This window comes from Curtobacterium sp. AC268 (genome assembly GCF_979258745.1).
In genome coordinates, this window is the sequence record NZ_OZ409878.1 from 1885360 (window position 1) to 1941995 (window position 56636).

At 71.6% G+C, this 56636-nt stretch carries 53 protein-coding genes and 1 riboswitch (1 of these 54 running past the window's edge); of the genes, 21 read left to right on the forward strand and 32 right to left on the reverse strand.

The window, feature by feature from the left end:
* Both ACZZ9K_RS08870 and ACZZ9K_RS08875 read right to left on the reverse strand, forming a co-directional pair.
* Window positions 1-522, reverse strand: partial view of an aldose 1-epimerase family protein gene (locus ACZZ9K_RS08870; RefSeq protein ID WP_463443862.1) — the 5' portion only. The gene continues 411 nt to the left of window position 1, outside the view; 522 of the gene's 933 nt are visible here — the first part of the coding sequence; its start codon is at window positions 520-522; the stop codon falls past the left edge of the window.
* Window positions 519-1373 (reverse strand): DeoR/GlpR family DNA-binding transcription regulator, encoded by an 855-nt coding sequence (locus ACZZ9K_RS08875; protein WP_463443863.1) that lies wholly within the window; start codon window positions 1371-1373, stop codon window positions 519-521. The genes ACZZ9K_RS08870 and ACZZ9K_RS08875 overlap by 4 nt, the downstream gene beginning before the upstream one ends.
* Before the next feature lie 64 nt (window positions 1374-1437).
* Between ACZZ9K_RS08875 and galT the strand changes: the two genes are divergently transcribed.
* Both galT and galK read left to right on the forward strand, forming a co-directional pair.
* A complete protein-coding gene (galT, locus tag ACZZ9K_RS08880; protein ID WP_138801985.1) occupies window positions 1438-2535 on the forward strand; it encodes a galactose-1-phosphate uridylyltransferase in 1098 nt (365 codons plus the stop codon).
* Window positions 2532-3671 (forward strand): galactokinase, encoded by a 1140-nt coding sequence (gene galK, locus ACZZ9K_RS08885; RefSeq protein WP_463443864.1) that lies wholly within the window; start codon window positions 2532-2534, stop codon window positions 3669-3671. The genes galT and galK overlap by 4 nt, the downstream gene beginning before the upstream one ends.
* Window positions 3672-3794: 123 nt before the next feature.
* On the opposite strand, the gene ACZZ9K_RS08890 is transcribed toward galK, so the two are convergent.
* The 3 genes from ACZZ9K_RS08890 to glyA form a co-directional block, all read right to left on the reverse strand.
* On the reverse strand, window positions 3795-4244 hold the full coding sequence (locus tag ACZZ9K_RS08890) for a hypothetical protein (protein ID WP_463443865.1): 450 nt from the start codon (window positions 4242-4244) through the stop codon (window positions 3795-3797).
* 118 nt (window positions 4245-4362) lie between these two features.
* Complete coding sequence (locus ACZZ9K_RS08895; protein WP_111091219.1) at window positions 4363-5298, reverse strand: tetrahydrofolate dehydrogenase/cyclohydrolase catalytic domain-containing protein; 936 nt, start codon at window positions 5296-5298, stop codon at window positions 4363-4365.
* Complete coding sequence (glyA, locus tag ACZZ9K_RS08900) at window positions 5295-6572, reverse strand: serine hydroxymethyltransferase (RefSeq protein ID WP_301582165.1); 1278 nt, start codon at window positions 6570-6572, stop codon at window positions 5295-5297. The genes ACZZ9K_RS08895 and glyA overlap by 4 nt, the downstream gene beginning before the upstream one ends.
* Before the next feature lie 96 nt (window positions 6573-6668).
* Window positions 6669-6753, reverse strand: a riboswitch (ZMP/ZTP riboswitch).
* Window positions 6754-6791: 38 nt separating this feature from the next.
* On the opposite strand from glyA, the gene clpS reads away from it, so the two are divergent.
* Both clpS and ACZZ9K_RS08910 read left to right on the forward strand, forming a co-directional pair.
* Window positions 6792-7097, forward strand: coding sequence for an ATP-dependent Clp protease adapter ClpS (gene clpS / locus ACZZ9K_RS08905; RefSeq protein ID WP_071245350.1), 306 nt, complete (start codon window positions 6792-6794; stop codon window positions 7095-7097).
* A complete protein-coding gene (locus ACZZ9K_RS08910) occupies window positions 7094-7567 on the forward strand; it encodes a DUF2017 family protein (RefSeq protein WP_027466644.1) in 474 nt (157 codons plus the stop codon). Before clpS ends, ACZZ9K_RS08910 begins: the two co-directional genes overlap by 4 nt.
* A gap of 43 nt (window positions 7568-7610) precedes the next feature.
* Here ACZZ9K_RS08910 and ACZZ9K_RS08915 read toward each other — a convergent pair whose 3' ends face one another.
* Entirely contained in the window at window positions 7611-8483 is an 873-nt protein-coding gene (locus tag ACZZ9K_RS08915; protein WP_463443866.1) for an NAD(P)H-binding protein, read from the reverse strand.
* Window positions 8484-8557: 74 nt separating this feature from the next.
* Between ACZZ9K_RS08915 and ACZZ9K_RS08920 the strand changes: the two genes are divergently transcribed.
* The 6 genes from ACZZ9K_RS08920 to nagA all read left to right on the forward strand — a co-directional run bounded on the left by ACZZ9K_RS08920 (window position 8558) and on the right by nagA (window position 13490).
* Window positions 8558-9013, forward strand: coding sequence for a MarR family winged helix-turn-helix transcriptional regulator (locus tag ACZZ9K_RS08920; RefSeq protein WP_111032312.1), 456 nt, complete (start codon window positions 8558-8560; stop codon window positions 9011-9013).
* 56 nt (window positions 9014-9069) lie between these two features.
* Complete coding sequence (locus tag ACZZ9K_RS08925) at window positions 9070-9504, forward strand: MarR family winged helix-turn-helix transcriptional regulator (protein ID WP_071404703.1); 435 nt, start codon at window positions 9070-9072, stop codon at window positions 9502-9504.
* Between the two features lie 115 nt (window positions 9505-9619).
* Complete coding sequence (locus ACZZ9K_RS08930) at window positions 9620-10969, forward strand: MFS transporter (RefSeq protein ID WP_463443867.1); 1350 nt, start codon at window positions 9620-9622, stop codon at window positions 10967-10969.
* Between the two features lie 81 nt (window positions 10970-11050).
* Window positions 11051-11911 (forward strand): formyltetrahydrofolate deformylase, encoded by an 861-nt coding sequence (gene purU, locus ACZZ9K_RS08935; RefSeq protein ID WP_110861849.1) that lies wholly within the window; start codon window positions 11051-11053, stop codon window positions 11909-11911.
* Window positions 11912-11919: 8 nt separating this feature from the next.
* A complete protein-coding gene (locus ACZZ9K_RS08940) occupies window positions 11920-12327 on the forward strand; it encodes a YrdB family protein (protein ID WP_051596981.1) in 408 nt (135 codons plus the stop codon).
* Window positions 12324-13490 carry an N-acetylglucosamine-6-phosphate deacetylase gene (gene nagA, locus ACZZ9K_RS08945; protein WP_463443868.1) on the forward strand — a complete coding sequence of 389 codons (1167 nt, stop codon included), beginning with the start codon at window positions 12324-12326 and terminating at the stop codon, window positions 13488-13490. Before ACZZ9K_RS08940 ends, nagA begins: the two co-directional genes overlap by 4 nt.
* 16 nt (window positions 13491-13506) lie before the next feature.
* On the opposite strand, the gene ACZZ9K_RS08950 is transcribed toward nagA, so the two are convergent.
* The 3 genes from ACZZ9K_RS08950 to ACZZ9K_RS08960 all read right to left on the reverse strand — a co-directional run bounded on the left by ACZZ9K_RS08950 (window position 13507) and on the right by ACZZ9K_RS08960 (window position 17465).
* The gene (locus ACZZ9K_RS08950) at window positions 13507-15954 is read right to left on the reverse strand and encodes a GH92 family glycosyl hydrolase (RefSeq protein ID WP_463443869.1); all 2448 of its coding nucleotides are present in this window, start codon (window positions 15952-15954) and stop codon (window positions 13507-13509) included.
* Window positions 15955-16069: 115 nt separating this feature from the next.
* Window positions 16070-16534, reverse strand: coding sequence for a hypothetical protein (locus ACZZ9K_RS08955; RefSeq protein WP_463443870.1), 465 nt, complete (start codon window positions 16532-16534; stop codon window positions 16070-16072).
* A gap of 40 nt (window positions 16535-16574) precedes the next feature.
* Window positions 16575-17465 (reverse strand): SDR family NAD(P)-dependent oxidoreductase, encoded by an 891-nt coding sequence (locus ACZZ9K_RS08960; RefSeq protein WP_463443871.1) that lies wholly within the window; start codon window positions 17463-17465, stop codon window positions 16575-16577.
* A gap of 77 nt (window positions 17466-17542) precedes the next feature.
* Between ACZZ9K_RS08960 and ACZZ9K_RS08965 the strand changes: the two genes are divergently transcribed.
* On the forward strand, window positions 17543-18115 hold the full coding sequence (locus ACZZ9K_RS08965; RefSeq protein ID WP_463443872.1) for a TetR/AcrR family transcriptional regulator: 573 nt from the start codon (window positions 17543-17545) through the stop codon (window positions 18113-18115).
* A 44-nt stretch (window positions 18116-18159) separates the two neighbouring features.
* Window positions 18160-19335 (forward strand): MalY/PatB family protein, encoded by a 1176-nt coding sequence (locus ACZZ9K_RS08970; RefSeq protein ID WP_138801994.1) that lies wholly within the window; start codon window positions 18160-18162, stop codon window positions 19333-19335.
* 149 nt (window positions 19336-19484) lie between these two features.
* Here ACZZ9K_RS08970 and nagB read toward each other — a convergent pair whose 3' ends face one another.
* A complete protein-coding gene (nagB, locus tag ACZZ9K_RS08975) occupies window positions 19485-20270 on the reverse strand; it encodes a glucosamine-6-phosphate deaminase (protein WP_463443873.1) in 786 nt (261 codons plus the stop codon).
* Window positions 20271-20330: 60 nt separating this feature from the next.
* Between nagB and ACZZ9K_RS08980 the strand changes: the two genes are divergently transcribed.
* Window positions 20331-20810, forward strand: coding sequence for an NUDIX hydrolase (locus ACZZ9K_RS08980; protein WP_027466654.1), 480 nt, complete (start codon window positions 20331-20333; stop codon window positions 20808-20810).
* A gap of 133 nt (window positions 20811-20943) precedes the next feature.
* Here the strand turns inward: ACZZ9K_RS08980 and ACZZ9K_RS08985 are convergent, their stop codons facing one another.
* From ACZZ9K_RS08985 to ACZZ9K_RS09000, 4 genes are read right to left on the reverse strand one after another with little or no spacing between them, the layout of a single operon-like run.
* On the reverse strand, window positions 20944-22014 hold the full coding sequence (locus ACZZ9K_RS08985; RefSeq protein ID WP_138801995.1) for an ABC transporter ATP-binding protein: 1071 nt from the start codon (window positions 22012-22014) through the stop codon (window positions 20944-20946).
* Window positions 22011-22925 (reverse strand): ABC transporter permease, encoded by a 915-nt coding sequence (locus ACZZ9K_RS08990; protein WP_463443874.1) that lies wholly within the window; start codon window positions 22923-22925, stop codon window positions 22011-22013. The genes ACZZ9K_RS08985 and ACZZ9K_RS08990 overlap by 4 nt, the downstream gene beginning before the upstream one ends.
* Window positions 22922-23875, reverse strand: a complete 954-nt coding sequence (locus ACZZ9K_RS08995; RefSeq protein WP_027466657.1) for an ABC transporter permease — start codon at window positions 23873-23875, stop codon at window positions 22922-22924. Before ACZZ9K_RS08995 ends, ACZZ9K_RS08990 begins: the two co-directional genes overlap by 4 nt.
* A gap of 5 nt (window positions 23876-23880) precedes the next feature.
* A complete protein-coding gene (locus ACZZ9K_RS09000) occupies window positions 23881-25026 on the reverse strand; it encodes an ABC transporter substrate-binding protein (protein ID WP_463443875.1) in 1146 nt (381 codons plus the stop codon).
* A gap of 184 nt (window positions 25027-25210) precedes the next feature.
* On the opposite strand from ACZZ9K_RS09000, the gene ACZZ9K_RS09005 reads away from it, so the two are divergent.
* A complete protein-coding gene (locus ACZZ9K_RS09005; protein ID WP_463443876.1) occupies window positions 25211-25648 on the forward strand; it encodes a YdeI/OmpD-associated family protein in 438 nt (145 codons plus the stop codon).
* A gap of 152 nt (window positions 25649-25800) precedes the next feature.
* Here the strand turns inward: ACZZ9K_RS09005 and ACZZ9K_RS09010 are convergent, their stop codons facing one another.
* From ACZZ9K_RS09010 to ACZZ9K_RS09045, 8 genes are all read right to left on the reverse strand, one after another.
* Entirely contained in the window at window positions 25801-26511 is a 711-nt protein-coding gene (locus ACZZ9K_RS09010; protein ID WP_463443877.1) for an ADP-dependent NAD(P)H-hydrate dehydratase, read from the reverse strand.
* 141 nt (window positions 26512-26652) lie between these two features.
* A complete protein-coding gene (locus ACZZ9K_RS09015; RefSeq protein ID WP_463443878.1) occupies window positions 26653-27393 on the reverse strand; it encodes a histidine phosphatase family protein in 741 nt (246 codons plus the stop codon).
* A 73-nt stretch (window positions 27394-27466) separates the two neighbouring features.
* On the reverse strand, window positions 27467-28426 hold the full coding sequence (locus ACZZ9K_RS09020) for a hypothetical protein (protein WP_463443879.1): 960 nt from the start codon (window positions 28424-28426) through the stop codon (window positions 27467-27469).
* Window positions 28427-28765: 339 nt separating this feature from the next.
* Window positions 28766-31780, reverse strand: a complete 3015-nt coding sequence (locus tag ACZZ9K_RS09025) for an alpha-mannosidase (RefSeq protein ID WP_463443880.1) — start codon at window positions 31778-31780, stop codon at window positions 28766-28768.
* Window positions 31781-31885: 105 nt separating this feature from the next.
* A complete protein-coding gene (locus tag ACZZ9K_RS09030) occupies window positions 31886-32779 on the reverse strand; it encodes a carbohydrate ABC transporter permease (RefSeq protein ID WP_371836703.1) in 894 nt (297 codons plus the stop codon).
* A 5-nt stretch (window positions 32780-32784) separates the two neighbouring features.
* Window positions 32785-33735, reverse strand: a complete 951-nt coding sequence (locus ACZZ9K_RS09035) for a carbohydrate ABC transporter permease (RefSeq protein ID WP_111056610.1) — start codon at window positions 33733-33735, stop codon at window positions 32785-32787.
* A 107-nt stretch (window positions 33736-33842) separates the two neighbouring features.
* Entirely contained in the window at window positions 33843-35201 is a 1359-nt protein-coding gene (locus ACZZ9K_RS09040) for an extracellular solute-binding protein (protein WP_463443881.1), read from the reverse strand.
* Between the two features lie 213 nt (window positions 35202-35414).
* Window positions 35415-36257, reverse strand: a complete 843-nt coding sequence (locus ACZZ9K_RS09045; protein ID WP_463443882.1) for a PhzF family phenazine biosynthesis protein — start codon at window positions 36255-36257, stop codon at window positions 35415-35417.
* Window positions 36258-36411: 154 nt separating this feature from the next.
* On the opposite strand from ACZZ9K_RS09045, the gene ACZZ9K_RS09050 reads away from it, so the two are divergent.
* Window positions 36412-36924, forward strand: coding sequence for a hypothetical protein (locus tag ACZZ9K_RS09050; protein WP_463443883.1), 513 nt, complete (start codon window positions 36412-36414; stop codon window positions 36922-36924).
* 178 nt (window positions 36925-37102) lie between these two features.
* Here ACZZ9K_RS09050 and ACZZ9K_RS09055 read toward each other — a convergent pair whose 3' ends face one another.
* Both ACZZ9K_RS09055 and ACZZ9K_RS09060 read right to left on the reverse strand, forming a co-directional pair.
* Entirely contained in the window at window positions 37103-39511 is a 2409-nt protein-coding gene (locus tag ACZZ9K_RS09055) for a lamin tail domain-containing protein (protein WP_463443884.1), read from the reverse strand.
* Between the two features lie 226 nt (window positions 39512-39737).
* Window positions 39738-41021, reverse strand: coding sequence for an ROK family transcriptional regulator (locus ACZZ9K_RS09060; protein ID WP_463443885.1), 1284 nt, complete (start codon window positions 41019-41021; stop codon window positions 39738-39740).
* 85 nt (window positions 41022-41106) lie between these two features.
* On the opposite strand from ACZZ9K_RS09060, the gene ACZZ9K_RS09065 reads away from it, so the two are divergent.
* Both ACZZ9K_RS09065 and ACZZ9K_RS09070 read left to right on the forward strand, forming a co-directional pair.
* The gene (locus tag ACZZ9K_RS09065; RefSeq protein WP_027466669.1) at window positions 41107-41562 is read left to right on the forward strand and encodes a GNAT family N-acetyltransferase; all 456 of its coding nucleotides are present in this window, start codon (window positions 41107-41109) and stop codon (window positions 41560-41562) included.
* Window positions 41563-41590: 28 nt separating this feature from the next.
* A complete protein-coding gene (locus tag ACZZ9K_RS09070) occupies window positions 41591-41959 on the forward strand; it encodes an MGMT family protein (protein WP_463443886.1) in 369 nt (122 codons plus the stop codon).
* Between the two features lie 48 nt (window positions 41960-42007).
* Here ACZZ9K_RS09070 and ACZZ9K_RS09075 read toward each other — a convergent pair whose 3' ends face one another.
* The 5 genes from ACZZ9K_RS09075 to purN form a co-directional block, all read right to left on the reverse strand.
* Complete coding sequence (locus ACZZ9K_RS09075; RefSeq protein WP_027466671.1) at window positions 42008-42436, reverse strand: DUF805 domain-containing protein; 429 nt, start codon at window positions 42434-42436, stop codon at window positions 42008-42010.
* A gap of 37 nt (window positions 42437-42473) precedes the next feature.
* Complete coding sequence (locus tag ACZZ9K_RS09080; RefSeq protein WP_139178874.1) at window positions 42474-44273, reverse strand: ABC transporter ATP-binding protein; 1800 nt, start codon at window positions 44271-44273, stop codon at window positions 42474-42476.
* A gap of 101 nt (window positions 44274-44374) precedes the next feature.
* Entirely contained in the window at window positions 44375-46183 is a 1809-nt protein-coding gene (locus ACZZ9K_RS09085) for an ABC transporter ATP-binding protein (RefSeq protein WP_071245387.1), read from the reverse strand.
* Between the two features lie 633 nt (window positions 46184-46816).
* Entirely contained in the window at window positions 46817-48451 is a 1635-nt protein-coding gene (gene purH / locus ACZZ9K_RS09090; RefSeq protein ID WP_463443887.1) for a bifunctional phosphoribosylaminoimidazolecarboxamide formyltransferase/IMP cyclohydrolase, read from the reverse strand.
* Entirely contained in the window at window positions 48448-49041 is a 594-nt protein-coding gene (gene purN, locus ACZZ9K_RS09095) for a phosphoribosylglycinamide formyltransferase (RefSeq protein ID WP_071404669.1), read from the reverse strand. Before purN ends, purH begins: the two co-directional genes overlap by 4 nt.
* 145 nt (window positions 49042-49186) lie before the next feature.
* On the opposite strand from purN, the gene ACZZ9K_RS09100 reads away from it, so the two are divergent.
* Together ACZZ9K_RS09100 and ACZZ9K_RS09105 are read left to right on the forward strand one after the other, a co-directional pair.
* Complete coding sequence (locus ACZZ9K_RS09100; protein WP_463443888.1) at window positions 49187-49735, forward strand: hypothetical protein; 549 nt, start codon at window positions 49187-49189, stop codon at window positions 49733-49735.
* A gap of 20 nt (window positions 49736-49755) precedes the next feature.
* Window positions 49756-49947 carry a hypothetical protein gene (locus ACZZ9K_RS09105; protein WP_463443889.1) on the forward strand — a complete coding sequence of 64 codons (192 nt, stop codon included), beginning with the start codon at window positions 49756-49758 and terminating at the stop codon, window positions 49945-49947.
* A 12-nt stretch (window positions 49948-49959) separates the two neighbouring features.
* Here the strand turns inward: ACZZ9K_RS09105 and ACZZ9K_RS09110 are convergent, their stop codons facing one another.
* The 3 genes from ACZZ9K_RS09110 to sucC form a co-directional block, all read right to left on the reverse strand.
* Window positions 49960-52002, reverse strand: a complete 2043-nt coding sequence (locus tag ACZZ9K_RS09110) for a cell division protein PerM (protein WP_463443890.1) — start codon at window positions 52000-52002, stop codon at window positions 49960-49962.
* 141 nt (window positions 52003-52143) lie between these two features.
* The gene (sucD, locus tag ACZZ9K_RS09115) at window positions 52144-53031 is read right to left on the reverse strand and encodes a succinate--CoA ligase subunit alpha (protein ID WP_071250213.1); all 888 of its coding nucleotides are present in this window, start codon (window positions 53029-53031) and stop codon (window positions 52144-52146) included.
* An 11-nt stretch (window positions 53032-53042) separates the two neighbouring features.
* Window positions 53043-54212 (reverse strand): ADP-forming succinate--CoA ligase subunit beta, encoded by a 1170-nt coding sequence (gene sucC, locus ACZZ9K_RS09120; protein ID WP_110863167.1) that lies wholly within the window; start codon window positions 54210-54212, stop codon window positions 53043-53045.
* A 241-nt stretch (window positions 54213-54453) separates the two neighbouring features.
* On the opposite strand from sucC, the gene ACZZ9K_RS09125 reads away from it, so the two are divergent.
* Together ACZZ9K_RS09125 and ACZZ9K_RS09130 are read left to right on the forward strand one after the other, a co-directional pair.
* Window positions 54454-56085 carry a RecQ family ATP-dependent DNA helicase gene (locus ACZZ9K_RS09125; protein ID WP_463443891.1) on the forward strand — a complete coding sequence of 544 codons (1632 nt, stop codon included), beginning with the start codon at window positions 54454-54456 and terminating at the stop codon, window positions 56083-56085.
* Between the two features lie 232 nt (window positions 56086-56317).
* Entirely contained in the window at window positions 56318-56617 is a 300-nt protein-coding gene (locus ACZZ9K_RS09130) for a hypothetical protein (protein ID WP_035809242.1), read from the forward strand.
* The last annotated feature ends 19 nt before the right edge of the window (window positions 56618-56636 follow it).

Genomic DNA, 56636 nt, shown 5'->3' on the forward strand with positions numbered 1-56636 from the left:
CAGGTCGTCGGCGGGGGTGTCACCGGCGCGCAGGTACGGGTGCGCACCGATCGCGAAGGGTGCGCGGACACCCGAACGGTTCGTGACCTCGTGCGTGACGCGGATGCCGTCGTCGACGAGTTCGTGCAGCACGCGCGTCTCGAGGGTGAACGGCCACCCGTGCTGCGGGTGGATCGTCGCCTCCTGCTGGATCGACGTCTCGGTCTGCGAGACCACCCGGTACGGGGCGAACCGGAGCAGTCCGTGCGACGCGTTGCCGTACTTCGGCTCCGAGACGTCGAGCTGCTGCCGCTTGCCGTCGAGCTCCCACACACCACCGGCGACGCGGTTCGGCCAGGGTGCCAGGACGATCCCGTTCGCCCCCGGCGGCTGCTCGGTGACGGGGAACGGCTCGGTGATGTCGAAGCCGGCGACGCGGAGTTCGCGGATGCCCGCGGCGACCTCGGTGACCACGGCTTCGACGACCCCGTCGGGCCCGGCGTGGTGGAGGCGGTACTGGCCACCCGTGGGTGCTGCGGTCATGGGGTGTTCTTCCTTCCGGCTGGTTCGGTGTGCTGCTCGCCGTCGGCGACGATCACCTGGGCCCCGGCCGCCCGGATCGTGGCGACCGCGGCGGCGTCGGCCTCGGCGGTGACGACGACGTCGATGTCCTCGAGCGCGCGGACGACCCCGATGTGGGCCCGGCCGAACTTCGACCCGTCCGCGACCACGACGGTACGCCGGGCCGTCCCCGCGAGCATCCGCTTGGCCTCGGTCTCGGGCAGGTTCACGTTCGTCAGGCCGTGGTCGACGTCGAGGCCGGTGCCACCGAGGAACACGAGGTCGGCGGCGATCATCGGCAGGACCGCGCCGTTGAAGGGCGCGACGAGTGAGTGCTGCAGGGGCCGGAGGGTGCCGCCGGTGACGATCACGGTGAAGCGCGGGACGGCTCGCTCGAGCGTGAGCGCCGTGGTGAGGGAGTTCGTGACGACGGTGACGCCGGTGAGTTCGGTGCGCGCCACGAGCGCCTCGGCGACGGCGGCGGGCGTGGTGCCGACGTCGAGGACGACGCACTCCCCCGGGCGCACCAGCGCCGCTGCCGCACGGCCGATGGCCGCCTTGGCCACCTGGTGCTCGACGGCGGTCTCCTCGAAGGGGCGCTCGGTGGACCCGGCCCCGAGGCGGACCGCACCCCCGTGCACCCGGCGGATCCGGGCCTCCTGGTCGAGGACGGCGAGGTCCTGGCGGACCGTCACCTCGCTGGTGCCGAGGGACGCGGCCAACGCGGCCGTCCGGACCATGCCCGGGGCGCCGTCGACGATCGCGACGATGCGGTCCTGCCGCAGGGGCGCGGGCAGGGCGCCGGCGAGGAAGGAGAGGTCGGCGTCCGTCATGTGGACAGTTTCGCTTGCTTCCGATGTCCTTCGCAACGCTTCGGATCGGCGCTAGGCTGTTCCGGTGATCACCAAGCGCGTGACGAAGCTCGCGGACGGCCGCGACCTCTTCTACTTCGACGACGCCGACTCGACGCTGCCCGCAGAACGCAGCGTCGACGAGCGCGTGCTCGACCCGCGGCCCGAGACGGCGCGGATGCGGCAGGACGTCCTGACGGGCGAGTGGGTGTCGATCGCGGCGTCCCGGCAGAACCGGGTGTTCCTGCCGCCGGCCGACCAGGACCCGCTCGCGCCCCAGAGCCCGGCCAACCCGTCCGAGATCCCGAGCCGCTACGACGTCGCGGTGTTCGAGAACCGTTCGCCGTCGTTCGGGCCGCTGCTCGAAGCCGACGACGCTCCCGAGTCGCTCGAGTCCCTGAGCGACGTCGGCCTGAACCGCCAGCTCCGCTCAGTCGGCCGGTGCGAGGTCGTGTGCTTCTCGCCCGAGACCTCCGGGTCCTTCGCCTCCATCTCCGAGTCGCGTGCCCGCACCGTCGTCGAAGCCTGGGCCGACCGCACGGCCGCACTCTCCGCGATGCCGGGCATCCAGCAGGTGTTCCCCTTCGAGAACCGGGGCGAGGCGATCGGCGTCACGCTGCACCACCCGCACGGACAGATCTACTCGTACCCGTACATCACCCCGCGCACGCAGCGACTGCTCGCGAGCATCGAACGGTTCGGCCCGGACCTGTTCGAGCAGCACCTGGCGAACGAGCGGGGTTCCGAGCGGGTCGTCCTCGCCGGCGAGCACTTCACCGCCTTCGTCCCGTTCGCCGCGCGCTGGCCCATCGAGATCCACATGCTGCCGCACCGTCACGTCCCCGACTTCGCCGGCCTGACCGACGCCGAGAAGGACGAGCTGGCGCACATGCACCTCCGGCTCACCCGTGGGCTCGACGCGCTCTACGGCGACCCGACGCCGTACATCGCCGCGTGGCACCAGGCACCGGTGCACACCGCCCGCGACACCGTGCGGCTGATGCTGCAGATCACCTCGCCGCGACGTGCGGCGGACAAGTTGAAGTTCCTGGCCGGCAGCGAAGCCGCCATGGGCGCCTGGATCGGGGACCTCGTGCCCGAGAAGGCGGCCGAGTTCATCCGACAGGGAGTCGAGCGCGCATGACGTTCCAGCAGGTCTACGGGTACGAGCCGACGGTGCGGTACTCCGCTCCGGGTCGCGTCAACCTGATCGGTGAGCACACCGACTACAACGACGGTTACGTACTGCCCTTCGCGATCGACCGTCGCACCACCGCCTCCATCGCGCAGCGCGACGACCGGACGATCCGCGTCGCCTCCGCCTTCGACGCCACGAGCGAGCCGGTGGCGCTGTCCCTCGACGACCTGTCGCCCGAGGCCATGAACGGCTGGTCGGCCTACGTCTTCGGCATCGCCTGGGCCCTGCGCGAGCAGGCCGGAGCCGATCTGGGCGACAAGACCGGGTTCGACGTCTTCATCGAGTCCGACGTCCCGGTCGGTGCGGGCCTGTCGTCCAGTGCGGCGATCGAGTGCGGTGTCGCGCTGGCGTTCAACGACCTGTGGGAACTCGGCCTCGACCGGAAGAGCCTGGCGCGCGTCGGGCAGTACTCGGAGAACCACGCCGTCGGTGCCCCCACCGGGATCATGGACCAGTCCGCCTCGCTGCTCGGCGAGCAGGACGCCGTCGTGTTCCTCGACTGCCGCACGCTCGACACCGCCGTCGTCGACCTGGCGCTCGAGGCGAACGGGCTCGAGGTCCTGGTGATCGACACCCGCGTCGAGCACGCCCACGCGACCGGCGGCTACGCGGCTCGTCGGGCCTCGTGCGAGAAGGGTGCGCGGGTGCTCGGGGTCGAGGCCCTGCGTGACGTCAGCGTCGAGGACCTCCCTCGTGCGCAGGAGCTCCTGGACGACGAGACCTTCCGCCGCGTTCGGCACATCGTGACCGAGGACCAGCGCGTCCTCGACACCGTCCGCACGCTGCGCGAACAGGGACCCCGGGCGATCGGATCCCTGCTCGTCGCGTCGCACGAGTCGATGCGCGACGACTTCGAGATCTCCGTGCCGGAGCTCGACCTGGCCGTCGCGACGGCGGTCGAGCACGGTGCCGTCGGTGCCCGCATGACCGGGGGTGGGTTCGGCGGCGCGGCGATCGCGCTGGTCGACCAGGAGTCGCGCGGTGCGATCAGCGCCGCCGTCACCGCTGCCTTCGCCGATGCCGGGTACCGCGAGCCAAACGTGTTCACGGTGCACGCCGCGCAGGGCGCTCGGCGCGACTGACGGCTGCGGCGGGCGCGGGCGTTCGCGCGCTCGACGTTTCGCGCTCAGCGACAGCTCACGCGGCGATCAGCCCGTGAGCTGTCGCTCAGCGCGAAAGAACGGCAGCACCCCGCCACCGCCCGCTCAGCCGAGGGAGTCCGCGTACCGGACGTGCTCCACGACGTTCCCGAGCACGAACGGGTGCGTCCGACCGTGCTCCACGGACCACTCCACCCACGCGGTCTGCGCCGGCATGAGCAGCCACACCACGACGGTCGTCCCGAGCACGGCAGCCAGGGTCAGGCCCATCACCGTGTGCTCGTCGAAGCGGGCTGCACCACGGCGGGCGATCGCGGCGACGAACCCGGCGACCGCGAACCCCACCGTCGCGAGCGTCCACCCGAACCAGGGGCCCGACGTGAACGTGTACTCCTGGCCGGCGTGCGCGAGTGTCATCGACCAGGTCGACCCCGGAGCCTGGAACAGCACGCAGAGCGCCACGATGACGATCAGCCACCGGGCGTCCTTGGTCAGTTGCGACGGCTCGGGCCGGGCTCGCATCACCGGCGCCGTCTGCAGTCGTTCGTCCCCCATGCCGCGACCGTAGCACCGGCGGAGTGCACTTCGTGAGCAGCAATGGTCGGGTGCGATGACGCCACCCGACCATTGCTGCACACCATCGGCACGCGACCAGCGCGCGACGCCCCGCGCGCTACGACAGCTGGCGCTCGGCGGCCTCGACGACGTTCTTCATGAGCATGGCGCGGGTCATCGGCCCGACGCCACCGGGAGTCGGCGACAGGAAGCCCGCGACCGACGCGACCGCGGGGTCGACGTCGCCGTGGAGCTTCGCCTTGCCGGTCTCCTCGTTGACGACGCGGGTGATCCCCACGTCGATGACTGCGGCACCGGGCTGCACCCAGTCGGGCTTGACGAGCCCGGCGACCCCGGCCGCGGCGACGATGATGTCGGCGCGACGGCACTCCGCCGCGACGTCGGCGGTCAGCGAGTGCGTCAGGGTCGCGGTCGCCTCGAGCCGCGTGAGCAGCAGACCGAGCGGCCGTCCGACGGTCAGCCCCTGACCGATGATCGTGACGTGCGCACCACGGATCGGGATCTCGTACGCGTCGAGCATCGCGACGATGCCCCGAGGGGTGCACGGCAGCGGTGCGTCGATCGTGCCGGCACCACCGGGCACGGCGAGCACCAGCTCGCCGAGGTTCGTCGGGTGCAGGCCGTCGGCGTCCTTCGCCGGGTCCATCAGCTCGAGCATCGGCGTCGGGTCGATGCCCTGTGGCAGCGGGAGCTGCACGATGAACGCGGTGACCCGGGGGTCGTCGTTCATCTGCAGGATCGCGGCCCGGATGTCGGCAGCGGACGCCGTCTCGGGCAGGTCGATGCGGTGCGAGTCGAGCCCGATCGACGCCGAGTCGCGGTGCTTGCCCGCGACGTAGGACATCGAGCCGGGGTTCGAGCCGACCATGATCGTGCCGAGGCCCGGACGGATGCCGTGCTCGTGCAGGCGGTCGATCCGGCCCCGGAGTTCGTCGAGCGTCCGGGCGGCGAGAGCCGTGCCGTCGATGCGGACGGCACTGCCCTCACCGGCCCAGAGCTCGCGCGGGAGTGCCGCGCTGACCGAACCGCTCACGCGTAGAGCGGGAACGCGTCGGTCAGGACCTTCACGCGGGCCGAGAGCGCTGCGACGTCCGGGTTCGGCATGAGGGTCAGCGCGATGATGTCGGCCACCTCGGTGAACTCGGCGTCGCCGAAGCCCCGGGTCGCCAGCGCCGAGGTGCCGATGCGGACACCCGAGGTGACCATCGGCGGGCGCGGGTCGAACGGCACGGAGTTGCGGTTCACGGTGATGCCGACCTCGTGCAGCAGGTCTTCGGCCTGCTTGCCGTCGACCTCGGACGCGCGCAGGTCGACGAGCACCAGGTGCACGTCGGTGCCGCCGGTGAGCACGTCGATGCCCGCGGCCTTGGCGTCGTCAGCGGTCAGGCGGGCGGCGAGGGCCTGGGCGCCACGGATCGTGCGCTCCTGACGGTCCTTGAACTCCGGGGTGCCGGCGAGCAGGAACGCGGTGGCCTTCGCGGCGATCACGTGCATGAGCGGGCCGCCCTGCTGGCCCGGGAAGACCGCGGAGTTGAGCTTCTTGAACAGGGTCTCGTCGTTCGACAGGATGATGCCCGAGCGGGGGCCGCCCAGGGTCTTGTGGACCGTCGACGAGACGACGTGGGCGTGCGGGACCGGGGACGGGTGCAGACCGGCGGCGACGAGGCCGGCGAAGTGCGCCATGTCGACCCAGAGCTTCGCGCCGACCTCGTCCGCGATCTCGCGGAACTTCGCGAAGTCGAGCTGGCGCGGGTAGGCGGACCAACCGGCGATCAGGACCTTCGGCTGGTGCTCGATGGCCTTCGCGCGGATGTCGTCGTAGTCGACCTCGAACGTCTCGGGGTCGACGCCGTACGCCACGGCGTTGTAGATGCGGCCGGAGAAGTTGAGCTTCATGCCGTGGGTCAGGTGCCCGCCGTGGGCGAGCTCGAGGCCGAGGATGGTGTCGCCGGCCGAGGCGATGGCGTGCAGGACAGCGGCGTTCGCCGTCGCGCCGGAGTGCGGCTGCACGTTCGCGTAGGAAGCACCGAAGAGCGCCTTGGCACGGTCGATGGCGAGCTGCTCGGCGACGTCGACGTACTCGCAGCCGCCGTAGTAGCGCTTGCCCGGGTAGCCCTCGGCGTACTTGTTGGTGAGCACGGAACCCTGCGACTCGAGCACGGCGCGCGGAACGAAGTTCTCGGACGCGATCATCTCGAGGGTGTCGCGCTGGCGGCCGAGCTCCTGCTGCAGGACGGCGGCGATCTCGGGGTCGACCTCGGTGAGCGGGGCGTTGAACGCGGCACGGGCGGCGGCCTGCTCGGCCACCTCGGCCGAGTCGGAGACGAACGGGGGCAGATCGGCAATGGACACGGGACTCCTACGGTGTGCGGACGACCAGCTGGTCGCACTCGGACGGTCGGTCGGTGCAGCCCAGGCGTACGGCCGCGCACCGTGTCTTTGTCGCTCCCCGATGGTGACCCATCCAACGCCAGTCGCGACCTGACGATCGTACCGAGCGACCCCGCCCTGTGTCACCCTGGATGCATGACGCTGCTCTCGCCCGACGTGGACGAACGGACCACCACGGACGAACGGACCAGTGCGCGGGCGGACACCCCGTGGGTCACGGTGGTGTGGGACGACCCGGTGAACCTGATGTCGTACGTCACCTACGTCTTCCAGCGGCACTTCGGGTTCTCGCGCGAGCAGGCCGAGCGACTCATGCACCAGGTGAACGACGACGGTCGGGCGATCGTGGCGTCGGGCCCGCGCGAATCGATGGAGGCCCACGTGCAGTCCATGCACGGCTACGGGCTGCAGGCGACCGTCGACAAGGCCCCCGAAGCGTGATCCCGTTCGTCCGCCGCGCCGACGGCGTCCACCTCGGCCTGTCCTCCGGCGAGCGCGACCTGCTCGCCTCGCTCACCGAACAGCTGCGGCAGGTGCTCGGCGGCGACCTGTCCACCGATCCGATCAGCGAGCGGATGTTCCCGGACGCCTACCCCGGTGACGACGAGGCGAGCGCGGAGTTCCGGAAGTACACGCAGTCCGACCTGCTCACGCAGAAGACGACGAACGCCTCGATCGTGCACGACTGGCTGACGGGCACCCGCGACGGTTCGCTCGACGCCGAGGACGAGCAGGCGTGGCTCCGCACCCTCACCGACCTGCGGCTGACGATCGCCGACCGGCTGGGCATCGAGGACGCCGACGACGAGGAGCGCTCCGTCGAGGCCGACGCGGGCGTCGGCCTGCGCGACGTCTACGACTGGCTCGGCTACGTGCAGGAGCACCTGGTCGTGACGCTCACGTCGCGCTGACGGCCCACGGCCTGGAGGCCCGGATCACCTCCGGCGCGACGGGTCACCCCAGCAGGTCGTCGCGGTGGGCTCGCGCCCAGTCGGTCAGGCTCCGGGGTGCGGTGCCGGTGATGCGCAGGACGTCGTCGCTCATCACGTCGACGCCGTCGAGGCCGCGGCGGACGACCCGGCCGAACTGCTGCCGGAGCCCCTCGGCCTGCCAGGCGGGCACCCCGCTCAGGCGGAGCACACCGGCGTAGACACGGCTCGGCAGGTGCAGGGCGCGCACGGGTCGGCGGAGCCCTGCGGTGAGCGCGGCGGCGACACCCCGCGCGTCGAGCAGGTCCGGCCCGGTGAGTACCGGTTCGGTGCCGTCGTGGCCGTCCTCCGTCAGCACCCGGGCGGCGGTCCGGGCGATGTCCTCGGTGTCGATCCAGCCGATCACCCCGCGGCCCGTGGTGTGCGGGAACCACCCCCGTCGGATCGCGGGCACCGAGGGCTGCACGTTCGTCATGAACGACGAGGGGTGCAGGATCGTCCACGCCAGCCCGCTCTCGCGCACCATCCGGTCGATGTGCCAGGCGGCGCTCGCCCACGACATCGGGGAGTGCTCGGCGGCGTCCCCGCCCGACAGCTGCACGATCCGGCCGACCCCGGCCCGCTGCGCCGCACGGACGCCCGTGGTGCCCTGCTCGCGCTGCCGCTGGCTGACCGGCGTCACGAGGAAGAACCGGTCGACCCCGTCGAGCGCCGCGGTGAGCGCGTCCTCGTCGTCCAGGTCGGCCAAGCGGCCGTCGATGCCCCGCGCCCGGAGCGCGTCGACCTGCTCGGGTCGTCGGACCACGGCTCGCACCGTCACCCCTGCCGCCCGCAGCAGGTCCGCCGTCTTGCCCCCGACGTCCCCGGTCACGCCGGTGACGGCCACGATCTCGTCCATGTCTGCTCCCGTCCCACTGACCCGTTCTGGTATCAGTTTTCTGATACCTGAATGTACGCCGGTACGATCACCCCGTGCCCCAGGAACTCCCAGCCCCGCGTGACGACGTCGACGGCATCGTGGCCTGGACGGTGATCCGGGCCGCACGGACGCTCTCCCGCCGACTCGCGGCCGAGCTGGCGCCGCTCGGGTTGACACCCGTCGAGTTCGGGGCGCTCATCCAGCTCGCAGCGGCCGGCGAGCTCAGCCAGGCCGACCTCGCGCGGGCGGTCGGCGTCCGACCGCAGAGCATGACGACGCTCGTCGGGGGGCTCTCGACGCGGGGACTCGTGGAGCGGGGTGCCGCACCGGGCCGGGGACGGGCCTCCCGGATGCGACTGACCGACCAGGGCGAGGCGCTGCTGGCACGCGCCCACCCCATCGTCCGGGCGAGCAACGCGTGGTTCGGCGACGGCGCGGAGCCGATCTCGGCGACCCTGCTCCCGCTGCTCGAGCCGGACGCGGGCGACGACGGTTCCGCCGTTCCCTGACCGGCATCGGAAGGAAAACTTGCAAGGTGGGCTGGTGACGGACTAGCCTCCGGGGCGTGACCGACGCACCGGAGACCGACCCGACCGACCTGGCCGACGCCGTCCTGACGATGCACGGACGACTGCGGCGGTCGTTGCTGGCCTCGAAGTCGGACGACGTCACGGCGTCGCAGACCGCCGCCCTCGGACGCCTGCTGCGGCACGGGCCGGCCACCATCGCCGACCTGGCCCGAGCCGAGGGTGTCCGACCGCAGTCGATGGGCGCGACCGTCCAGGCCCTGGTCGACCTCGGCCTGGCCGAGCGGCAGGCCGACCCGACGGACGGCCGGCGGGCGATCGTCAGCGCGACGGCGGCCGGTCGGGACGCGCGCCAGACCGCCTGGGCCGCGCGGAACCACGAGCTCGCCGAGCGGCTCGCGACCCTGCCCGAAGCGGACCGCCGCGTCGTCGCGCGGGCGATGGACCTGCTCGGGCCGATCGTCGATCCCTGACCCGCACCCCTCGCCCAGTCCTGCAACCGGAAGAAGCGCTCTCACGTCCACCACCACCACCACGACCCCCGACACGACCACGGGCAGCGGCTTCGGTCCGAAGCTCCTCATCCCGGTGCTCGTCGGGCCCCTGCTCAACCCGATCAACACCACGATGGTGTCGGTCGCCCTCACCCCGATCTCCCGCGACCTGGGCATCGGTGCGGCGCAGGCGATCTGGCTCGTCGCGGCCCTGTACCTGGCGAGTGCGATCGCGCAGCCCACGATGGGCAAGCTCGCCGACCGGTTCGGCCCGAAGAAGGTGTTCCTGACCGGGCTCGTCATCGTCGGGATCGCCGGGGTGGTGCCCGAGGTGCTGACCGGGTTCGGCGGCGCCGTGTTCGCCCGGGTACTCATCGGCATCGGGACGTCGTCGGCCTACCCGGCGGCGCTCACCACGCTCCGGCAGCACTCCGCCCGGATCGGGAAGCCGACGCCGCCGCTCGTGCTCGGGGCGCTGTCGATCACGTCGCTCGTGTCCGCCGCCGCCGGCCCACCGCTCGGCGGGGCGCTCATCGCCGCGTTCGGCTGGCACGCGATCTTCCTGGTGAACGTGCCGCTCGCGGTGTTCGGCATCGTCGTGGCGACGCTCTGGCTGCCGTCCGACCGGCTGCGTCCGCGCGACGAGGCCGACCTGCCGGTGCTGCAGGCGCTCGACCCGCTCGGCATGGTGCTGATGACCGGGACCGTCTCGGCGCTGCTCGTCTTCCTGCTCGACCTGTCCGCCGGGCTGTGGTGGTTGCTCGCGGTGGCGCTCGTGCTGCTCGTCGCCCTGGTGGCGTGGGAGCTCCGGGCCGTGCGACCGTTCGTCGACGTGCGGCTGCTCGCCAGGAACGGCGCGCTGTCCCGCACGTACGGCCGCCTGTTCCTGACGTACCTGCTCGCCTACACGATGACCTACGGGTTCTCGCAGTGGGTGCAGGACGTCGCGGGCTACCCGAGCGACGTCGCCGGGTACATCCAGCTGCCGGCCGCGATCGTCGCCGGGGTGGCCTCGTTCGTCGTCGCACGGAAGACCGCGATCCGCGGGCCGCTCGTCGTCGCCGCGCTGGTGCCGATCCTCGGCGGTGTGCTCCTGCTCTTCCTGCACACCGGGTCGCCCGTCGTCCTGCTCGCCCTGACCCCGGCGCTGTTCGGGGTGCCGCAGGCCCTGGCGTCGGTGTCGAACCAGGCGGCGCTGTACCGGCTCGTCCCCGCGGAGTACATCGGCACCGCGGCCGGGCTGTCCCGCACCGCGGTGTACATCGGGGCGATCGCGGCGTCCTCGCTGATCGGCGGCGTGTTCGGCCAGGCCCCGACGACGCCGGACCTGCACGTGCTGGCGTGGGTGATCCTCGGCGTCGCGGTGCTCCTGACGGTGCTGACCCTGGCCGACCGTCGCCTGCGTGACGCCGACGCACCGGCCCCTGCGCCTGACGCTTCGTGAGCAGGAACGGTCGAGTCGCCGCTGCCCACTCGACCGTTCCTGCTCACGAAGCACATCCCCCGCGGCCGGTACCCTGATCCGGTGACCGACCCGACCCCCACGCACTGGACCCTGACGCTCGTCTGCGACGACCAGCCCGGGATCGTGCACGCCGTCTCCGGAGCGATCGTCGCCGCCCAGGGCAACATCACCGAGTCGCAGCAGTTCTCCAGCGCCGACACGAACACGTTCTTCATGCGCCTGCAGGTGATGGCGCCGGTGGACCGCGCCGCCTTCGAGGCAGCGCTCGCCCCCGTCGCCGCCCGCTACGACGCCCGCGTCCAGCTCGACGTCGTCGGTCGTCCGCTGCGCACCCTCGTGCTGGTGTCGAAGGCGGGCCACTGCCTGAACGACCTGCTCTACCGGCAGCGCGGCGGACAGCTGCCGATCGAGGTCCCCCTCGTGCTGTCGAACCACGCGGACCTGTCCGAGCTCGCCGCGTTCTACTCCGTGCCGTTCGAGCACCGCCCGGTCACCGACGCCGAGTCGAAGGAGCAGATGGAGCGACGCGTGCTGCAGGCGGTGGAGGAGCACGACATCGAGCTCGTCGTCCTCGCCCGCTACATGCAGATCCTGTCGCCCGAGCTCTGCGCCGCGCTCGAGGGCCGTGCCGTCAACATCCACCACTCGTTCCTGCCCGGCTTCAAGGGCGCGAACCCGTACCGGCAGGCGCACGCCCGCGGGGTGAAGCTCATCGGGGCGACCGCGCACTTCGTGACGAGCGACCTCGACGAGGGCCCGATCATCGAGCAGAACGTCGTCCGCGTCGACCACACCAAGGAACCGGCCGAGCTGGTGTCCATCGGGCAGGACGAGGAGTCCCGCACGCTCACCCAGGCGGTGCGCTGGATCGCGGAGGACCGCGTCCTGCTCGACGGCGCCCGCACCATCATCTTCAAGTAGGCAGCACCATGACCAACGCCCCGCAGTCCCCCGTCGACTGGGAATCGGTTCCCGACCCGGCCGCCGTCCGGCAGCCACGACGGCGGTTCGAGGCCTGGATGGTCCTGCGGATCGCCGTGATGGTGTTCGGCCTGCTGTCCCTGGCCTTCTGGGGATACTGGTCGTGGCAGCTCCCGCTCCCCGGCTACCTGTTCATGGTCGGTGCCCCGCTGTTCGCCGCGGTCGTCTGGTACTTCTTCCGGTCGCCGCGGTCCCCGATCGAGACCGACATCGTCGGCAAGACCATCGTCGAGGTCGCCCTGGTCGTCGCCGCAGGCGCGACCTGGATCTCCATCGGCCACCCGGTCGTCGGGATCGTGTTCATCGTGATCGCCGCCCTGAGCGGCCTGATCGCGTTCCGCAAGGAGACCGCATGAGCGCCACGGGCCTCCAGACCGGCCAGGAGGCCCAGCGCACGCTGGTCCGCGCAGCCCGCGTCGTCGACGCGGCCGGCACCACGGCCGGCGGCTGGGTCCTGGTCGTCGGCGACACGATCCACGCGACCGGCTCCGGCCCCGAGGCGCCCGCGGCCGACCGGGTCGTCGACCTGGGCGACGCGGTCCTGACGCCCGGGTTCATCGACCTGCACGGGCACGGCGGTGCGACCGAGGCGTACGAGGACGACTCGTTCGACCGTTCGCTCGCGATGCACCGTTCGCACGGCACGACCCGCTCCGTCCTGTCGCTCGTCGCGAATCCGGTCGCCGCCCTCGCGGCGTCGCTGACCCACGTCCGCGCCGTGATGGCGAGCGACCCGCTCGTGCTCGGGGTGCACCTGGAGGGACCGTTCCTGTCCCCGCACAACAAGGGTGCGCACAACGAGTCGTTCCTGATCGACCCGACACCCCCCGCGGTCGACGCGCTGCTCGGAGCGGGAGAGGGCGTCATCCGCCAGGTCACGATCGCGCCCGAGCTGCCCGGAGCCCTCGACGCCGTCCGCCGGTTCGTCGCGGCCGGCGTCACGGTCGCCGTCGGGCACACGGTCGGCACGTACGACCAGGCCCGCGCCGCCTTCGACGCCGGGGCGACGATCCTGACCCACGCGTGCAACGCGATGCCGGGGCTGCACCACCGCGCACCGGGGCCGATCGGCGCTGCCGTGGCGGACGACCGGGTGACGCTCGAGCTCATCCTGGACGCCGTGCACGTGCACCCGGTCGTGGCGGAGACGCTCTTCCGGGCGACGCCGGGTCGTGTGGCGCTCATCACCGACGCGATGGGTGCCGCCGGCGCTGCGGACGGCTCGTACCGGCTCGGGTCGCTCGACGTCACGGTGACCGACGGGGTCGCGCACGTCGCGGGGACCGACACCATCGCCGGGTCGACGCTGACGCAGGACGTGGCGCTCCGCAACGCGGTCTCGCTCGCCGGGCGGACCCTGCCCGAGGCCGTGGCGGCGCTGACGAGCGTGCCGGCCGCGGCGCTCGGGCTCGGCGACCGCCTGGGTCGGCTGGCTCCGGGGTTCGCCGCGGACCTCGTGGCGCTGTCGCCGTCGCTCGAGGTGCAGCGCGTGTGGGGCGGCGGGCGCCAGCTGCGCTGAGGCGCCCAGCGTGTGTTCAGCGGTCGACCGGGCGCCCCCGCTCGCCGCTCGCCCACGACGTGTCCGCCGTCTCCCTGACCCGGAGCGACAGCGTGCCGCCCCGCGTCACGAACGACGCCGGCACCCACGACCGCTCGAGCGTCCGCCCGTTCAACCGGGCTCCCTGCACGTACGGCTCGGTCCCGTTCGACCGGATGACGATCCGCTCCCCGCTCGAACGCCGGATGTCGACCGTGCTGAACGTCGGGCTGCCGATGAGCATCTCCGCTCGCCCGGGCGTCTGCGGGAACAGGCCGATCGAGGCGAAGACGTACCAGGCGCTCATCGTGCCGAGGTCGTCGTTGCCGGGCAGGCCGCCGGGGCCGGTCGAGTAGGCGTCGTCCACGACCTGCCGCACGGTCTCCTGCGTCTTCCAGGGCTTGCCGAGGGCGTTGTACATCCACGGCGTGTGGATGTCGGGCTCGTTCGTCGGGTCGAACTTCGTGGCGTCGCCGCCCGTCACCGCCCAGTTGCCCGAGGCGTCGTGGAAGAAGTCGTCGAGCCGTGCGACCGCGGCGTCGTCACCGCCGAGCGCGCTGGACAGCCCCTGCACGTCCTGCGGCACGAGCCAGGTGTACTGCGTGCTGGTGCCCTGCGCGAACCCGGTCCCCGTCGACGGCGACCAGCCCGGCGTCCACGAGCCGTCGGCCTGCCGCGCGGCCTGGTACCCGACGGCGGCGTTGAAGGTGTTCTTCCAGGAGGTCCCCCGCTCGGCGAACATCCGGGCGTCGGAACGAAGTCCGAGGGAACCCGCCCAGTACCCGAGCGCGCTGTCGGAGATCGAGTCCTCGAGGGTCTCGGCCGCACCGCCCCAGCAGGAGCAGTCGTCGTTCGCCGCGTACTGCCGCTCCAGGTACTCGTCGAGTGCGGGCCGTTGCGCCAGGCACTGCCCCGGGCACCCGATGTCACTCTCGGCGTCCGCGTTCTCGACCGTCGCCTGGCGTTTGAGCGAGTCGTAGGCGGCCCGGACGTCGAAGTTCCGGACACCCATGGCGTACCAGGTGGCGAGCGTCGCGGCCGAGGGGTCGCCGGTCATCACGTGCGTCGGCGCGCCGAGGTGCAGCCATCGGTCCCACACCCCGCCGTTCTGCTCGGCGAACCGCAGCATCGACTGCGCCATGTCCCCGGCGACGTCCGGCCGCAGCAAGGCCAGCAGCTGGATCTGCGCTCGGTACTGGTCCCACCCGGAGTACGTGCCGTAGACGGCCCGGTGTCCGCGGTCCATCCGGTGCACCCGCAGGTCCGGGCCGAGGTAACGCCCGTCGCGGTCGTTCAGCGTGTTCGGCTGCATGAGTGCGTGGTAGACCGACGTGTAGAGCTGGGTGGTCCGGTCCGCCGTGCCGCCGCCGACGCGCAGGCGCGACAGTTCACGGTTCCAGGAGGCCCGTGTGCCGGCCGCCACGCTGGCGACGGTCGAGCGCCCGGTCACCTCGCCGTCACGGTTGGCGACGGCCCCGGCCGCGCTCACGTACGAGATGCCGATCTTCGCCTGCACCGTCGCTCCGCGACGCGCGTCGAACCCCACCCACGCGCCGGAGCCGCGTCCGGCGCGGTCGGCCCCGGTCAGGTAGCCCTCCCCACCGGAGGAGGACGTGCCTCCAGGCTGGACCGTGCCGTCCTTCCAGGTGCCGGTGCTCGCGAACGCCGTGTCGAAGGTCGCGGTGAAGTACAGGCGGTAGTAGCTGCGGCGGTCCGGGTTGGTGGCGCCGCCGCCGTTCGCGCGGCGGCTGCAGAAGCCGCCCGTCAGGACGCTGCCGCTGACCGTGCGGGTGCGGGGGTCGACGCGGGTGATCGCGGCCTCGCTGCCGTTGATCGAGTTCGACGTGCGGAACAGCAGGTTCGCGTCCTTGCCGGCCGGGAACGTGAACGCGCCGACGCCGGCGCGCGTGGTGACGGCGAGGTCGGTGCGGACGCCGTTGTCGAGCGTGACGCCGTAGCGGCCGGGGCTCGCGGACTCCTGGTCGTGGGGGTACCCGGCGGCGTAGACAGCGTCCTTCGAGTCGGCCGACGGCGAGGTGGTGACCGGGGTCGTGACCGGCATGATCGGCACGTCTCCCGCAGCACCCGGAGCACACCCGGCCCCGTTCAGGTGCGTCAGGCTGAAGCCGCGCAGCCGGTTCACGTCGTACGAGTAGCCGTTCGCGACCGGGGTCGACGTCTGGTCGCCCGCGGTCCCGGTGGGACTCCACTGCACCATGCCGAACGGTGCGGTGGCCCCGGGCCAGGTGTTGCCGTCGTTGCTCGTGCCGATGAACGGGTCGACGTACCGGGCCGGATCGCTCACGGTCCGTCCGGCCTGCGTCGACGGCGAGCCCACCGCCGGCGCGGCGACGATCCCCGTGCCCAGCAGTGCGGCGATCGTGGCCACCGCAGCGAGCGGGAGCGGACGGACGAGCGGGCGACGGTGCACGCGAGATCGGTTCACGTCCGTGACGCTAGCCCCCTCGGACGGGGGACGTCCGCTCTCGTCACCGAGCGCTCTCCTGCTGTTCACGTCGGGGGCGGCAACGGGCCCGGCGCCCTCCGGTGCCCGCTCGGGGTCAGCCGCCGTACTCCGCGCAGCTGTCGGTGCCGCTGTAACAGGCCGGCGCCTCGCGATCACGCCGGGTGTCCTGCTCCGTCTGGTTCCAGCGCCCCTGCGGGACGGCGAGGACGTAGGCGGCCACGAGCACGATCGGCACCATGACGACGGCGGTCACCACGACGCCGGTGCGCCCCGTCCGGACGCCGAGGAGCACGGCGACCAAGCAGGCCACGGGTCCCAGCACGAGCAAGAACTCGTAGGTGTGGACCGCACCGGGACTCTCGACGTTGTCCCCGAACAGGCGCAGTGTCGAGACGATCGTGGCGAACATCGCGACGGGAACAACGCAGAGCACCAGCACCGCGGCGAGCGCGACGCGGCGCTCGACCCGGACGCCGCGGCCCTTCCGGCGCTCCCGCTCGAGCCGCGCGTACTCCGCGCCCACCGGGTCGTCCGTCGCTGCGTCGTCCACCCCCACCATCGGGTGAGTGTCGCACGGAACGGTGCCGACCGGAACGTGATCAGGCCGTCGTGCGCGCGGCGACCTCGTCGACGAAGGTGCGGACCCGCTGCCGGAACCCCGGGTCGGCGGCTGCCCCGCGGACGGGGACGACGTGCAGCCGCCGATCACCCCGACGCAGCGCCGGCCCGACGAACACCCCCTCGGCGACGTCCGGCGCGGTGGCCGACCAGAGCGTCGAGCGAGCGCCGTCCTCCGCGGTCCGGGCCATGCTGCGGGCGACCAGGCCACCGAGGCGCTGGGTGAGGGTCTCGGCCTGGTCGTTCATCCCCGTCGCCGCGATGCCGGGGTGTGCGATGACCGAGCGGACCTCGGAGCCGGTCGCGCGGAGCCGCTCACCGAGGTCGACCGCGAGCGCCGCCGCCGCCGTCTTCGAGTCGGTGTACACGGCGAGCTGGGAGTAGCCGCTCGCGTCGTCGACCCCGCCCGGTGCAGGCACGCGGCGGGTCCGCTGCGACAGGGTCGACCCGACGAGCACGACCCGGGGTGACGGTCCACCGAGCACCGGGAGCATCGCCTCGGCGAGCACGGCCGGCCCGACGACGTTGGTGGCCCAGGTGCGTTCGATGCCCTCGTCGGTCAGCGCGAACGTGCCGATCGTCGCGCCGGCGTTGTTGACGAGGGCGTCCACGACGATGCCGTCCGCGGCGAGCTGCCGGGCGAACGCCGTGACCGAGGCGACCGACGCGGTGTCGACGACCCGCGCCTCCAGACCGGCGGGCAGGACGCGAGCCGCCTTGTCCGGGTTGCGGACCGCCGCGATGACCCGCGCTCCGGCGGCGGCCAGTCGGGTCGCGACCACCAGACCGAGTCCACCGGTCGCACCGGTGACCACGACCGTCCGCCCGTGCTGGTCCGCCATCTGTCCGGGCTCCCACGTGAAGGGTTCCATCGTCGTCTCCTGTCCGAGCTCCGTGTCGAATCGGATGATTCATCCGGAACGGTAGCACAACCGGATAGAGTGTCCGCATGACGATCGCCATGGCCCGTCCCGAAGCGCTGCGTTCCGATGCGCAGCGCAACCGGACCGCGCTGCTCGACGTCGCCCGGTCGTTCCTCGAGCGCGGCGAGCAGCCGCTCCTCAATGCCGTCGCGCACGAGGCCGGTGTGGGTGTCGGGACCGCCTACCGGCACTTCCCGTCGCAGCAGCACCTGCTCGAGGCGCTCGCGATCGACGCGCTGGAGGACATGATCGACCTCGTCCGTGTCGCCGTCGCACTGCCCGATGCGGCGGACGCACTCCGCGGGGTCGTGACGGCCGCGTTCCGGAGCATGGTCGACGATGCCGCCCTCGGCGACCTGCTGACGAACGGCGGGTTCTCGTGCGCCGACACCGCTGCGCTCGCAGGAGACCTGGTGGTGTCCGTCGACGCACTGCTCGCTCGGGCACGGGCCGAGGGGCTCGTGCGTGCCGACGTCGACGCGGACGACCTGCGACGGCTGCTGTGCGGGATGCGGGCGGCCGCCGTTGCCGGTGGCTCCCGGGTGCACGACCCCGAGCGCTACGTCGAGGTGCTGCTGGCGGGGCTCCGCCCGGCCTGACCACCGCCCTCGCGCCCGGCGTGGCTCGCTGTCAGGATGGGCGCATGAGCGTCATGGTGTCCGTCTTCGATGCGTACCGGTCCCGCACGAGCGAGAAGTACACGGCCTACCCGCCGGACGTGCTCCCCATGTTCGTCGCCGAGATGGACAGCATGCTCGCCGAGCCGATCCGCGACGCCCTGGTCACCGCGGTGACGAACGGCGACACCGGGTACGTCGGGCACGGGCGGGCCCTGCCCGAGGCGTTCGCCGACTTCGCCGAGAGCCGCTGGGCATGGCGGGTCGACCCGGATCTGGTCCGCACCACCACGGACGTGTCGGTCGCGGCGGTCGAGGTGCTGCGCCGGGTCATCGAGCCGGGCGACCAGGTGGTCATCATGCCGCCGGTGTACCCGCCGTTCTGGGAGTACGTGTCCGAGGCCGGCGGCACCGTCACCGAGGTCCCGCTGCTCGCCCCCGCGGGCCCGGCCGACCCGTTCGACACGACGGCCGGCTGGCGGATGGACCTGGACGGCCTCGCGCAGGCGTTCGCCGACGGAGCCCGCACGGTGCTGCTCTGCAACCCGCACAACCCCCTCGGCCTGGTGCACGACCGCGAGTCGCTCGTCGCGCTCGCGGAGCTGGCGGCCGAGTGGGACGCCGTCGTGGTGTCCGACGAGATCCACGCGCCGCTCGTGCACGCCGACGCGGTGTTCACGCCGTTCCTGGAGTCCTGCCCCGAGGCCGCATCGCTGGGGGTCGCCCTGACGAGTGCGAGCAAGGCCTGGAACCTCGCCGGCACGAAGTGCGCGCTGATGATCGGCGCCTCGGAGCGGGCCCGCGCCTGGTTCGACGGTCTGCCGACCGAGGTCGTCGAGCGCACCGGCATCCTCGGCTACACCGCGAGCGTCGCGGCCTTCAGCGAGGGCGAGCCGTGGCTGGCGTCACTGCTCACCGAGCTCGCGGCGAACCGGCGCACCCTGGCCGAGCGGATCGGCGACGTGCTGCCCGGCGCCGAGTACCGGCAGCCGCAGGCGTCGTACCTGGCGTGGCTCGACCTGCGGGCGCTGCCGTGGGGCGACGACCCCGCGGCGGAGCTCGTCGACCGGGCGAAGGTGGCGCTCGGCTCCGGCCCGGCGTTCGGACGGCAGGGCCGGGGCTTCGCGCGGCTGAACTTCGGGTGCTCGGCGGAGACCCTCGACGAAGGGCTCAGCCGCCTCGCCGCAGCCGCGCGCGCCTGACACCGGACCTGGCCGGGCCGGAAGACGCCGGCGTCCGCGTGCGACGCCCGGCAACCGTCGACACGCCCCCGGATTCGGCGGCGCGTCGACGCTCGGGCGGCGTATGAGCAAGACGCCGACGTCTACCGCAGCAAGACGCCGGCGGCGCGCTACTCGAACCGCTGCCAGGCCGGCTTGTTCGCGTACGTGTAGCGGTAGTAGTCGGCGAGCTGCAGCCCGGCGGCGGCTTCCTCGTCGACGACGACGGTCGCGTGCTCGTGCAGCTGCAGGGCCGAACCGGGCACGAAGGAGCTGAGCGGCCCCTCGACCGCCGCGGCGACGGCCGCCGCCTTCGACGGGCCCTGGGCGACGAGGACGAGCTCGCGGGCCTCGAGGATGGTGCCGAGCCCCTGCGTCATGCAGTGCGTCGGGACCTGCTCGGGCGAGTCGAAGAAGCGCGCGTTGGCGTCACGGGTCGACGGCGCGAGGGTCTTGATGCGGGTGCGCGAGGCGAACGACGACGTCGGCTCGTTGAACCCGATGTGACCGTTGGCCCCGATGCCGAGGATCTGGACGTCGATCCCGCCCGCGGCACGGATCGCGGCGTCGTACTCCTTGGCCGCGAGCTCCAGGTCGGCGGCAAGGCCGTCCGGCACCCGCACGCGCGACGCGTCGAAGCCGAGCGGCGCCACGACGTCGCGGGCGATCACGGCCGCGTACGACTCGGGGTGCTCGAGCGGGATGCCGACGTACTCGTCGAGGGCGAACCCACGGGCCTCGGCGAACGAGATCTCGCCCGACTGCACCCGGCGCTGCAGGTCGGTGTAGATGCCCTGCGGGCTGGATCCGGTGGCGAGACCGATGACGGCGGACGGCTTCTTGGCGACGACGGACGCGATCTTGGCCGCGGCGACGCGACCGACCTCGTCCGGCGTGGGCAGGATGATGATCTCCACACGCCCAGCCTACTGGTCATGACCAGTCTGCGACAGGGGTCGTGTGGGTAGCGTGGAGGCATGCCGACCCCCGACTTCGTCCTGTCCCTGCGCGAGAAGATCGGCACGGCGCCGCTCTGGCTGTCGGGCGTGAGCGCCATCGTGACGCGCGGCTCCGGCGCCGAGCGCGAACTGCTCGTGGTGCGACGGGCCGACACGGGCGCGTACACGCCGGTCACCGGGATCGTCGACCCGGGCGAGGAACCCGCCGTCGCCGCCGAACGCGAGGTCCTCGAGGAAGCCGACGTCGTCGCCGTCGCCGAACGCCTGGCCTGGGTGCAGGTGCTGCCCGAGATGACCTACCCGAACGGCGACCGGTCGCAGTACCTCGACCTGGTCTTCGCCTGCCGGTACGTCTCCGGGACGCCGAACCCCGCCGACGGCGAGAACACGGAGGCGTTCTGGGCTCGGCTCGACGCCCTGCCCGACATGTCGGAGAACATGCGGGCACGCGTCGAGGCCGGGCTGGCGGACGAGCGCGAGGCGCGCTTCCAGCGCTGACCCCACCGGCCTGGAGGCGCGGTGCCAGGCCGCCACGGGCCTCCCGTCCGCGTCCCCCGACGTTTCGGGCGCAGCGACAGTCCACGCGTCTGGTCGCGCGTGGACTGTCGCTCAGCGCGAAACCTCGTCGCGACTACGCGAGCGGCGCGACCGCGACCGGTGCGCCGAGCAGGCGCACGGCGACGGGGTCACCGGTGACCCGGCGGTCGCCGACCTCGTGCTGGACGGTCACGACGGTGTCGTCGTCCAGGCGGACGGTGGTGCGGCGGATCGACCCGAGGAAGCTCGAGGTGACGACGGTGCCGGTGATGCCCTCGGGGGCGAAGGCGATGTCCTCCGGCCGGACGTAGGCGAGCACCGGGCCGTCCGGAGCCGAGGAGTCGAGCGCCGGCACCCGGAACCCGTACACGAAGACGTCACCCCCGCGCAGGTCGCCCTGCAGCCGGTTCGACTGCCCGACGAAGTCCGCCGTGAAGGCCGACGAAGGGGTGCGGTAGAGCTCCTCGGGCGTGCCGATCTGCTCGATGTCGCCCGCCTGCATCACGGCGATCCGGTCGGAGACGGCGAGCGCTTCCTCTTGGTCGTGCGTCACGAACACCGTGGTGATGCCGAGGTCGCTCTGGATCCGGCGGATCTCGTCGCGGAGCGAGACCCGGACCTTCGCGTCCAGGGCCGACAGCGGCTCGTCGAGCAGGAGCACCCGGGGGCGGGTGACCAGAGCGCGGGCCAGGGCGACGCGCTGCTGCTGCCCACCGGAGAGCTGGTGCGGGTAGCGCTCGGCGAACTCGCCGAGGTGGACCATGTCGAGGGCCTCGACCACGCGGCTCCTGCGTTCGGCGGCGGGGACCCGGCGCATCTCGAGGCCGAAGGCGACGTTCTGCCGGACCGTCATGTGCGGGAACAGCGAGTACTGCTGGAACACCATGCCGATGTCGCGTTTGTTGACCGGGGTGTCGGCGACGTCCTGGCCGTCGATGCGGATCGAGCCGGCGTCGATCGCCTCGAGGCCCGCGAGCGCCCGGAGCGCCGTCGTCTTGCCGCAGCCGGACGGGCCGAGCAGCGACACGAACTCCCCCGGCTCGACACGGAGGGACAGTCCCGCGAGCGCCCGGTGTGCGCCGTAGTGCTTCTCGACGGCGTGGAGTTCGACGACGGCACCGGTGGTGGCGAGGGACGCGGGGGCTGCCGGAGCGGTGACGGTCATGCGGACTCCTGGGTGCGGGGACGACGGGTGGTGCGGGTGCGGCGGACCCGGCCCGTGCGACGGGTCCCGATGCGGCCGATGAGGACGAGCAGCACGAAGCCGAACACGAGCGCGGCGACCGAGAAGATCGCGGCGACGTACGGGTCGGTCCCCTGCACGAGCACGAGCCCGGTCTGGAACGTGCTGCGGGAGAGGAACGCGGCGAGGGTGTACTCGCCGAGGACCACGGTGATCGTGAGGAAGCACGCGGCGGTGATGCCCCGGCGCAGGTTCGGCAGGAGCACGCGCCAGGTGACGGTCCACCACGAGGCACCGAGTGAGCGGGCGGCCTCGGACAGGACGATCAGGTCCATCGCGGTGATGGCGGCGGCGATCGGGCGGAACGCGAACGGCAACGTGACGATGCCGATCGCGAACGCCAGCGTCCAGGCGCCGGAGCCGAAGACCTGCGAGACGACCTGGTAGACGGGGATGAACCCGACGACGAGCACCACGATCGGCACGGTGATCGGCACGATGCAGACGAACTCCAGGACGCGTCGGAGCCTCGGGTAACGGAGCGCGGTGATGATCTGGGCGGGCAGCAGCACGAGCAGCACGATCCCGACGGTGATCACGGCGATGAGCAGCGACGCCCCGAGCCCGTCGAACACGGGCTGGTAGGTGAACGCGTTGGCCGGGTCGCCGATCGCTGCCCAGTGCGCGAAGGTCAGGCCGCCGTCGGTGCCCTGCCGGAACGTGAACTGCAGCAGGGCGACCAGCGGGACGGCGAACAGCAGCCCGATCACGGTGAGCACGGTCACTGCCGCACCACGGGACGGGGCCGTGCCGAAGCGGCGGACGCGGGACGGGCCTCCGAGCCGAACCGGCTGCGCCGGGCGCACCGGGCGGACCGGTGCCGCCGCGCTCATCGCTGCCACCTGGCGGCTCGGCGCTGCAGCAGCGAGTAGGCGCCCATCACGACCGCCATCACGACGACCATGCCGAACGCGAGCACCCCGGCGACGTTCTGCAGGCCGACGAGCGTCTCGCTGGTGAGCTGCGTGCGGATCGTGAGCGGCACGATGCCGCCCTGCGAGATGAGGGCCGCGGCGGTGGCGAACGACGAGAAGCCGTTCGCGAAGAGCAGCAGGAGCGAGCCCCAGAACGCCGGCGCCAGGACCGGCAACGCGATCCGGCGCCAGTACGTCAGGCGCGAGGCGCCGAGGGTCGCGGCGGCCTCGCCCCACTGGGCCTTGACGCCCTCGAGGGCGGGCATGAACGTGAGGACCATGAGCGGCACCTGGAAGTAGACGTAGGGGATGACGAGCCCGGGCACGGTGTACAGGAAGGCGCCGTCCGCGTTGAGGTCGACGTGGAAGACCGTGACCAACCACGTCGTGACGAGTCCCTGCACGCCGATCGTGGCGATGAACGCGAACGCGAGCATGACGCCGCCGAACTGGGCGAGGACGCTCGCCGCCGAGTCGATCATCGACCGGACCAGTCCGTCCGGCCGCAGTGCCGAGAGCGCCCAGCAGACGACCGCGCCGAGCACGGCACCGATGACCGCGGAGGCGGCGGACAGGCCGAACGACCCGCCGAACGCCCGCAGCACGGACGGGTCGGCGAAGGCCGCGAGGTTCGCGAACGTGAACGCTCCGGAGCCGTCGAAGAAGCCGCTGCCGATCGCGATCACGGCGGGGACGGCGAGGAACAGCAGGACGTAGGCGGCGAAGGGGGTCAGCCCCAGCCAGGCGAGGCCGACGCGGCGCCGGACACGGGGTCCGGCGCCGCGTCGGACGGCATCGGCGGGCGCAGACGCCGGGCGCACGGTGCTCGGAGCGCTCGTCGCGGGCGCGTCTGCCGATGCGGTGGTCATGCTGCTCAGGACCCCATCGTCGAGGACCACTTGGCCTTGAGCACCGTCGCGGCGTCGGCGACCTGCGCGTCGGTCAGCTCGACGTAGTCCTTCGGCGCGCCGCCGGCGGCGTCGAGGGCGTCCTGGTCGACCTTGCCCGACTTCTCCATCGCCGACAGGGTGGCGGGGAAGGCACCGGCCTGCAGGTACAGGTTCTGGGCCTCCGGGCTGGCGATGTACTCCTGCCACAGGCGGGCGGCCGCGGGGTGCGGGGCGTCCTTGGTGATGGCCTGCGAGTAGTACGAGCCGAGCGCCTGCCCCTTCGGGACGACGGTCTTCCAGTCCTTGTTGCCACTCGCGCCCGCTGCCGGTCCCCATGCCAGGTTGTTGTACGACCACTGGATGACCACGGGGGTCTCCCCCGAGGCGACCGTGGCCTGCGTCGGCAGCACGTTCTGGAAGTTGCCGGCCTTCTTCAGGTCGCCGAAGTAGTCGACGCCCTTCGTGATGTCGTCGGCCGAGCCACCGTTCTCGAGCGCCGCCAGGTAGACGGCCGATGCTGCCTGGTTGGCCTGCGTCGGGTCACCCGCGATCGAGACCTTGCCCTTGTACTCGCTGCCGAGCAGGTCCTGCAGGTCCTTCGGGGCGTCGGAGATCTTCGACGAGTCGTACCCGATCGACATCAGGCCGGTGTAGTCACGCGTCCACGCGCCGTCCTGCTCCTTCAGGTCGGTGGGGATGTCGTCCCAGTTCGCGACCTTGTAGTCGGTGAGCAGGTCGAGGTTCTCCTGCAGCACCGCGTTGCCGAGGTCGAGCACGTCGGGCGCGGTGGACTGGCCCTTCTGCGACTTCACGGCGGCGACCTCGTCGGCGCTCGAGCCGTTCGGGTTCGCGGAGTTGATCTTGATGCCGTACTTCTTGGTGAAGCCGTCGATGATCTTGCCGTAGTTGGCCCACGACGGCGGCAGCGCGATGACGTTCAGCTGGCCCTCGGCCTTGGCGGCCTTGACGAGGGCGTCCATGCCGCCGGCGGACTGGGCGCTGGTGGCGGTCTTCCAGTCGGCGTCGCCGTCGGAGCCGGCGCTCGCGGAGCTCGTCGCCGAGCATCCGGCGAGGGTGACGATCGCTGCGGCGGCCAGGGCGATGCCGGCCAGGGTGCGCTTGTGCTGCACGGGTGGGCCTTTCGGGTGGGGGAAGGTGCTGAGGTGACCGGGGGTCCGGGTTCTGGTCGATCGTGGACGCGGCCGGTTTCCGGCCCGTGCTCCGGTGGTGAACGGCGGCGGAACAGCGGGTGCGGCTGTACGCTTTGCTCGATCTGGGCGCATGGTCGCGCCCACATCAGGCCTGGAGGCACGGATGCGGTTCACGACGACGGTCCTGCAAGCACGGAAGACGGCGACCGGACTCCCCGTCCCGGAGTCCGTCATCGAGGCGCTCGGATCCGGCAAGCGCCCCGCGGTGGTCGTCACGATCAACCGGGGCTACACCTACCGCTCCACCGTCGGGGTCATGGACGAGCAGTACCTGGTGCCGCTGTCGGCCGCACACCGTGAGGCCGCCGGGGTCGCCGCAGGGGACACCGTCGAGGTCGCACTCGAGGTCGACACCCTGCCCCGGACCGTCGACCTGCCGGAGGACCTGGCGGCCGCGCTGCAGGAGGCCGGCGTGCGTGCGGCGTTCGACACCCTGTCGAACTCGCGGCAGCGGGCGCTCGCCGACCCGGTCACCCAGGCGAAGGCCCCGGAGACCCGGGCCCGGCGGATCGAGAAGGCCGTGGAGTCCCTGCGGGGGTAGTGCTGCGCGGCGGGGTCGGGCGGGGCGGGGCCGGGCGGGGCTGGTCGTTTCGGGCGTACCTGGTCGTTTCGGGCGTACCTGGTCGGAAATTCTCGCCAGGTACGCCCGGAAGCACCAGGTATCGCGGGTGTTCTTGGAAAGAACGGGCGGGCTCAGGCCCCGAGCTCGACCAGGACCCGCGGGATCTCGGTCACGAGTTCGCTCGCCAGGTACCCGAGCGGCCCGACCTGCACCGCGAGTCGGTCACCTGCGGCAGCGTGCACGTAGGACGCCCACGCCACGGCCTGCGCCGGATCGGCGCCGCGGGCGAGCAGGCCGGTGACCGCGCCGGACAGTACGTCCCCACTGCCGCTCGTGCCGAGACCGCCGGAGCCGGTGCCCTTGAGCCAGGCCCGACCCTGGGGTGTGGCGATGGCGTCGCCGAGGGCCACGACGGCACCGAACCGGTTCGCGATCGCCACGGCGTCGGCCACGTCGTCGTCGCTGCACTCCCGCCCGAGCAGGCGTTCGGCCTCGCCGGAGTTCGGCGTCATCACGAGCCGTCCACGCAGCGGCTCCAGGCGGTCCCGCACGTCGGCGGCCACCCCGAGGGCGAAGGCGTCGAGCACGACGGTGGTGTGCGGACCGACGACGTCGGCGAGTCCGGCCACGAGGTCACGGGAACCGTCCGGCTCGTCGAGCCCCGGCCCGACCAGCACGGCGTCGGCACTCGACGCGCTGTCCGCGATGCCCTCGATCGCGCCGACGGCGATGTGTCCGTCCTGGTCCTCGTCGAGTGGCTCGACCCCGGACTCGGGCACCGCGACCGCGACCTCGTTCGCCACGCTCCGGCCGACCGCCAGGGTGAGACGACCGGCGCCCACCCGGAGTGCGGCGAGCGCGGAGAGCAGCGCTGCTCCCGGCGTCCGAGCCGCTCCCCGATGACGAGCACCTGCCCGCGGCCGTACTTGCCGGCACCGGGTTCGGGCAGTGGCCAGTCCCGCAGGAAGTTCGGGGTGACGGGTTCAGTGGACATGCTCGTCGTCCTTCCGGCCGGTGTGCTGGGTGACCTCGTCGTCGTCCAGGTGCCCGACGGAGGAGAACTCCTCGAGCACCCACGGCGATCCGGCGTCGTCGCGACGGAGTCGGGTGAGGGAGGCGTTGGCGACGGTGTGGGTCCGGGCGAACTCCATGAGCGCCGGCTCGTCGAGGTCGAGGCACACCGCGACGGCGAGCATCACCACGGCGTCGTGCGCGGCGATCACCAGGCGCTCGGCACCGTCGACCCGCTCGACGTCGCCGAGGAGCGACCGGAGCCGGAGCATCACATCGGCCCACGACTCCCCGCCCGCCGGCCGGTGGTAGTACTTGCCGAGCCACTGCCGGCGGCGTTCCTCGTCCGGGTACCGGTTGCGGACGCCCTGCAGGGTCAGCAGGTCGAGGACGCCGAGTTCGCGGTCGCGCAGCCGCTCGTCCACCCGCTTCTCGGGTTCGGCGAGGCCGGCTGCCTCGAGCGCGATCGCGATGGTCTGTTGTGCGCGGAGGTACGGCGACACCCACAGCGCGACGGCGACGTCTTCGATCCCGCGGTCGGCGAGCTCCTGCCCGAGGGCGCGAGACTGATCGGTGCCGAGCGGGCTGAGCGGGACGTCGGCGTCCCGGAACTCGACATCGATGACGTCGTCGCCCGCTGCTTCGGCCCGAGCCGCCGCGACGTTCGCGACCGATTCGCCGTGACGGACGAGCCAGATCTCCTGCACTGCCATGCCGCCACGCTAGCCAGAGCGTGCTGTGCCGGTTCACCGGTGCCGAACGGTCACCCCACGCGGTGCCGAACGGTCACCCTGCGCGGCGTCGAGCACTCCGGACCGGACGGACCGCGCACGGGAGCCCCGCCGCCCGGAGTCGCAGTGCCAGCGCTTCGAGGTCGAAGAAGTCTCGCCACTCGAGCCGGATGATCGTCCGGACACCCGGCACGGTGAGCAACCGACCGTGTCGCCGCTTCTCGTCGAGGAACACCTCGGTCGGGCTCCGGCCGCCGAGGTAGCGCTCCTGGGAGTACTTGGCCCGTCCGTCGATCTCGACGATGACCCCGTGGTCCGGGAACCAGAAGTCGACCGCGGACCGACGGCCGTCCACGACGAACTCCTGCTGCAGCACCGGCGCGGGCAGTCCGAGCTCCCGGAACACGACCCGAGCGAGCGACTCGGCCGGTGACCCGGAGCGACCGTCGGCCAGGTCGAGCACCTGCTGCGCCAGGGCTCGGGCGCGGGCCTTCGGAGGAATCGCTCGTCGGAGGTCGGCGTCGTCGAACCCACGTCGCAGGGCGGCGTCCGCGATGACGACGCCCGCCCGCAGGTCGCCGGACATCGCGATGTCGACGACGGTCCGGGGCACGGAGGTGACGGCGATCGCACCGACCGTAGCCCGCTCGCCCCGGCCGACGGGTCTCGTGTGCAGGACCAGCTCGGCGCTCCTGCCCCGGTACATCGACTCCGGCACCGTCGCGTGCACCGGGACGTCCCACCCGCCGAGCGCCGGGAGTCCGTGCAGGGCCGCCGCGGACAGGTGCGAGGCCGTCGCCCGCGCGCCGAGCCGTCCGAGCCGCGCGAAGACCCGGGTGACGTACCGCTGACGAGGCCCGGCGGCGTCCCACGCGGCACCGTCGACGAAGGCGTTCGGTCCGACCCGGACCAGGCGGCCGACACCCCGGGTCCGGGTTCGGCGGCGCAGGGTGGCGGCGTCGAGGCCGGCCTCGTGCATGGCGGAGGCTCGGAGGATGGGCAGCGACTCGTTCATGCACGTGACGATGCCCGCTCAGCCACCCGCTCCTGGGGCCGATGTCGGGAACTGTGGACGGGCCTCCAGGCCTGGGCGGTTGTGGAGGGGAGACGTTCCTTCCCAGAACGGCCGCGATGCCAAATGGAATCGGGCATACCTGGCCGAAAGTTCCGACCAGGTACGCCCGATTCGACCAGCTACGCCCGACCCACCCCACCCGCCCCACCCGGCCCGACCCGACCCGACCCGCCCACCTCGGCCACCCCGCACCCACACGCAACACGGCGCCGAACGGAACGCACCCGTGTCCCGTCCGGCGCCGCGGTCTCTCCCCGACCGAACGCCGGGCCCGCTGCCTCAGGCCCGACGCACGCGCAGCGTCACGATCTCGAACGGCCGCAGGGTCAGCACGACCGGCTCCCCGCCCGACCACGAGTGCTCCAGCGGCCGCTCGAGCAGGTCGACCTGCGACACCGACCCGACGTCGAACCCGAAGAAGACCCCGACGTCCGACGCCCGGCCCCCGAGCCCCTCGTACAGTCGCACGACGACGTCTCCGGAGCGGTCCTCGGCGAGCTTGACGGCCTCGACGAACACCTGCGGCGACGACACCGTGACGAGTGGCGCGACCTCGGCCGACCCGGGGACGCTCCGCACCGGCAGGTTCAGCCGGTACCCGGAGTCGGCGGCGTCGAGCACCGAGGCCCCGATCCGCAGCACCGTCCGGAACACGTGGTGTCCCTGGTCGGCGTTCGGGTCCGGGAACGTCGGCCCGCGCAGCAGCGACTCCCGCACGAGCGTGGTGATCCCGCCGTCCGGCCGGGTCTCGCGCGTGATGTCGTGGCCGTAGGTCGAGTCGTTCGCCACGGCGACGCCGAACCCGGGCTCCGCGACGTGCACCCAGCGGTGTGCCGACGTCTCGAACCGGGCGTGGTCCCACGAGGTGTTCTGGTGCGTCGGCCGGTCGATGTGCCCGAACTGGATCTCGCTCGAGGCCGACGAGGCGAGCACGTCGATCGGGAACGCGAGCTTCAGCAGTTTCTGGTGCTCGTGCCAGTCGACCTCGGTCTCGACGGTCAGCTCCGGTTCGCCCTGCACTGCGGAGTAGCGCGTGGTGAGCGTCGACGATCCGAAGGACCGTTCCACCACGAGCGAGGAGCCGTCGACCGAGACGGACGAGGCCGACAGCACCGTGCCGTTGCGCTGGTACGCGCGGTCGATGTCCCACGCCTCCCACTGGTTCGGGGTGTCACGGAACACCGTGTACTCCGCCGCCGCGGCGCCGGCCGCGATCGCGTCGCGTCCGGTGGCGTGGTCGACGAACGAGACGACGTGGCCGGCGGCGTCGATGGTCGCGGTGACGACGCCGGTGTCGAAGACGAAGTGGTCGCCGCTCCGGACGGGAGGCACGGGTCGCGGCGCGTGGACGACCGAACCTGCCAGGGCGGTCACGTCCCCTGCCGCGACCGGCGAGGCGTTGAAGCGCACGACCGACGCGGCGTCGTCGGCGCCGGCGCCGGCGAGCGCCGTCGTCGCGCTGCCGATCAGCCCCTCGAGCACCTCGGCGACCCGGGCGTACTGCTCCTCGGCGTTCTCGTACACCCACGCGATCGAGGACCCGGGCAGGATGTCGTGGAACTGCTGCAGCAGGACGGTGTGCCAGGCGTCCTCGAGTTCGGCGTACGGGTACTCGCTGCCGAGCCGGACCGCCGCCGTCGCTGCCCAGAGCTCGGCTTCGCGCAGCAGGTGCTCGGAGCGGCGGTTGCCCTGCTTCGTGCGGATCTGCGACGTGTAGGTGCCGCGGTGGAACTCGAGGTACATCTCCCCCGACCAGACCCCCGGCGTCGGCAGCTCGGCTTCGAGCTGCTCGAACACCTGCGCCGGCGTGCCGAGTGTGACGTGGGGCGACCCGTCGAGGTCGTGCTGGCGGTGTGCGGCGCCGACCATCTCGCGGGTGGGACCGCCGCCGCCGTCCCCGAAGCCGTACAGGAGCATCGAGGTGTTCGCGGTGCCGCGTTCCTTGTTGTTCCGTTCGCCGCGGCGCAGGTCGGCGGGCGAGACGTCGGAGTTGTACGTGTCGGCCGGGGGCAGGTGCGTCAGGACGCGCGAGCCGTCGATGCCCTCCCAGTGGAACGAGGTGTGCGGGATGACGTTCGTCTCGTTCCACGACGGCTTCTGGGTGACGAACCACTTCGACCCGGCGGCGCGGACGATCTGCGGCAGGGCACCCGAGTAGCCGAACGAGTCGGGGAGCCAGGCCTCCGGGGTGTCGATGCCGAACTCCTCCAGGAAGAAGCGCTTGCCGGCGACGAACTGGCGGGCCAGGGCTTCACCGCCGGGCAGGTTGGTGTCCGACTCGACCCACATGCCGCCGACCGGGATCCACCGGCCCTCGGCAACGCGCTGCTTGATGCGGGTCCAGATGGACGGGTACTCGTCGCGGATCCACGCGTACTGCTGCGCGGACGAGCAGGCGAAGGTGAAGTCGGGGTCGCGGTCCATCAGGTCGAGCACGTTCGAGAACGTCCGCGCGCACTTGCGCTTCGTCTCGCGCACGGGCCACAGCCAGGCGGAGTCGATGTGGGCGTGCCCGACGGCGATCGCGCGGTGGGCGGCGGGACTGGCGGGGACAGCGAGCACGGGCGCCAGGACCTGACGGGCGTCCGCGGCGGTGCCGGCGACGTCGTCCGGATCGAGTGCGTCGGCGGCGCGTTCGAGTGCCCGCAGGATGTCGGCGCCGCGGGTGCCGTCGGTGGGGAGCTCGGCCATCAGCCCGCGCAGCACCCAGAGGTCCTGCTGCAGTTCCCACACGGTGTCGTCGCGCTCGACGACCTCGAGGGCCTTCAGGCGGTAGATCGGGTCGTCGCCGGCGGTGGAGCGCGAGCCGAGCGGCGTCGCACCCTGGAACGAGTCGCCGCCGATGTCCGGGTTCGCCCCGGCCTCGATCCAGAGTTCGAAGGACTCCCCCGGGCCGACCTCGAGCGGCACGGTGTCGTTCCGCGGCTCGATCGCCTTGATCGTGGAGCCGTCGGCGCGGAACGCGAGTCCCTCGGCCTGGAAGCCGGGCTGCCGCTTGGTGAACCCCAGGTCGACGAGGAGCTCGGCGGTGGTCCCCGGCGCGGTGCCGAAGTCCGCCGGCACGGTCCCGGTCACCCGGAACCACGTCGTGCCCCACGGGCGTCCGCCCCAGTGCGACCCCACCGTGAACGGTGTGTACGTCTCGCCCACGGCGGCGTCGAACGGCACCGGTTCGCCCGGCACCTCCCACGCCTCGATCGTCACCGGCGCCGAGCGACGGAGGACGGCGGGGTCGACGCGGTCGCGCACGAGGCGGGCGATCCGGGCCTCGACGAGCGGTTCGTCCTGGTGCATGTGCTTCCTTTCTGGTTCGCGGAACACCGGTGTTCGCGGATCGAACCGCGGTTCGCGGGTGTTCGACGCGCGAACACCGGTGTCTTGCGGGGGTGGGAGCCGGCGTCAGCCCTTGATGCCGCCGGCGAGGGCGTTGCCGCCGCCGAGGCCTCGGGACACGATCACGTAGAGGGCGATGACGGGCACGGAGTAGACGATCGAGAACGCGGCGAGCTGGCCGTACGCCACCGCCCCGTTCTGCCCGAAGAAGTTGAAGATGCTCACCGCGGCGGGCACCTTCTCGGGCGAGAGCAGCAGGACGAACGGGACGAAGAAGTTCCCCCACGCCTGGATGAACACGAAGATGAAGACGACCGCGATGCCCGGACGCATGAGCGGGATCACGATGCGGGTCAGGGTGGTGAGCATCGAGGCGCCGTCGGTCCACGCCGCTTCTTCCAGCGAGATCGGCACCGAGTCCATGAAGTTCTTCGCCATCCAGATCGCCATCGGCAGTGACGTGGCGGCGAGGAAGAAGATGCAGCCCCACACGTTGTCGATCAGGTTGAGCGACACGAACAGCGCGTAGACGGGCACCATCATCGCGGTGATCGGCAGGCCGGTGCCGAACAGGATGCTGTACAGGAACGGCTTGTTGACCCGCATCTTGTACCGGGACAGCGGGTACGCGGCGAGCAGGGCGAACACCACGGTGACGACCGCTGTGCCGCCGGAGAGCAGCAGGCTGTTCGCGAGCGGGATGAACGACAGCTCGGGGGTGAGCACCTTCGCGAAGTTGTCGAGGGTGAACTGCGAGGGCAGCTTCACCGACAGCGACGCCTGGGTGTCGAACGACGCGAGCACGAGCCAGAGCAGCGGCACCGCGAAGCACACCGCGATGACGAGCAGCACGGTGTTCGACACCCACCGCATCGTGCGGCCGCGCGGTGACGTCATGTGCATCGACCCCGGTGCGGTCACCGAGCGGGTCGTGGTCTGGTCGAGGGACGGGGCTGTCATGGCCATCAGTCCACCTCCGGCTTGAGGGCCCGGATGTAGATGATCGAGAAGACCGCCCCCACCACGAGCAGGATGGTCGCGATCGCGGTCCCGAAGCCGAGCTGCGAGAACTTGAACGCCTCCTGGTACGCCAGGATCGGCAGGGTCGACGAGTTCGTGCCCGGACCGCCGCCGGTCATCACGAAGATCAGCGTGAAGACCGACAGGGTCTGCAGCGTCGTGAGCATGAGGTTCGTCGAGATGCTCCGGCGGATCACCGGGAGCGTGATGTAGACGAGCCGCTGCCAGCCGGTGGCTCCGTCGACCTCAGCGGACTCGGTGATCTCCTCGGGGACCTCCTGCACGGCGGCCGAGTAGACGAGCATCGAGAACGCGGTGCCGCGCCAGATGTTCGCCAGGATCACGGCGAGCATCGGGTACGTGTAGAGCCAGTTCGCGCCGGTGATCCCGATCGACGCGAGGAACGTGTTGAGCGTCCCCTCGTCGTTGAAGAACGCGTAGGCCGCGAAGGACGCCACGATCTCCGGCAGGACCCACGCGGCGACCACGAAGGTGCCGACGATCGCCCGGACGGCCTTGTTCGCCGAGCGCATCAGCAGGGCCAGTCCGAGGCCGAGCACGTTCTGTCCCACCACGGCCGAGGCCAGCAGGAAGACGACGGTCAGGATGACGGACTTCGGGAAGTCCGGGTCCTGGAACAGCTCGACGTAGTTCTGGAACCCGACGAACTGCTGGTCGGCCGCACTGGCGCCGGTCAGGGCCGAGTTGGTGAACGACCCGTAGAACGACGAGATGACGGGGCCGAGCAGGAAGATGACGAGGAGGACCAGGGCGGGGACGAGCGGAACCGCTCGTCCGACGTTCCGCAGTGGTCGCCGCTTGCGCGGCACGGGTGGATCGGTGCGCTTCGGCGCACCGGGCGCCGACAGCGTCGGCGCGAGGGGGGTGCTGGACACGATGGGTGCCTTCCGGGTGCGGAGGGGTTCCGAAGGTGGGGAGGAGCGGCCGGGAGGCGCGGGGCGGGACCGCCCCGCGCCTCCCGGCCGTCAGTGGGTGACGTCCGTCAACCAGCGGAGACGGTGTTCTCCTTGCCGACCACCTGCGTGACGGCCTTGTCGTAGGCGGCAGCCGCTTCCTTCGGCGACTGCTGACCGGTCATGACCGCTTCCATCGCGACCTGGATCGCGTTGGACACCTGCGAGTAGTCACTCGTCGCCGGGCGGAAGTTGGTGTTCTCCACCAACCCCGAGAAGAACTTGAACGTCGGGTTCGCCGCCGTGTAGGCCGGGTCGTCCGCGACGTCCTTGCGGACGGCGATCTGACTGTTCTCGGTGTCGTACTTCAGCGAACCGTCCTTGTCGAGGAAGCTCGTGATGAAGTCGAACGCCGCCTGCGGGTTCTTCGACTTCGCGCCGACCGCCAGGGTCCAGCCGCCGGACATCGAGTTGTAGCCGGGAGCCTGCCCGTTCTGGGTCGGCATGGGTGCCTGGCCCATCACGTCGTTCCACTCGGGCCACGGCGCGGTGCCGGACTTGAGCCACGTGCCGGACTGCCACGAACCGTCCAGGTCGATCGCGAGCTTGCCCTTCGGCAGCCACGTCTGGGCGATGGTCGTGCCGACGTTCGTGTCGAGCGCCTGCTGCGGTGTCGGGCCGAGGCCGCCCTGGTAGACGTCCTTCACGAACTTGAGCGAGTCCTCGAACTGCTTCGAGCCGGTGACCCACTTCTTGTCCTTGTACAGGGTGTTGCCGGAGCCGTCGGCGCCGTACAGGAGCATCTCGAAGCCCTGCATGGTCGAGGCCTCGCCCTGCGCCTTGCCCGAGTAGATGTTGAACGGGATGACGTCGGGCTGCTTGTCCTTGATGGTCTTCGCCGCCGCGAGCACGTCGTCCCACGTCTTCGGCTTCCACGGGACCTCGAGCCCGGCCTTCTTGAAGATGTCCTTGTTGTACCAGAGGGCTCGGGTGTCGGTGCCCATCGGGACGCCGTAGATCTTGCCGTCGTCGCCCTGCCCGGCCTGCTTGGCGTTGTCGAAGAACTGGTCCCACTCGTCCCACTTGTCCGTGTACTTGTCGAGTGGCAGCAGGTAGCCCGCCTCGGCATCGGCCTTGACGAGGAACGTGTCCTCGTACATGACGTCCGGGGCGGTGGCCGGCGCCTTGTTCATGAGCGCGAGCTTCGTGTAGTAGTCGTTGCCCTGCGCCTGGATGGGCACGAGGGTGACCTTCTTGCCGGGGTTGTCCTTCTCGTACTGCTTCTTGACGACCTTCATCTGGGCGTCGAGCTGCTGGAAGGCGCCGAACTTCTGGTACGCGATCTTGATCGTGTCGCTCGAGGCGGACCCCGAGCTCGAGCAGCCAGCCAGACCGACTGCGGCCACGGCCACAGCTGCGAGTCCGGCGATGATGCGGGTGCGTTTCATCGGTGCTCCTTTGCACGGGTGATGTCCGCGGGCACCATCGCCCGCGCGCAGGATTAGTCCACCGTATTGACTTAACCGTGTCAAGGAGTTTCTGGGGGAGGCCGTCGGCGGAATCGGGCGTACCTGGTGAAATCGGGCGTACCCGGTCGGAAGTTTCGACCAGGTACGCCCGATTCCGCTTCCCATCGCGTGCGTTCTGGGAAGGAGCGTCCGTCAGGAGATCGGCGTCGCGCTCCCCGTCACCGTGATCCCTCCGGCCTCGGGCACGTCCACGAGCAGCAGACTCGGACGCCCGACGTGCCGCCCCTGCCGGATCGTGATGCGGTCGCCCGGCTGCGCTGCACCGATCTGCCGCAGGTACGCCCCGGTCGACGCCGCGGCCGATCCCGTCGCCGGGTCCTCGGTGATGCGCCCGGCGGGGAACAGGTTGCGCGCCTCGTACTCCTGGTCACCGGTGCGGTGCAGCACCGTGACGGTCCCCGCCCATCCGGCCTCGCGTTTGAGCTCGGCCAGGGGGCCCGGCGCGAACCGGAACTGGTGGAACAGCTCGCGGTCGTGCAGCACGAGGACCGGGTGCCAGTTGCCGGCGAAGGACTCCAGCACCGGGAACCCCGGAGCGATGTCCGCCGCCTCGAGCCCGAGCAGGTCGAACAGCCGCGCAAGCAGGGCCGGGTCGAGGCCGCGTGTGGCCGGCTCGACGCTCGTCATCGCGACCTGCACCGCGCCGTCCGCGCCGACGGTCGCATCGAGGGCGACCTCGCCGGCCAGGGTCGTGAACACCCGGCGGCCCGGCCCCTCGCGCTCGGCCAACGCGACGGCCAGTGCGACGGTGGCGTGCCCGCAGAACGGGACCTCGGCGCTCGGCGAGAAGTAGCGGACCCGCGGCCCGGTCGCCGTCGAACCGACGACGAAGGCGGTCTCGGGGTACCCGACCTGCCGGGCGATCGCGAGCATCTGGTCGTCGGACAGCCCGGCCGCGTCGAGCACGAGCCCGGCGGGGTTGCCGCCGCCCGGCTCGGCGGCGAAGGCGGTGTACCGGAGGATCTCCTGCTGCATGCCCCCGACGCTACTGCGGCGTCACGACCGGGTGCGCGGGCCGATCCCCGACGGGTGGCACGGCGTGCTGCGGTGCCCAGGTGGGGCTAACCCCCGACCGCTTCCGGGTGCGCACGTGATGTTTCAGCGCTGCGACCGTCGCGAGACTGGATCCATGAGCACCGACACGCGCCCCACCACCGCCCGCCGCACCCTCCGGATCACCCTCGCCTCCACCGCCGCGGTGTCCGCCCTGCTGCTGACCGCCGGCTGCAGCGCGATCCAGGACATCGTGCCGAACAAGACCCCGCAGAAGCACTTCGACACGTACTCCGACGCCCCGCGCTCCGGCGAGTCCGAGGACCTGGCGTTCTTCATGCCGAAGTGGGTGCCGGAGGACGCGAAGGACATCGACGTCCGCCTCCACGTCTCGCAGCCCGGGTACGTCATCGGGTTCGCGTCGAAGGACGGCGTCGACGTGGACGACTGCACCCCGCTCGACGAGTCCTACGGCGGCACGGCGATGACCGCCGACTTCCTGCCCGAGGAACTCCCGACCAAGGGCCTGGTCACCTGCGGCGACGGTCGCGCGGTCACCGAGATCGACGGCCGCTGGTACGGCTGGACCACGAAGGACGCCATCCCCGGTCAGGACGACACCCAGACCATGCACGGCACCGAGCACTGAACGAGCACCGAGCACTGAACGCACGCGCCCACCGGCCTGGAGGCGCGGGGCGGCCCCGCACCGCGCCTCCCGTCCGTCGCGCGGTCGCGCCCACCGCGCATGGTGAGCAGAAACGGTCGGGTCCGCTGTTCGAACCCGACCATTCCTGCTCACGAAGTGCGCCCGTGGGGCGTGGGGACTACTCCGCAGCCACCGTCCGACGTCGGCGACGCACGACCAGCACACCCGCACCCGCCGCGAACAGCAGGAACGCCACCACCGCACCGGCACCCATCCCGAAAGCACCCGTGAACGCGAGCTGCCCATCCGCGGTGATCGTGATCGGGGTCCACCCGATCAACGACCCGTCAGCAGCCGTCACCGCCAACCGGTGCACCCCAGCCACCGTGTCCGCCGGGATCGTCACCCGAACCGTCCCGTCAGCAGCCACCACCGCCGTACCGATCAACGTCGGCTCCGAGAACAACCACACGTTGACGCTCTGCCCCGCGGACTGCGTGCCGACCGTCACCATGATCGTCTCCCCCGCACGAGCCGACGCCGGAGCAGACACCCCACCACGACTCGCCTCCGTCAACAGCGACCCCGACGGCGCCACCGGAGCAACCGGGGCAGCCGAGGGACCCGGTGTCGGACCCGCGGTGGGCGTCCCACCCGGTGTCGGAACCGGCGTCGGCGTCGTGCCACCGTCGCCCGGGGTCGGGGTCGGGGTCGGGGTCGGCTCCGTGCCCGGGTCGGTGTCGCCGCCCTCGCACGGGTACGTCCCCGTGCGGAGCGAGAACCCGTCCGTGTCGTTGTCGTCGGCGTAGAAGGTCGCGCGCTCCCCGTCGGTGCAGACGCCCGAGATCGCGAAGCCCTCGTTGGCGAGCGTGCGGTCGGCTGCCGACGGCGCCTCGTACAGCGTCGACGCGGCGAAGACTCCGTCGGTCACCTCGTACAGCGCGGTCCGACCTGAGCACACCTCGTCGCAGACCACCCAGAGCGCGTCGAGCGTCGGGTCGAACTGCACGTCGGCGACGACGGCGAGCGAGGTCGCGATCGTGGCGACCCGCGCCGAGGACCCGTCGTCCATCAGGGCGTAGGCGTACACGCTCGCGGTGCCCTCGACCCCGACGAAGAACAGGCCCTCGCCGTGTCCGGCGTAGCGCGACGGTGCGTAGGCGGCGCCCGTGCGCTCGTCGGTGAAGCCGTGCGCGGTGAGCCAGGTGTCCGGGATCCAGGTGATGCCCTCGAGGCCGGCGTTCGCGCCGAGCCCGGGGAAGTCCGCGGCGAGGTTCCACTCGTCGGTGGCCCGCAGGGTGCCCTCGGAGCCGTCGGTCGTGGCGTAGCGCAGGACCGACGGGCGGCTCGTGCTCGACACGTCGTTGTTCCGCTCGGTCGACACGTAGACGGCGCCGGGGTCGTCACTCGTGACGGTCACGCCCTCGGCGTCCGGTGTGCCCGTGCCGTCGGCGTAGCGCAGGTCGGTGCCCGCGGCGTTCGACGGCGCCCAGCCGCCCGTGCCGTCCGAGGTCAGGTGGTAGAGCAGGCCGTCGCCGTTCTGCACGGCCCAGAGCTGCCCGTCGCGCGAGGTCTTCGAGGTCGTCCAGTCGAGGCCGCTCAGGTCGCCCGTGAAGGTGTCCTCGTCGTCGAGCACGATCTCGTCCGGGCCGCCGGGCCAGGCCTCGGCGGTGACGACGCCGGCGAACCGGTTCGCCGCACCCTTCGTGGGTGCTGCCGTCTCGGCGAAGTCCCCGGTGCCGTCGGGGTTGCGGCCGTACGTCGTGCTCGCGTGCGCCGTCCACGAGGTCGAGTCGACGACCGCACCGCGGGCGTCGAAGAGCCGCACGGAGTCCGCCTTGCCGAGTCCGAAGCCGAACGCCGCCTCGTCGAGGACGGTGAAGCCCCCGGCCGCGACGGTCGTGCCCGCGGGGATCGTGTACGTGTGGTCGTCCGCGCTGTCGCGCAGCACGTAGCCGCCCAGGTCGACGGTGGTGCTGCCGGTGTTGGTCAGCTCCACCCAGTCGCCGGGGGTGCCGTCCTGCGACTCGACCTCGTTGATCCGCACGGGCGAGGAGCAGTCGTTCGCGGCACCCTTGGTCGAGGACGTGGTGTCCACGAGCGGCCCGACACCGTCGGCGCAGCGACCGTAGGTGACACCCGCGTGGGTCGTCCACGCGTACCGGAGCACCAGGTCGCCGGCGGGGTCGTAGAGACGCACGGTGTCGGCACCGCCGAGCCCGAAGTCGAAGCCGGGGGCGGTCGCGGACAGCTGGTCGACGACGAAGTAGCCGCCGGCCGCGATCGTCGAGCCGCTGGGCAGCACGGAGGCGTCGTGCGAGCTGTCGGAGTCGAGGAACGCGTACCCGGTCAGGTCGATCGCGGCACCCGAGGTGTTCTCGAGCTCGACCCAGTCGGTGTCGTCGGCGTTCGACTCGACCTCGTTGACGACGAGGCCGTTCGCCGCGACGGCGCCGACGGTCGGGTCGTCGTCACCGACGGCCGCGAGGGCCAGGCTGGCGGTGACGACACCGGCCGCGACGACCAGGGCGGTCGCGACGACTGCGCCGATCCGCATCGTGGGTGGGCGCAGGGCAGGAGCACGCATGCAGGGTCCTTCTCGGGGGAGAGAGCGGGCGGAGACCTGCACGACTGTTCAGCATCCACGCGACCGGCCGGTGGCCGACGGGTGAACAGGCGGTGTCCCGGGTCGCGACCGCGCCCTGGACGCGCGGCGTGCGGACGGGAGGCGCGGGTCGGGCCCGCACCGCGCCTCCCGTCCGCCCTGCGGTCGCGCTCACCGCATCCGGTGAGCAGAAGGTGAGCGCGCGCCGTCAGCGCCGGATCAGCAGGGTGCTGGCCCGCGGCGAGAGCGCGGCGTCGAGCACCAGGCACGCGGCACCCACGGCGGCGACGTCGGCACCGCGGTCGCTCTCCACCACCTGCACGGCGTGCTTCGGCACGAGCAACGGTGACCCGACGATGGCGGTCCGCGCAGCCGGCAGGGCAGCACTCGCGATGCGCGACCAGAACGGGCCGCCGAACACCACGCGGTCGATGTCGAGCAGGTTCACGATGAGGACGACGGCGTTGCCCATGACGGTGCCGGCCTCGGCCGCGAGCGTGACGGCGGTGTCGTCCCCGTCGGCGATCGCCGCGGCGAGCTCGTCCCACGCGGCGTTCACGGCGTCGACCGAGTCGGCATCCGCGGCGTCGGCGTCTGCACCTGGTTCCGTGACCGCTCCGCCCGACAGCGCGAGCCCCCGCGATCGCGCGATCCGCACCAGCCGGTCCGGCGCGACGGCTGCACCGACCTCGCCGCGCGTGCCCGAGCCGTCCGGGGTGCCCGCGAGGGCCCCCTGGTCGACCATGATGTGCCCGGCGTCGCCCGCGTTGGACCCCACCCCGCGCACGGGTTCGTGGTCGACGACGAGCCCGACGCCGAACCCGGTGCCGAAGTACACGAACGCGAAGTTCCGGGCCGAGGACTCCCCCGCCAGGAACATCTCGCCGACCGCGGCGGCCGTGACGTCCTTCTCGAGCAGGACCGGGTAGCCGGTGGCCTCGGCGAGCGCATCGCGCAGCGGCACGTCCCGCCACCGGGGCAGGAACGGCGGGTCGACCACGATGCCGGCCTCGACGTCGATGGGTCCGGGGCTCGCGATCCCGACGCCGAGCACGCTGTCGACGGCCACCCCGGCGTCGGCGACGAGCCCGTCGACGGCCGAGGCGATGGTGCGCACCACCTCGGACGGGTCGTCGGCCGTGGGGGTCGAGGTGGTGGACGCGGCGACGACGGTGCCTGCGAGGTCGAGCAGCACGTAGGTGACGACGGCCGGGTCGACGTGCACGCCGACCGCGTACCGGCTGCCCGGTTCGAGCCGCAGGATGGTGCGGGGCTTGCCGCGGCCGGACACGACGGTGCCGGACTCGACGATCATGCCGGCCTCGATCAGGAACCGGGTGACGTTCGACACGGTCTGCGCGCTCAGTCCGGTGCGGGCTGCGAGTTCGACGCGGCTCAGGCCGTCGGGTGAGCGGCGGACGGCGTCGAGGACCACGGTGCGGTTGAACCCGCCGATCGACGGGAGGTTCGCTCCGCGTCGATGCTCTGCCATGCCGCGACCATACCGCGGCAACGGTGCGGTCTCGGTCTGCCCCGGTCTCTGGCTTCCGCAGGGTCTGCACCGTTAGCCTGGCCGCATGTCCGACCTGCGCCTGGAAGAACTGTCCGCGAAGACCGCTGCCGCGGCCAACTCCCTGACGCTCAAGCCGGGCCAGGAACAGTTCGTGCAGCCGACCACCTACGGGGTCGCCGAGTCCGACGTCAAGCCGAGCTCCGCGTGGACCCGTGTCGTCCTCGACGACGACGAAGTCCTCGGCCTGATCATCGGATCGTTCGACGCCGACAATGCGCAGGAAGAGCTGCGCAGCTGCATCTGGCGCGTCAACGTGGCGGCGAGCGCACAGGGCCGGGGCGTCGGTCGCTTCGCCGTGCACGGCCTGGCGGACGAGGCACGCAGCCGTGGGTTCGAGCGACTGACGGTCGTGTACGAGCCGGGCGGCGACGACAGCCCCGAGGCGTTCTTCCGCGCCGTGGGCTTCGAGGTCGTTCGCGAGACCCAGTACGGCGACCACTTCGCGGTCCTGACGCTCTAGCACGCCCGACGACGTACGCTCCGACGCCGTGGCATCCGACACCGTGCCGTCCGACGATGTGCCCTTCGAAGACGCCGCCGTCGACTTCGGCGCCGCCGTCGCCGAGGTGGTGCGGATGATCCCGCCGGGTCACGTCATGACCTACGGCGACGTCGCCGCAGCCCTCGGGTCACGGGCGTCGCGTGCCGTCGGCAAGGTGATGGCGCACGAGGGCGCCGACCTGCCGTGGTGGCGCGTGGTGCGCGCAGGTGGGCACCCGCCGCTGCACCACGAGGCCCGGGCGCTCGAGCACTACCGCGTCGAGGGGACGCCGCTCGTGCAGGGGACGTCGGCCTGGAGGCTCGACATGCGTCGTGCGCGCTGGTCGCCCGCCACGGACGCGGACGACCCGTTCTGATCCCCGGTCCGCGCAGGTCGGCCGCCGGGGTCCGCCCCGGATCCGCCGTCAGCGGTCGAAGCGCGCACCCTTCGGGTTCGCGGGCAGCAGGCACAGCACGTACACGATGAGCGAGCCGAGGCCCGGCAGCACGTGCAGGAACTGCCAGAAGCCGGACAGGTTCGCGTCGTGCAGCCGTCGGGCGCCGAGCGCGAGCGACCCGATGAGCGTCGCGAGCACCCACAGCATGAACAGGTACGAGCCGACGGGGTTCTCGAGCGCCGGGGTGTCCGGCGTGAACACCTGTGGCACGAGCTGCAGCACGAGCCCGATCGCGAACGACGTCAGCCACCACCACCAGAACTCGGCGCGCGATGCCCGTCCGGTGAACACGGTGTACTTCCGCCAGAACCGTCGGACGGCCTCGGTGAAGGGGGCACCGTAGAAGGGGTCGTGCAGGGCGACGCCGCCGGGCTGCACCACGCTGTCGTTGCTCATGGAGCAAGCCAACCACGTGGTGCAGCCCGATCGGGGCCTAGACGAGCGAGTCGCGCCAGGCCGCGTGCAGCTGGGCGAACCGCCCGGTGCCGGCGATGAGGTCGGCGGGGGTGCCGTCCTCGACGATCCGGCCGTGTTCCATCACGAGCACCCGGTGGGCGATCGCGACGGTGGACAGCCGGTGCGCGATGATCACCGCGGTGCGGTCGGCGAGCAGGGTCTCCAGACCCTCTTGCACGAGTCGCTCCGAGGGGATGTCGAGCGACGCCGTGGCCTCGTCGAGGATGAGCACCTTCGGGTCCGCGATGAACGCCCGCGCGAACGAGAGCAGCTGCCGCTGACCCGCAGAGACACGACCGCCGCGCTTGTTCACGTCGGTGTCGTACCCGTCGGGCAGCGCCATGATGAACTCGTGCGCGCCGACGGCCTTGGCGCTCGCCTCGATCTCCTCACGCGACGCACCGGGCTTGCCGAGCGCGATGTTGTCGGCGACGGTGCCGGAGAACAGGTATGCCTCTTGCGTGACCATGACGATCGCGCGGCGCATGTCCTTCGTGTCGAGGTCGCGCAGGTCCACGCCGTCGAGCTTCACCGAGCCCTGCGTCGGGTCGTAGAAGCGCGCCATGAGCTTGGCGAGCGTCGACTTGCCGGCTCCGGTGGACCCGACGAGGGCGATGGTCTGCCCCGACGGGATGTGCAGGTCGAACTCCGGCAGCACGACCTTGCCCTTGTTGTAGGCGAAGACGACCTCGTCGAAGTCCATCTTCCCGGTGGCGTCCGCCAGACGGGTGGGCTTCACGGGGTCCGGCACGCTCGGCCGTTCCTCGAGGACGCCGGAGATCTTCTCCATCGCCGCCGAGGCCGACTGGTACCCGTTGTAGAACATCGCGAGTTCCTGCGCCGGGTCGAAGAAGCGCTTGGCGTACAGCGCGACCGCGAGCAGCGCACCGACCTCGAGCGTCCCGCCGACGATCCGGAAACCACCCACGATGACGACCGCGGCGAGCGTCGCGTTGCCGATGAGCACGAGCACCGGGTCGAAGGTCCCGAACAGGTTGAACACCTTCGTGTTCGCCACCCGGTAGTCCTCGACGTAGCCGCCGTACTCGTCACGGTTGCGGGACTCCTTGCGGAACGCCTGCACCGCGCGGATGCCCGTCATCGTCTCGACGAAGTGCACGATGACGCGCGCCGAGGTGACACGGGTGGAGCGGAACAGCGTCTGCGAGTTCGTCTGGAACCAGCGGATCAGGAACCAGAGCGGCACGAGCGACACCGCGAGCACGAGCCCGGACGTCGGGTCGAGCAGCACCAGGGCCACGGCGGTGAACGCCATGTACAGCACGCCCTGGATGAGCTGGTTCAGTCCGGAGTCGAGCAGCTCGCGGATCGAGTCGAGGTCACTCGTCTGGCGCGAGATGATCCGGCCCGACGTGTAGGTCTCGTGGAACTCGAGCGAGAGCCGCTGCGTGTGCAGGAACACCCGCTTGCGCAGGTCGAACAGGATCGCCTGGCTGATCCGTGCCGCGAGCACCGTGTACCAGGCCGTGAGCACCGCACCGAGGACGGCCACGACGATGTACGTCGCGACGACGCCGAACGCCGGCACCCAGTCGTTCTGGTCCATCACCGCGGGCAGGGCGTTGTCGATGCCCCACGCGATGAGCGCCGGACCCGCGACGGTGCCGGCGGTCGAGACCACGACCACGATGCCGAGCAGCACCAGCCGGAGCTTCAGCGGTGCGGCGAGGGATCCGAGCAGGGCGAGGGACCGGCGCCGCAGGCGCTTGCTCTCGGCCTTCGTGAAGTCCTCACGCTCCTCACCGCGCACGCCCATGGTGGTGATCGAGGCGGTGACGGGGGCGGCAGCCTGCTCGTCCGGAGCTTCCTGCGGGACGGACGCCGTGCCTCCCGGCAGGTTCTGGTCGGTCTGCTGGCTCATGCCATCGCCTCCTGTCGTGCGGTCGCGTCGTCGTCGTCGAGCGACGAGATGACGTAGCGGTAGTGCTCGTTGGTGGCCATCAGGTCGTGGTGGGTCCCGACGGCCGTGACGACGCCGTTCTCCATCAGGGCGACCCGGTCGGCCAGCGTCACCGTCGACGGACGGTGCGCCACGATGAGCGACGTGGTGTCGGCGAGCACGCGTCGCAGGCCCGCCTCGACCCGCGCCTCGGTATCGACGTCGAGCGCCGACAGCGGGTCGTCGAGCACGAGCACCGACGGCCGCGCGGCGATCGCGCGGGCCAGTGCCAGGCGCTGACGCTGGCCACCGGACAGCGACAGCCCCTCTTCACCGACCCGGGTGTCGACGCCGTCGGGCAGGTCGTCCACGAAGGACGCCTGCGCGATGTCGAGCGCCTCGCGCATGAGCGCTTCGGCCTCGGCACCCTGCACGTCCGGTCGACCGAGCAGCACGTTCTCACGCACGGTCGACGAGAACAGGGTGGCGTCCTCGAAGGCGACGCCGACGTGCCGGCGCAGTTCCTCGCGGGTGAGGTCGCGGATGTCGACCCCGTCGATCGTCACCGAACCGCCGGTCACGTCGTACAGACGCGGCACGAGCGAGAGCAGCGTCGTCTTGCCGCAGCCGGTGAGCCCGACGAGCGCCATGGTCTCGCCCGGCTGCAGCTGCAGTTCGACGCCGTTGATCAGGTCCGGGTACTGCGGTGCGGAGTCCTGGTACCGGAAGTGCACGCCGTTGAACGACAGGGCACCGTGCGGCTCGGCGATCGTCTTCGGGTGCTCCGGGTCCGTGATGGTGTTCTCGGAGTCCATGACCTCGAAGAAGCGGTCGACCGCCGTGCGGGTGTCGAACGTCATCGAGAGCAGGAAGCCGATCGACTCGATCGGGAACCGCAGCACCGTCGCCGTCGCGAAGAACGCGAACAGCTGGCCGACGCTGAGCTGCCCCTGCGACGCGAGCCAGATGCCGGCGAGCAGGCACAGGGCGAACGCGACGTCCGGCACGAGCAGCAGCCACAGCCAGATGCCCGCGATGGCCTTCGCCTTCTTGATCTCGGTGCCGCGCAGCGCCTCGGCCTGCTCGCTGAACTCCTCGAGCTTCGCGCCGCCGCGACCGAACGCCTTGAGCACGCGGATGCCGTGCACCGACTGCTCGACGCTCGTGGCGAGGTCACCGACCTGGTCCTGGCTGCGGCGTGCGACGGCGGAGTACCGGCGCTCGAACAGCAGGCCGTTGATCCACAGCGGGATCGACGCGACCAGGAAGATGAGCCCGAGGATCCAGCCGAAGGTGAACAGCACGACGAAGCCGACGACGATCGTCACGATGTTCACGACGAGCAGGACGACCCCGAAGGCCAGCCAGCGCCGGATCAGCGACAGGTCCGACACGGAACGGGACAGCAGCTGCCCGGACTCCCAGCGGTCGTGGAACGCGACCGGCAGGTCCTGCAGCTTCGCGTAGAGCGAGTTGCGCATGCTGGTCTCGATGCGGGTCGAGGGGCGCATCACCAGCCGGCGGCGCGAGGCGATGAAGAACGCCTCGAGCACTCCGAGGGCGAGCACCCCGAGCCCGGCGGGCCAGATCTGTGCCGAGTCGCGCGACGACAGCGGACCGTCGACGAGCCACTGCAGCACGTAGGGGATTGCGAGCGCCACCAGGGAGGCTCCCATCGCTGCGGCCATGCCGCCGATGAGGCGCCCCTGGTAGGGCTTCACGTAGGGGTAGATCCGCGCGATCGCGCGGAAGGTGGACGGGCGCGCCGTGGTGGGCGACTTGGACATGCGTTGCGTCCTCATGCGTCTGCCGGGTCCCCGGGTCGCGCTGCGCGGTGCGTGCTTGCTGCTTGCTTGCTTGCTTGCTTGCTTGCTTGCTTGCTTGCTTGCTTGCTTGCTTGCTTGCTTGCTTGCTTGCTTGCTTGCTTGCTTGCTTGCTTGCTTGCTGCTTGCTTGCTCGCGTGGCGCGGCTTCGGCCTGGAGGCTCGGTGTGGCGTTGCGTGGTGATCATCGGCCAGGCGCGTGGTCGCGTCTCCGCCGTCACTCGCGTGACGTCGGTCGGGCCGGAGGCGCCGAGGGACGATCGTCCCCCGGGTTCAGGCGGGTGGTTCGCGGACGCCGGTGGTGCTGCGCCGCGGGGCCGTGGGAACGGCCCGACTAGACGGCGGCCGCGGCGCGGGGCCGCGGTGCGATCAGGGATCGCCGTGCGGGAGTGGTCCCCACGACGGACACGAGACCTGCGCGGGCGGCCGTCGCCACGGTTCCGGTCATGTTGTCCATCGTCACTCCAGTCGTCGTCTTCGTCACCGTTGTGTCCACGGTGCCGCCGGTCCCGAGGGATCGTCGGCTGCCTGCCGCGGAGCCTTACAGACTATTCACAGTGACTCACGGCGCGCAATGGTTCGCCACCATTTGTTCACATCAGTGGAAGAAGTGGCGCTCGCTCGTGAAGTACATCGTGACGCCGGCGGCCTTCGCCGCGGCGATGACCTCGTCGTCGCGGACGCTGCCACCGGGCTGCGCCACCGCACGGACACCGGCGTCGAGCAGTACCTGCAGGCCGTCGGCGAACGGGAAGAACGCGTCCGACGCCGCGACGCTGCCGGTCGCGCGGTCACCGGCCCGGTTCACCGCGAGGTGGCAGGAGTCGACCCGGTTGACCTGGCCCATGCCGACACCGACGCTCGCGCCCTGGTTCGCCAGCAGGATGGCGTTCGACTTCACCGAACGGCTCGCCCGCCACGCGAAGGCCAGGTCGGCGAGGGTCTGCTCGTCGGCGGGCTCGCCGGCGACGAGGGTCCAGGTGGCCTGGTCGAAGCCCGTGAAGCGGTCGGCGTCCTGCACCAGGAACCCGCCGGAGATCTGCTTGAGCTCGCGGTCGGCGAGCGCGAAGTCGGCCGGCAGCGTGAGCAGGCGGATGTTCTTCTTGCGCGACAGGATCTCGAGCGCCTCGGGGTCGAACCCGGGGGCGACGACGACCTCGGTGAAGATGTCCTTCACGGTCTCGGCCATGGCCACGGTGACCGGGCGGTTCGCGGCGATGACCCCGCCGAACGCCGAGAGCGGGTCGCAGGCGTGCGCGGCGGCGTGGGCCGAGGCGATCGGGTCGGCGGAGTCGGCCGGGGCGATCGCGATGCCGCACGGGTTGGCGTGCTTGATGATCGCGACGGCGGGCTCGTCGAAGTCGAAGGCCGCACGGACCGCTGCGTCGGCGTCGACGTAGTTGTTGTACGACATCTCCTTGCCGTGCAGCTGCGTCGCCTGTGCGATGCCGGTGCCGTCCGGTGCCGTGTAGAGCGCCGCTGCCTGGTGCGCGTTCTCGCCGTAGCGCAGGGTCGCGGACAGCTCGGCCTCGACCGCCAGGTGCTCGTCGAACGCACCGGGGGTCCGGATGTCGCCGGCGGTCGTCGGGGCCGCAGCGGCGGTGACGACGTCGCTCGCGAAGTAGGACGCCACCGCGGTGTCGTAGGCGGCGGTGTGCGCGAAGGCCTGGGCTGCGAGGCGCTTCCGGAGCTCGAGCGTGGTGCCGCCGGCACGCACGGCCTCGACGACCTCGGGGTAGGACGCCGGGGACACGACGATCGCCACGTTCGGGTGGTTCTTCGCCGACGCACGGACCATCGCGGGGCCACCGATGTCGACGTTCTCGACCACGGTCGCGGTGTCGGCACCCGACGCCACCGTCTCGACGAACGGGTAGAGGTTCACGACGACGAGCTCGAACGGCGCGATGTCGAGGTCGGCGAGCTGCTGCTCGTGCGACTCGAGCCGCAGGTCGGCGAGCAGGCCGGCGTGCACCGACGGGTGCAGGGTCTTCACCCGGCCGTCGAGCGACTCGGGGAACCCGGTGACGCTCGCGACGTCGGTGACGGCGTAGCCGGCGTCACGGATCGTCTGCGCGGTGGAGCCGGTCGACACGATCTCGACCCCGGAGTCGGCCAGGGCGCCGGCGAGCTCGAGCAGGCCGGACTTGTCGCTCACCGAGATCAGTGCACGGCGGACCGGGACCACGTCACGGTCGCGGTAGAGGCTGGGGTCGGCTGCGTGCACGCTCATGCGCTCGGGGTGCCCTTCAGGTCGGTGGTGCCGTTGGCGATGTCGAGGATGGTCTGGATGAGCAGGCGGCGCTCGACCGGCTTGATCCGGTCGTGCAGCGTCGACTCGGTGTCGCCCGGCAGCACCGGGATGCGCTCCTGCGCGAGGATCGGCCCCGTGTCGACGCCGTCGTCGACCGCGATGACGCTCGCGCCGGTCTCGGTGACCCCGGCGGCCAGGGCATCCCGCACGCCGTGGGCGCCGGGGAACTCGGGCAGGTACGCCGGGTGCGTGTTGATGATCCCCGGGGCGAACTCGGACACCACGGCCGGGGGCAGCAGGCGCATCAGGCCGGAGAGCACGAGCAGGTCGGGCGACCACGGGCGGATCTGCTCCGCCAGGGCCTGACCCCACTCGGCGCGCGAGTCGTAGCGGGTGAACGGCACCGTGAAGGTCGGGATCGAGAACTCCTCGCCCAGGCCGAGGCCCTCGGCGTCACGATCGGCACCGATGGCGACGACACGGGCGGGGTACTCGGCGTCGAAGGTCGCTTCGAGCAGGGCTCGGAGGTTCGACCCGGTACCGGAGATCAGGACGACCAGTTCGAGCACGGCACCAACCCTACCGGCCGCAGCGCGCAGAGCCGCGTCTGGATCGCGACGAAACCTGCATGTCACGTATTGACGGCCAGTCGCCCGGCCGTCTAGGTTCCCAGTCACCGGCCGTGACGTTGCGGCCCAGAGCCAAGGGGACACCATGACGAAGCTCCGCTCCTCCCTCGCTGGGATCGCACTCTCGACCGTCTTGGTCGCGGGAGGTCTGACGGTCGCGGCACCGGCAGGTGCAACCGAGCAGACCAGCTCGACGGACGCGTACGAACGTCTGGCGACCGTCTCCCCGACCGAGGTCGCTCAGGCAATCGCCGAAGCGGACGCCGCTGGGCTCGTGACGAAGCAGAGGACCGCGCCGAACGGCGCGGTCACGACCACGATCGACCTCGGCGACGGTTTCGTGTTCGATCTCATCCAGCCGACGGACGACCAGCGAATCGGCGTCGGGACGGACACCAGGGGCATCTACGTCTCGTTCAACGCGACCGACCAGAACATGATCATCAGCGGAGCGGCTTTCGGCCTCGGCGCCGGGCTGTGCGCCGCGGGAGGCCCGGCGTTCTGCGTGATCACCGGTGCGATCATCACGATGGCAACCGTCGCGATCACGGGGAGCGGTGCGATCCGCTGCGGGACGCGTGCACTGCGCGTGTACCCGTTCGCTGGCGGCCGGGTCAAGCCGCGTTGCGCGTAGCGCCTGGAAGAGCAGAGCGCATGCGCAACATGGTCCGGGGCGTTCCGTTCGCCGTCCTCGTGAGCCTCGCGCTCGTCGTGGTCGGGTCGATCGTCGCGACCAGCCCCGCGACCAGGGGCTCGTGGATCGGTACCGCTGTTCCGGCGGCGTGCTTGTTCGCGGCGATCCTCTGCACCGGGACGGCCGTCACCCGCGATCGGCGTGAACGCTGACGAGCAGAGTCGTCACCGGTCGTCCTTCGGCTGCCGCCACCAGGGCAGTTCGTCCTCGGGGATCTGGTCGGTGACGTCCCACTTCGCCGGGCGGGACTGCTCCGCCGGCCTCGAGGCGGGCGCACGGGTGTCCGGCGCGACGTCCAAGCGGCCCGCCTCGGCCGTCTCGTCGACGTCGTCCCGGCCGGCGACGAACTCCTCGGTGCTCCACGGGAACGCGGGCTGGACATCGGTGGGCACCGGGGTGGGTGCAGCTGCCGGGGCGGGCGCTGCGGGCCGCTCGGAGCCGGGTCGCTGGGGCTCGGCGTCGGAGCCGGTCACGCGGTCGCGGAGTGCACCGGCTCGTCCTCGGACACCCTCGGCCGCGCCGGCCAGGCGGTCGCGGAGGCCGCCCAGGGCTGCTCGTCCGGCGCTGCGGCGCTCCGGTCCGGGCTCGGCGGCCAGGCGGTCGGCGGCCACCGCGTCGGTCTTCGCCCAGTCGGGGAGCTCGACGTCGTGATCGGTGTCACCGGCGCGCGGTGCGACGGGCGCGGGTGCGGGTGGGGAGGTGGGCCGTGCGGGGGCGGAGGTGGGCCGTGCGGTTGCGGCGTCGGCGGGCTCGCTGCTGACCGGCTCGGTCACGTGCTCGGTCGTCCCGCGGGGCCGTGCGGCGGTCGACCCGTCGTGGGACTCCTCGACCACGAAGCGGTGCACGTCGGTGGTGCGCCCGGCGCCGGCCTGGTCGAGCGCGGCGAGCAGGGAACCCTCGCCGACGTCAACCCCGGCGCGCGCCGTGTCGTGGTCATGGTCGGATTCGTCCGCCTCGGTCCAGCGCTCCCGCGTCCATCCGCGGTCCGGCAGCCGGACCAGGTCGCTGCCCGCGGCGAGGGCGATGATCGCCGGCAGGCCCACCTCGAGTGCGGCGAACCCACCGACCGCCAGGGCGTTCGGGCCGACGTCGGCCAGGCGCCCGGGGCCGAACGAGCCGGACGACACCCAGGCGATGAGCCCCGTGAGCACACCGGCCACGAGTCCAGCGACGACGCCGCCGAGCGCACGGTGCAGCGCTGAGTCGGCGGCGCCCAGGGCCCGCACCAACCGCGGTCGCATCGAGCCGCCGATCGCGAACCCGGCGATGACCGGCACGAGGACCCAGACGAGCCCGAAGGTGTGACCGGAGGTCGGCAAGGCGCCGAAGACCGGCAGACCGGGGATCGGACCCAGGGTCGTGGCGATCGGGGAGACGCTCGACCCGGTGCCGATGGCGAACCCGGGGCCGATCAACCACGAGGTCGCCCACCCGACGAAGTCCGGCAGGAACGCGAGCTGCCCGACGGTGAGCGCGACGCCGCCGATGATCCCGGCGTGCGACTGCTCGTACAGGGTGATGACCTCGGCGAACGAGGTGAAGAGCAGCAGACCGACGAGCACCGCGGCCACGCCGACGACCACGGCGGTCGCGGCGGTCCCGGCGCGCAGGCCGAACCCGGCGACGGACCGCCAGACGGCGGGGATGCGGTCGACCAGGTCGATGACGCGCTGGGTGCCGGCGTCGGCGGGCAGGTCACGGCGACGACGGCAGACCTCGGAGGCGGCGAGTGCGGGGATCCCGAACCAGAGCGCCGGCAGCACCACGGCCTGCCAGAGCGTGGGGCGGGTGGCGGCGGAGGTCGACGACAGCGCGACGGCCAGACCGAGGAGCGCGACGACGGCGGTCCCGACCAGCAGCCCGGTGGTGCGGTGCTCGGTCTCCGCGAACCGCCGTCCGGCGCGGGCGCCGAGCCAGGCCGTCACGACCGCGAACCCGAGGGCCGCCAGGGTGACGTGGATGGGGTCGGCCGCGCCGCTGACCCCGGTGCTCTTGGCGAGTGCGGACCCGAGCAGGAACGAGACGTCGACGCCGTGTCCGACGAGCCACACGCTGCCGGTGGCCTTCCAGAACACGTCCCAGTCGATCTGCAGGCCGTACTCGAACCCCCAGAGCAGCGTCAGGGGCACGAGGGCGATCCCGATGCCGACGCCGACCGTCACGACCGCCTCGATCGCGGCGAGCAGAGCGGTTCCCAGGCGGTTCATCGCAGCGAGGATACGTGCCCCTCGCGCGGCCGCCCCGGAGCCGCGCGGCTGCCGACGCAAAACACCGGTGTTCGCAGGACGAACACGCGCAGGACGCGGTTCAACCGACGAACACCGGTGTTGTGCGGAACGGACGAACCGCTAGCGAGCGGCGACGACCTCGCGCAGCAGCGCGGCGGTCTCGGACGGCGTCTTGCCGACCTTGACGCCGGCGGCCTCGAGCGCCTGCTTCTTCGCCTCGGCGGTACCGGCCGAACCGGACACGATCGCGCCGGCGTGGCCCATCGTCTTGCCCTCGGGAGCGGTGAAGCCCGCGACGTAGCCGACGACCGGCTTGGTGACGTGCGCCTTGATGAACTCGGCGGCACGCTCTTCGGCGTCGCCACCGATCTCGCCGATCATGACGATCGCCTCGGTCTCGGGGTCGGCCTCGAACGCGGCGAGCGCGTCGATGTGCGTGGTGCCGATGACCGGGTCGCCGCCGATGCCGATGGCGGTCGAGAAGCCGAGGTCCCGGAGCTCGTACATCATCTGGTAGGTCAGGGTGCCGGACTTCGAGACGAGCCCGATCGGGCCCTTGCCGGTGATCGTCGCCGGGGTGATGCCGACGAGGGACTCCCCCGGGGTGATGATGCCGGGGCAGTTCGGCCCGATGATCCGGGTCGTGCCGCCCTTCGCCTTGGCGTGCGCCCAGAACTCGGCCGAGTCCTGCACGGGGATGCCCTCGGTGATGACGACGACGAGCGGGATCTCGGCGTCGATGGCCTCGGTCACGGCGTCCTTCGCGAACGCCGGCGGGACGAAGACGATCGAGACGTCGGCACCGGTGGTGTCGATGGCCTCGCGTACCGAGCCGAAGACCGGCAGCGACACGTCGCCGTGGGTGACGGTGGTGCCGGCCTTGCGGGCGTTCACGCCGCCGACGACGTTCGTGCCGGCCTTGAGCATCAGGGCGGTGTGCTTCGTGCCCTCGCCGCCGGTGATGCCCTGGACGATGACCTTGGAGTCCTTGTTGAGGAAGATCGACATGGTCAGTCCCTTCAGGCCGCTGCGGCGGCGAGTTCGGCGGCCTTCTCGGCCGCATCGTCCATGGTCGCGGCGACGGTGACGAGCGGGTGCGCTGCCTCCGCCAGGATCCGGCGACCCTCTTCCACGTTGTTGCCGTCGAGGCGCACGACGAGCGGCTTGGTGGCCGCGTCGCCGAGGATGCCGAGCGCGGCGACGATGCCGTTCGCGACGGCGTCGCAGGCGGTGATGCCGCCGAAGACGTTCACGAACACGCTCTTCACCTGCGGGTCGCCGAGGATGACGTCGAGGCCGTTGGCCATGACCTCGGCCGAGGCGCCGCCGCCGATGTCGAGGAAGTTGGCGGGCTTCACGCCGCCGTGGCGCTCACCGGCGTAAGCGACGACGTCGAGCGTCGACATGACGAGCCCCGCACCGTTGCCGATGACGCCGACCTGGCCGTCGAGCTTGACGTAGTTCAGCCCGTGGGCCTTCGCCTTGGCCTCGAGCGGGTCCTCGCTGGCGGTGTCCTCGAGGTCCTTGTGGCCCTCGTGGCGGAAGTCGGCGTTCTCGTCGAGCGAGACCTTGCCGTCGAGTGCCAGGATCTGGCCGTCGCCGGTGCGGACGAGGGGGTTCACCTCGACGAGGGTCGCGTCCTCCCCCTTGTAGACGTCGTAGAGCTTGACGAAGACGTCGGCGACGGCGTCCTGCAGCTCCGATGGGAAGTTCGCCTGCGCGGCGATCTCGAGCGCGGCGGCCTTGTCGATGCCCGTCAGCGGGTCGACCTCGACCCGGGCGAGCGCCTCGGGCTTCTCGACGGCGAGCTGCTCGATCTCCATCCCGCCCTCGACGCTGGTGAGCGAGAGGTAGGAGCGGTTGGCCCGGTCGAGCAGCACGGAGAAGTAGAACTCCTCGGCGATGTCCGCACCCTGGGCGACCATGACGCGCTGGACGGTGTGGCCCTTGATGTCGAGGCCGAGGATGGCCTGCGCGTGCTCGAACGCCTCGTCCGGGGTCTTCGCGACCTTCACGCCGCCGGCCTTGCCGCGACCGCCGACCTTCACCTGCGCCTTGACGACGACGACGCCACCGATCTTCTCGGCCGCCGCCTTCGCCTGCTCGGGGGTGTCGGCGATGATCCCCTGCAACACGGGGACGCCGTAGGACTCGAAGAGGTCCCTGGCCTGATACTCGAAAAGATCCACGCTGTTCTTCTTCCCGCACGGTTCGTGCGATCGGCATCGGTTTCCCGGTCGCGCTCTCCACATCGAGGGTCGCTCGATGTCGAGACAACGGCCGCCACGCAGCCTAGCGCTGCTCGGTGGACGGCCGGTGCACGTCGGGCACAGCCGGGTACCCGCCGATCAGGACCGGGCACGGGGAGCGCATGAGCCGCTGCGCGCACCGCTGGGACCGGCCCGAGCTCGCGCTCGGCAGTGTGGATCGGTGCAACCCGAACTCCGTACCCGTGCCACCGAGGTCTTCGGCTGGAAGCTCCGCCCCGACCAGGAGTCGGTCATCGACGCCGTGCTCGAGCGCCGTGACGCCCTGGCGGTCATGCCCACCGGATCGGGCAAGTCCGCGATCTACCAGGTCGCCGGCCTCGGGCTGGACGGCCTCGTCGTGGTCGTCTCCCCGCTCGTGGCACTGCAGGAAGACCAGGTGGTCGGGCTCGAGCACCATGCCGATGCACCCCGCGCCGTCGCCCTGAACGCCACGAAGAAGGCACGGGACGTCGCCGACGCGTGGGACGCCGTCGCCGCGGGCGAGGTCGGCTACGTGTTCCTCGCCCCCGAACAGCTGGTGAAGGACGACGTGCGCGAACGCCTCCGCGATGCCGGCGTCGCGCTGGTCGCCGTCGACGAGGCGCACTGCATCTCGTCGTGGGGTCACGACTTCCGACCGGACTACCTGGCGCTCGGCGAGGTCGCGGAGCGCCTGGGCCGCCCGCCGGTGCTCGCCCTGACCGCGACCGGTTCCGCTCCGGTGCGGGACGACATCGTCGAGCGGCTCGGCATGCGCGACCCGTTCGTGCTCGCCTCGGGGTTCGACCGTCCCGGCATCCGGCTCGAGGTGGTCCGGCACGCCGAGGACGCCGAGAAGCGTCAGGCCGTGGTCGACCAGGTCGCCGAGCTCGACGGACCCACGGTCGTCTACGTCGCCACCCGCGCCGCGACCACGGAGTACGCCGACGCCCTCGCCGCCCGTGGTCGCCGCGCGCAGCCGTACCACGCCGGCATGCGGGTGGCGGAGCGCGAGGCCGTGCACACCGGGTTCCTGGACGGCGACGTCGACGTGGTGGTCGCGACGAGTGCCTTCGGCATGGGCATCGACAAGCCCGACGTCCGGTACGTCGTGCACGCCGACGTCCCCGAGTCGATCGACGCCTACTACCAGGAGATCGGACGGGCCGGGCGGGACGCCGAACCGGCCGGCGCCACCCTGCACTACCGCGCCGAGGACTTCGGCCTGCGCACGTTCTTCGCGTCCGGCTCGCCGCGACCCGCCTCGGTCCGGGCCGTGTTCGACGCCGTCCCGGCGACCGGCTCGATAGCCCGCTCCGCACTGGTGGAGGCCGCTGGTCTGTCGGCCCGCACCGCCGGTCGAGCGCTCAACGCCCTGCTCGACGCCGGCGCCCTGCGCGACGACGTCGACGGTGTCTCCCGGGTGCCGGACGGCCCGCAGGACGCCGACCGTGCGGCACGTGCGACAGCCGACCGTGCCGCCGAACGGGAACGGGTCGAGGAGTCCCGCATCGCGATGATGCGCCAGCTCGCCGAGACGACCGGGTGCCGCCGGCAGTTCCTGCTCGGCTACTTCGGCGACGAGCTGCCGGAGCCGTGCGGGAACTGCGACACCTGCTCGTCCGGCACGGCTCGCGAGGCCTCCGCCCACGTCGCCGACGGCGCGAACGACGAAGCGTGGCCGCCGGATGCTCGCGTCGAGCACGCCGAGTGGGGCACCGGCGTGGTGATGAGCACGGAAGAGGACCGCATCACGGTGTTCTTCGAGTCCGCCGGCTACCGCACCCTCGCCCTCGCCGACGTCGAACAACGCGACCTGCTCGAACGCGTCTGAACGAACCAGGGACGAAAGCGCAGGCGGTCAGCGCACCGGCCCGGACGACCCGGGCGGGGAAGGCGCGGTCGCTCGACCACCCGTCGGCGACCGCGCTCCACTCCCCCGAGCATCGGCGATGCTGCCGTGGCGGTGTGACCGGCAGGTGACGCCCGGGTGAACACGACACGAAACCGGACGGCCGCCAAGCGCCGGCGGGTAGGCAGGAAGCCCGCAACGGAAAGGAACCACCATGAGCGACCCCGGCATCAGCCCCGTCGACGACTTCGAGTCCCAGCAGCGTCGCGACGACGACATCGACCGTGAGCACGTCGGCCCGTACGAGGTGGACGAGGCCGAGGAGTCCCTCGAGACGGTGACGAACGACGCGGTCGCCGGCGAGACGGTCGAGCCGCAGCCCGGTGACGGATCCGACGACGGTCCGACCGGTGGCTCCCCGCGCGAGGGTTCGCCCGACCTGTGGGAGCACGAGAACGAGCAGGACGAGGACCGCGCCGACCTCGGCAACGACCTCGGCACGAAGCCGCTCTGAGCCCAGGCTCCCCCGGAAC

What these genes read in the sequence shown, in the direction of transcription:
- ACZZ9K_RS09100 (WP_463443888.1), top strand. Translation starts at nt 49,187, where the DNA reads ATGACGAAGCTCCGCTCCTCCCTCGCTGGGATCGCACTCTCGACCGTC.
- purH (WP_463443887.1), bottom strand. Translation starts at nt 48,451, where the DNA reads ATGAGCGTGCACGCAGCCGACCCCAGCCTCTACCGCGACCGTGACGTG.
- ACZZ9K_RS09050 (WP_463443883.1), top strand. Translation starts at nt 36,412, where the DNA reads ATGAGCACCGACACGCGCCCCACCACCGCCCGCCGCACCCTCCGGATC.
- ACZZ9K_RS08940 (WP_051596981.1), top strand. Translation starts at nt 11,920, where the DNA reads ATGACCAACGCCCCGCAGTCCCCCGTCGACTGGGAATCGGTTCCCGAC.
- ACZZ9K_RS09110 (WP_463443890.1), bottom strand. Translation starts at nt 52,002, where the DNA reads ATGAACCGCCTGGGAACCGCTCTGCTCGCCGCGATCGAGGCGGTCGTG.
- ACZZ9K_RS09045 (WP_463443882.1), bottom strand. Translation starts at nt 36,257, where the DNA reads ATGCAGCAGGAGATCCTCCGGTACACCGCCTTCGCCGCCGAGCCGGGC.
- ACZZ9K_RS09020 (WP_463443879.1), bottom strand. Translation starts at nt 28,426, where the DNA reads ATGAACGAGTCGCTGCCCATCCTCCGAGCCTCCGCCATGCACGAGGCC.
- ACZZ9K_RS09025 (WP_463443880.1), bottom strand. Translation starts at nt 31,780, where the DNA reads ATGCACCAGGACGAACCGCTCGTCGAGGCCCGGATCGCCCGCCTCGTG.
- nagA (WP_463443868.1), top strand. Translation starts at nt 12,324, where the DNA reads ATGAGCGCCACGGGCCTCCAGACCGGCCAGGAGGCCCAGCGCACGCTG.
- ACZZ9K_RS09055 (WP_463443884.1), bottom strand. Translation starts at nt 39,511, where the DNA reads ATGCGTGCTCCTGCCCTGCGCCCACCCACGATGCGGATCGGCGCAGTC.
- ACZZ9K_RS09130 (WP_035809242.1), top strand. Translation starts at nt 56,318, where the DNA reads ATGAGCGACCCCGGCATCAGCCCCGTCGACGACTTCGAGTCCCAGCAG.
- ACZZ9K_RS08965 (WP_463443872.1), top strand. Translation starts at nt 17,543, where the DNA reads ATGACGATCGCCATGGCCCGTCCCGAAGCGCTGCGTTCCGATGCGCAG.
- ACZZ9K_RS08890 (WP_463443865.1), bottom strand. Translation starts at nt 4,244, where the DNA reads ATGGGGGACGAACGACTGCAGACGGCGCCGGTGATGCGAGCCCGGCCC.
- ACZZ9K_RS08985 (WP_138801995.1), bottom strand. Translation starts at nt 22,014, where the DNA reads ATGACCGTCACCGCTCCGGCAGCCCCCGCGTCCCTCGCCACCACCGGT.
- galK (WP_463443864.1), top strand. Translation starts at nt 2,532, where the DNA reads ATGACGTTCCAGCAGGTCTACGGGTACGAGCCGACGGTGCGGTACTCC.
- ACZZ9K_RS08995 (WP_027466657.1), bottom strand. Translation starts at nt 23,875, where the DNA reads ATGACCACCGCATCGGCAGACGCGCCCGCGACGAGCGCTCCGAGCACC.
- ACZZ9K_RS09060 (WP_463443885.1), bottom strand. Translation starts at nt 41,021, where the DNA reads ATGGCAGAGCATCGACGCGGAGCGAACCTCCCGTCGATCGGCGGGTTC.
- ACZZ9K_RS08970 (WP_138801994.1), top strand. Translation starts at nt 18,160, where the DNA reads ATGAGCGTCATGGTGTCCGTCTTCGATGCGTACCGGTCCCGCACGAGC.
- ACZZ9K_RS09005 (WP_463443876.1), top strand. Translation starts at nt 25,211, where the DNA reads ATGCGGTTCACGACGACGGTCCTGCAAGCACGGAAGACGGCGACCGGA.
- ACZZ9K_RS09075 (WP_027466671.1), bottom strand. Translation starts at nt 42,436, where the DNA reads ATGAGCAACGACAGCGTGGTGCAGCCCGGCGGCGTCGCCCTGCACGAC.
- clpS (WP_071245350.1), top strand. Translation starts at nt 6,792, where the DNA reads ATGACGCTGCTCTCGCCCGACGTGGACGAACGGACCACCACGGACGAA.
- sucD (WP_071250213.1), bottom strand. Translation starts at nt 53,031, where the DNA reads ATGTCGATCTTCCTCAACAAGGACTCCAAGGTCATCGTCCAGGGCATC.
- ACZZ9K_RS09105 (WP_463443889.1), top strand. Translation starts at nt 49,756, where the DNA reads ATGCGCAACATGGTCCGGGGCGTTCCGTTCGCCGTCCTCGTGAGCCTC.
- ACZZ9K_RS08915 (WP_463443866.1), bottom strand. Translation starts at nt 8,483, where the DNA reads ATGGACGAGATCGTGGCCGTCACCGGCGTGACCGGGGACGTCGGGGGC.
- ACZZ9K_RS08955 (WP_463443870.1), bottom strand. Translation starts at nt 16,534, where the DNA reads ATGGTGGGGGTGGACGACGCAGCGACGGACGACCCGGTGGGCGCGGAG.
- ACZZ9K_RS08990 (WP_463443874.1), bottom strand. Translation starts at nt 22,925, where the DNA reads ATGAGCGCGGCGGCACCGGTCCGCCCGGTGCGCCCGGCGCAGCCGGTT.
- ACZZ9K_RS09015 (WP_463443878.1), bottom strand. Translation starts at nt 27,393, where the DNA reads ATGGCAGTGCAGGAGATCTGGCTCGTCCGTCACGGCGAATCGGTCGCG.
- ACZZ9K_RS08960 (WP_463443871.1), bottom strand. Translation starts at nt 17,465, where the DNA reads ATGGAACCCTTCACGTGGGAGCCCGGACAGATGGCGGACCAGCACGGG.
- ACZZ9K_RS09030 (WP_371836703.1), bottom strand. Translation starts at nt 32,779, where the DNA reads ATGACAGCCCCGTCCCTCGACCAGACCACGACCCGCTCGGTGACCGCA.
- ACZZ9K_RS08980 (WP_027466654.1), top strand. Translation starts at nt 20,331, where the DNA reads ATGCCGACCCCCGACTTCGTCCTGTCCCTGCGCGAGAAGATCGGCACG.
- ACZZ9K_RS09040 (WP_463443881.1), bottom strand. Translation starts at nt 35,201, where the DNA reads ATGAAACGCACCCGCATCATCGCCGGACTCGCAGCTGTGGCCGTGGCC.
- ACZZ9K_RS09065 (WP_027466669.1), top strand. Translation starts at nt 41,107, where the DNA reads ATGTCCGACCTGCGCCTGGAAGAACTGTCCGCGAAGACCGCTGCCGCG.
- ACZZ9K_RS09085 (WP_071245387.1), bottom strand. Translation starts at nt 46,183, where the DNA reads ATGTCCAAGTCGCCCACCACGGCGCGCCCGTCCACCTTCCGCGCGATC.
- ACZZ9K_RS09080 (WP_139178874.1), bottom strand. Translation starts at nt 44,273, where the DNA reads ATGGGCGTGCGCGGTGAGGAGCGTGAGGACTTCACGAAGGCCGAGAGC.
- ACZZ9K_RS08875 (WP_463443863.1), bottom strand. Translation starts at nt 1,373, where the DNA reads ATGACGGACGCCGACCTCTCCTTCCTCGCCGGCGCCCTGCCCGCGCCC.